Source organism: Vibrio sp. LB10LO1 (assembly GCF_010092875.1).
GTDB classification, from domain to species: domain Bacteria; phylum Pseudomonadota; class Gammaproteobacteria; order Enterobacterales; family Vibrionaceae; genus Vibrio; species Vibrio campbellii.
On the sequence record NZ_JAADJW010000016.1, the window covers coordinates 57,672 to 112,335 of the forward strand.

At 45.8% G+C, this 54,664-nt stretch carries 44 protein-coding genes; 25 read left to right on the forward strand and 19 right to left on the reverse strand.

What is annotated here, in order from left to right:
- Window positions 1–38: 38 nt before the first annotated feature.
- The gene (locus GXP65_RS13505; protein WP_012128800.1) at window positions 39–2,387 is read right to left on the reverse strand and encodes a PilZ domain-containing protein; all 2,349 of its coding nucleotides are present in this window, start codon (window positions 2,385–2,387) and stop codon (window positions 39–41) included.
- Window positions 2,388–2,538: 151 nt separating this feature from the next.
- On the opposite strand from GXP65_RS13505, the gene radA reads away from it, so the two are divergent.
- Together radA and fusA are read left to right on the forward strand one after the other, a co-directional pair.
- Window positions 2,539–3,918 (forward strand): DNA repair protein RadA, encoded by a 1,380-nt coding sequence (radA, locus tag GXP65_RS13510; protein ID WP_045369724.1) that lies wholly within the window; start codon window positions 2,539–2,541, stop codon window positions 3,916–3,918.
- 216 nt (window positions 3,919–4,134) lie between these two features.
- Window positions 4,135–6,222 (forward strand): elongation factor G, encoded by a 2,088-nt coding sequence (fusA, locus tag GXP65_RS13515; protein ID WP_045381403.1) that lies wholly within the window; start codon window positions 4,135–4,137, stop codon window positions 6,220–6,222.
- A gap of 146 nt (window positions 6,223–6,368) precedes the next feature.
- On the opposite strand, the gene GXP65_RS13520 is transcribed toward fusA, so the two are convergent.
- The 7 genes from GXP65_RS13520 to GXP65_RS13550 all read right to left on the reverse strand — a co-directional run bounded on the left by GXP65_RS13520 (window position 6,369) and on the right by GXP65_RS13550 (window position 14,685).
- Entirely contained in the window at window positions 6,369–7,220 is an 852-nt protein-coding gene (locus GXP65_RS13520) for a hypothetical protein (RefSeq protein ID WP_162093034.1), read from the reverse strand.
- 3 nt (window positions 7,221–7,223) lie between these two features.
- Window positions 7,224–9,614, reverse strand: a complete 2,391-nt coding sequence (locus GXP65_RS13525) for a fimbria/pilus outer membrane usher protein (RefSeq protein ID WP_162093035.1) — start codon at window positions 9,612–9,614, stop codon at window positions 7,224–7,226.
- Window positions 9,615–9,624: 10 nt separating this feature from the next.
- Window positions 9,625–10,308 (reverse strand): fimbria/pilus periplasmic chaperone, encoded by a 684-nt coding sequence (locus tag GXP65_RS13530; protein ID WP_050912883.1) that lies wholly within the window; start codon window positions 10,306–10,308, stop codon window positions 9,625–9,627.
- 89 nt (window positions 10,309–10,397) lie between these two features.
- Window positions 10,398–10,985 carry a hypothetical protein gene (locus GXP65_RS13535; RefSeq protein WP_005427453.1) on the reverse strand — a complete coding sequence of 196 codons (588 nt, stop codon included), beginning with the start codon at window positions 10,983–10,985 and terminating at the stop codon, window positions 10,398–10,400.
- A 198-nt stretch (window positions 10,986–11,183) separates the two neighbouring features.
- Complete coding sequence (locus GXP65_RS13540; protein ID WP_162093037.1) at window positions 11,184–11,825, reverse strand: response regulator transcription factor; 642 nt, start codon at window positions 11,823–11,825, stop codon at window positions 11,184–11,186.
- A 290-nt stretch (window positions 11,826–12,115) separates the two neighbouring features.
- Entirely contained in the window at window positions 12,116–13,807 is a 1,692-nt protein-coding gene (locus GXP65_RS13545; RefSeq protein WP_162093039.1) for an AMP-binding protein, read from the reverse strand.
- A gap of 152 nt (window positions 13,808–13,959) precedes the next feature.
- Window positions 13,960–14,685, reverse strand: coding sequence for an AraC family transcriptional regulator (locus tag GXP65_RS13550; RefSeq protein ID WP_005427388.1), 726 nt, complete (start codon window positions 14,683–14,685; stop codon window positions 13,960–13,962).
- A gap of 331 nt (window positions 14,686–15,016) precedes the next feature.
- On the opposite strand from GXP65_RS13550, the gene GXP65_RS25065 reads away from it, so the two are divergent.
- The 14 genes from GXP65_RS25065 (at window position 15,017) to GXP65_RS13615 (ending at window position 27,443) form a co-directional block, all read left to right on the forward strand.
- On the forward strand, window positions 15,017–15,190 hold the full coding sequence (locus GXP65_RS25065) for a hypothetical protein (RefSeq protein ID WP_045421820.1): 174 nt from the start codon (window positions 15,017–15,019) through the stop codon (window positions 15,188–15,190).
- Window positions 15,190–15,678 (forward strand): A24 family peptidase, encoded by a 489-nt coding sequence (locus tag GXP65_RS13555; protein WP_045369710.1) that lies wholly within the window; start codon window positions 15,190–15,192, stop codon window positions 15,676–15,678. Before GXP65_RS25065 ends, GXP65_RS13555 begins: the two co-directional genes overlap by 1 nt.
- Window positions 15,679–15,741: 63 nt before the next feature.
- The gene (locus GXP65_RS13560; RefSeq protein WP_045451328.1) at window positions 15,742–17,055 is read left to right on the forward strand and encodes an ATPase AAA; all 1,314 of its coding nucleotides are present in this window, start codon (window positions 15,742–15,744) and stop codon (window positions 17,053–17,055) included.
- Window positions 17,056–17,068: 13 nt separating this feature from the next.
- A complete protein-coding gene (gene cpaB / locus GXP65_RS13565; protein ID WP_038892235.1) occupies window positions 17,069–17,824 on the forward strand; it encodes a Flp pilus assembly protein CpaB in 756 nt (251 codons plus the stop codon).
- Window positions 17,825–17,831: 7 nt separating this feature from the next.
- Window positions 17,832–19,292, forward strand: coding sequence for a type II and III secretion system protein family protein (locus GXP65_RS13570; protein WP_005427437.1), 1,461 nt, complete (start codon window positions 17,832–17,834; stop codon window positions 19,290–19,292).
- A 12-nt stretch (window positions 19,293–19,304) separates the two neighbouring features.
- Window positions 19,305–19,529: a hypothetical protein gene (locus GXP65_RS13575; RefSeq protein ID WP_038892234.1), complete on the forward strand. Its 225-nt coding sequence runs from the start codon at window positions 19,305–19,307 to the stop codon at window positions 19,527–19,529.
- Window positions 19,530–19,554: 25 nt separating this feature from the next.
- Window positions 19,555–20,826, forward strand: coding sequence for a pilus assembly protein TadG-related protein (locus GXP65_RS13580; RefSeq protein ID WP_162093041.1), 1,272 nt, complete (start codon window positions 19,555–19,557; stop codon window positions 20,824–20,826).
- 1 nt (window position 20,827) lies between these two features.
- Window positions 20,828–21,277 (forward strand): TadE family protein, encoded by a 450-nt coding sequence (locus GXP65_RS13585; protein ID WP_038892232.1) that lies wholly within the window; start codon window positions 20,828–20,830, stop codon window positions 21,275–21,277.
- Entirely contained in the window at window positions 21,274–21,792 is a 519-nt protein-coding gene (locus tag GXP65_RS13590; protein WP_005427421.1) for a TadE family protein, read from the forward strand. The genes GXP65_RS13585 and GXP65_RS13590 overlap by 4 nt, the downstream gene beginning before the upstream one ends.
- Before the next feature lie 12 nt (window positions 21,793–21,804).
- Window positions 21,805–23,013, forward strand: a complete 1,209-nt coding sequence (locus GXP65_RS13595; protein WP_005427468.1) for an AAA family ATPase — start codon at window positions 21,805–21,807, stop codon at window positions 23,011–23,013.
- A gap of 12 nt (window positions 23,014–23,025) precedes the next feature.
- Window positions 23,026–24,480 (forward strand): CpaF family protein, encoded by a 1,455-nt coding sequence (locus GXP65_RS13600; protein ID WP_077200241.1) that lies wholly within the window; start codon window positions 23,026–23,028, stop codon window positions 24,478–24,480.
- 11 nt (window positions 24,481–24,491) lie between these two features.
- Window positions 24,492–25,460: a type II secretion system F family protein gene (locus GXP65_RS13605; RefSeq protein ID WP_005427474.1), complete on the forward strand. Its 969-nt coding sequence runs from the start codon at window positions 24,492–24,494 to the stop codon at window positions 25,458–25,460.
- A gap of 2 nt (window positions 25,461–25,462) precedes the next feature.
- Window positions 25,463–26,410: a type II secretion system F family protein gene (locus GXP65_RS13610; protein ID WP_038892229.1), complete on the forward strand. Its 948-nt coding sequence runs from the start codon at window positions 25,463–25,465 to the stop codon at window positions 26,408–26,410.
- A gap of 19 nt (window positions 26,411–26,429) precedes the next feature.
- On the forward strand, window positions 26,430–27,443 hold the full coding sequence (locus tag GXP65_RS13615; protein ID WP_045451343.1) for a hypothetical protein: 1,014 nt from the start codon (window positions 26,430–26,432) through the stop codon (window positions 27,441–27,443).
- Between the two features lie 73 nt (window positions 27,444–27,516).
- Here the strand turns inward: GXP65_RS13615 and GXP65_RS13620 are convergent, their stop codons facing one another.
- Together GXP65_RS13620 and chrA are read right to left on the reverse strand one after the other, a co-directional pair.
- Window positions 27,517–28,623, reverse strand: a complete 1,107-nt coding sequence (locus tag GXP65_RS13620; protein ID WP_162093043.1) for a phosphatase PAP2 family protein — start codon at window positions 28,621–28,623, stop codon at window positions 27,517–27,519.
- Window positions 28,624–28,757: 134 nt separating this feature from the next.
- Entirely contained in the window at window positions 28,758–29,897 is a 1,140-nt protein-coding gene (gene chrA / locus GXP65_RS13625; RefSeq protein ID WP_162093044.1) for a chromate efflux transporter, read from the reverse strand.
- Window positions 29,898–29,987: 90 nt separating this feature from the next.
- Between chrA and GXP65_RS13630 the strand changes: the two genes are divergently transcribed.
- A complete protein-coding gene (locus GXP65_RS13630) occupies window positions 29,988–30,929 on the forward strand; it encodes a LysR family transcriptional regulator (protein ID WP_205455537.1) in 942 nt (313 codons plus the stop codon).
- 52 nt (window positions 30,930–30,981) lie between these two features.
- Here the strand turns inward: GXP65_RS13630 and GXP65_RS13635 are convergent, their stop codons facing one another.
- The 5 genes from GXP65_RS13635 to mrdA all read right to left on the reverse strand — a co-directional run bounded on the left by GXP65_RS13635 (window position 30,982) and on the right by mrdA (window position 39,647).
- Window positions 30,982–32,424, reverse strand: coding sequence for an amino acid permease (locus GXP65_RS13635; protein WP_162093048.1), 1,443 nt, complete (start codon window positions 32,422–32,424; stop codon window positions 30,982–30,984).
- A gap of 203 nt (window positions 32,425–32,627) precedes the next feature.
- Window positions 32,628–33,077, reverse strand: a complete 450-nt coding sequence (locus GXP65_RS13640; protein WP_162093050.1) for a beta-galactosidase subunit beta — start codon at window positions 33,075–33,077, stop codon at window positions 32,628–32,630.
- Between the two features lie 3 nt (window positions 33,078–33,080).
- Window positions 33,081–36,179: a beta-galactosidase subunit alpha gene (gene ebgA, locus GXP65_RS13645; protein ID WP_162093051.1), complete on the reverse strand. Its 3,099-nt coding sequence runs from the start codon at window positions 36,177–36,179 to the stop codon at window positions 33,081–33,083.
- A gap of 341 nt (window positions 36,180–36,520) precedes the next feature.
- Window positions 36,521–37,507 (reverse strand): transcriptional regulator EbgR, encoded by a 987-nt coding sequence (gene ebgR / locus GXP65_RS13650; RefSeq protein ID WP_005436560.1) that lies wholly within the window; start codon window positions 37,505–37,507, stop codon window positions 36,521–36,523.
- Window positions 37,508–37,748: 241 nt separating this feature from the next.
- Entirely contained in the window at window positions 37,749–39,647 is a 1,899-nt protein-coding gene (gene mrdA, locus GXP65_RS13655; RefSeq protein ID WP_020193936.1) for a penicillin-binding protein 2, read from the reverse strand.
- 453 nt (window positions 39,648–40,100) lie between these two features.
- Here mrdA and galE point away from each other — a divergent pair, with 453 nt between their 5' ends.
- The 4 genes from galE (at window position 40,101) to galM (ending at window position 44,804) form a co-directional block, all read left to right on the forward strand.
- Window positions 40,101–41,111 carry a UDP-glucose 4-epimerase GalE gene (gene galE / locus GXP65_RS13660; RefSeq protein WP_162093053.1) on the forward strand — a complete coding sequence of 337 codons (1,011 nt, stop codon included), beginning with the start codon at window positions 40,101–40,103 and terminating at the stop codon, window positions 41,109–41,111.
- A gap of 167 nt (window positions 41,112–41,278) precedes the next feature.
- On the forward strand, window positions 41,279–42,331 hold the full coding sequence (locus GXP65_RS13665; RefSeq protein WP_009707482.1) for a UDP-glucose--hexose-1-phosphate uridylyltransferase: 1,053 nt from the start codon (window positions 41,279–41,281) through the stop codon (window positions 42,329–42,331).
- Between the two features lie 201 nt (window positions 42,332–42,532).
- Window positions 42,533–43,693, forward strand: a complete 1,161-nt coding sequence (gene galK, locus GXP65_RS13670) for a galactokinase (protein WP_162093054.1) — start codon at window positions 42,533–42,535, stop codon at window positions 43,691–43,693.
- 52 nt (window positions 43,694–43,745) lie between these two features.
- On the forward strand, window positions 43,746–44,804 hold the full coding sequence (gene galM / locus GXP65_RS13675; protein WP_162093056.1) for a galactose-1-epimerase: 1,059 nt from the start codon (window positions 43,746–43,748) through the stop codon (window positions 44,802–44,804).
- 182 nt (window positions 44,805–44,986) lie between these two features.
- On the opposite strand, the gene GXP65_RS13680 is transcribed toward galM, so the two are convergent.
- Together GXP65_RS13680 and ptsG are read right to left on the reverse strand one after the other, a co-directional pair.
- Window positions 44,987–45,985 carry a substrate-binding domain-containing protein gene (locus GXP65_RS13680; RefSeq protein ID WP_005427398.1) on the reverse strand — a complete coding sequence of 333 codons (999 nt, stop codon included), beginning with the start codon at window positions 45,983–45,985 and terminating at the stop codon, window positions 44,987–44,989.
- Window positions 45,986–46,245: 260 nt separating this feature from the next.
- A complete protein-coding gene (gene ptsG, locus GXP65_RS13685; protein ID WP_162093057.1) occupies window positions 46,246–47,655 on the reverse strand; it encodes a PTS glucose transporter subunit IIBC in 1,410 nt (469 codons plus the stop codon).
- A gap of 384 nt (window positions 47,656–48,039) precedes the next feature.
- Here ptsG and GXP65_RS13690 point away from each other — a divergent pair, with 384 nt between their 5' ends.
- The 3 genes from GXP65_RS13690 (at window position 48,040) to GXP65_RS13700 (ending at window position 51,005) form a co-directional block, all read left to right on the forward strand.
- A complete protein-coding gene (locus tag GXP65_RS13690; RefSeq protein WP_162093059.1) occupies window positions 48,040–49,809 on the forward strand; it encodes an SgrR family transcriptional regulator in 1,770 nt (589 codons plus the stop codon).
- Window positions 49,810–49,930: 121 nt separating this feature from the next.
- Complete coding sequence (locus tag GXP65_RS13695; protein ID WP_005436572.1) at window positions 49,931–50,263, forward strand: tRNA-binding protein; 333 nt, start codon at window positions 49,931–49,933, stop codon at window positions 50,261–50,263.
- A gap of 145 nt (window positions 50,264–50,408) precedes the next feature.
- A complete protein-coding gene (locus tag GXP65_RS13700; RefSeq protein WP_005436574.1) occupies window positions 50,409–51,005 on the forward strand; it encodes an outer membrane beta-barrel protein in 597 nt (198 codons plus the stop codon).
- A 38-nt stretch (window positions 51,006–51,043) separates the two neighbouring features.
- Here GXP65_RS13700 and GXP65_RS13705 read toward each other — a convergent pair whose 3' ends face one another.
- Window positions 51,044–51,595, reverse strand: coding sequence for a gamma-glutamylcyclotransferase family protein (locus GXP65_RS13705; RefSeq protein WP_162093060.1), 552 nt, complete (start codon window positions 51,593–51,595; stop codon window positions 51,044–51,046).
- Between the two features lie 200 nt (window positions 51,596–51,795).
- Here GXP65_RS13705 and GXP65_RS13710 point away from each other — a divergent pair, with 200 nt between their 5' ends.
- Window positions 51,796–52,980: an NnrS family protein gene (locus tag GXP65_RS13710; RefSeq protein WP_050904987.1), complete on the forward strand. Its 1,185-nt coding sequence runs from the start codon at window positions 51,796–51,798 to the stop codon at window positions 52,978–52,980.
- A 321-nt stretch (window positions 52,981–53,301) separates the two neighbouring features.
- On the opposite strand, the gene mltC is transcribed toward GXP65_RS13710, so the two are convergent.
- Window positions 53,302–54,414 carry a membrane-bound lytic murein transglycosylase MltC gene (gene mltC, locus GXP65_RS13715; RefSeq protein ID WP_005436579.1) on the reverse strand — a complete coding sequence of 371 codons (1,113 nt, stop codon included), beginning with the start codon at window positions 54,412–54,414 and terminating at the stop codon, window positions 53,302–53,304.
- Window positions 54,415–54,664 lie beyond the last annotated feature (250 nt).

Below are 54,664 nucleotides of genomic sequence, written 5' to 3' on the forward strand. Positions count from 1 at the left end.
TTAACATAGAAAAACACCGCCATCTCGGCGGTGTTTTGTTATTCCGTTAGCTCTAAGCGAACAATCACTTCTTCGGTAATATCTTCAAATTCACTGTAGCCAACTAAGGCGGTTAACTCTTTTTCTAACTTACTGGCTTGATGAACCCCAAATTGGGTTAAATCGCTCAGATCTTGACGCAGTAATGATGTCATTGGATCGAAGATCGGCGCCGTCGAGATACGTGTAGCATAGAACTCACCCATCATGCGCGCTTTCTTGATGAATTGAATCCGCTCTTTCACGCTGGTGAAGTCTTGCTGCATTTTCGACTCAATCGCAGTGATCTTATGACCGACTTTATTCACGCTAATATAAATATCTTGGTGACGAGCCTGCGCGCCATCAATACGTTTGATCGGATCGGCAATCAAAGTATTTGAGCGGCCTTTAAACAGTGGTTCGAGCGAATACTGTTGGTTGTGACCGAGACGCGCGTACAACTCGATGTGTTTTGCCAACGGTAAGTTCACTCCGATCACCGGTGTCTTGACCGAAGAAGCGGCGCTTTTGCTGATAAAGATCGGGGTACTTAATGTCCTTGAGAGCAACACGCTGTGCAGCCTTTCCAAGAGAGCATTACTTGGTAGCATCTCTTTTTGTGGGATCAGCTTGTCTTGGTTGTGCTCAATAATGCTATTAAAAAAAGCAATCACACGCATGGTTTTGCTTTGTTCATCGATAACCAATTGAACACTTCGACCGTCAGGGCTAATACGGATCACTCGGTATGGCACATCCGAGAGTGGCAGCTTTTTATCGTAAAGCTGCAATTCACGAAAGTTAATCTGTACTTCTTGCCCTGAACGCAGCGCTGTGGGTTCGTCCAATTTCAGCCCTAGGCCTCGCTTGGAAATGTCCATAGTGAAGCCAGTTGCTTTGGTGTTGCCAATGTCTAGCTCCAAAGGCGTTTTGAAGCGATAACGAGGCTCTTTACGGCGCGATTGCGCATCGAAGTAAATTCCTTTTGGACTACCAAGGATTTTTCTCGGATGGCGGAATTCATTCAGGGTATTTGCTGGTACTCTTGGTTTTTCAGTCAGCAAATAATCTTGGCCAGATTTTTCATCGGCAATTTCTTGCAAGATACCAACGTGTGTCAGCTTCTGTGAGCTTTCTGCTAACTCAGAGGAAAACGCAGCAAGGTCTTCTTTTTCTTGTTGAGACAGCTCAAAAATCGAAATGCGGAAAGCGCGCCAACTTTTTCGTTTGGCGCCTAAATGCCAGAAGAGTTGACGCTGTTCTCTTGTCGCCTCTGGACGTAGCATCGAATAGAAGTAGGTTTTGCCTTCATGCTCATGGGTAAAAGAGTACAGCACATTGGTTGCCCCTTTAACGCCGGGAGCAATTAACGAAGCCATTCTCTTTGGGTTGAATAGCGAGCCGAAGACTTGTTGGTTGCGCTCATCATGCCAGTATTGCCACATCTTTTGATTATTGGGTGTGAGCATGGCGAGTTTGAGCTCGCTGCCTTCAAAAAACAGCGGCAGATTACTGGTGTGCTTAAGCGCAATGTGCTCATAGCCGCGCGTGCGAGCACGAATGATTTTGTCCTGATTGTCATGTCGAGCGCGTTTCGCTGCACTGTTGAGTGCCTCATCAATCACGCGAGCAATGACATTGGTTTCCGTTAACCGAATGGTTCTTAGGTAACGAACGGAATCATTCTCGTAGCAGTCGTCTACCGCCAGCACACGATACGTGATCGGTTTTTCGACGCCCGCCACTTGAGACTTACTGGCAAACTCGGTAAAGGTAACTTGAATGACTTCACCCAAGCTGTACTTGAAGGCGCTAGGTACTTTGAATTTCGCTCCCGAACAAGAAAGGTCAATACTCAGACCGTGGATCACTTGTTCTTTTGAACGAACGATTTCCACTTGAGACTGTACTTTTAAGCGTTTCTCTTGACGTTTTAAGTCATACCCGAGGTGCACAGGCTCTGCGAGAAAAGGGCTTTTCGGATCGGTAAGCGATCGTTCTTCATTCTTACCATTGTTTTTGCTCATTACACGGAAATTATTGCGCGTATTGACCAAGGCTTCCCACATGCCCTCGGTGTAACCACCATACTTTTTTAGGTTCTTGTGGTAAGCGTTAAAGGCGACGTCATCCAACCAATGTGGAATGCCATCTAATAAGTATTCACGACATTCGCCTTTCACTCGACCTCGTAAATCAATGCTCTTTTTACAAGGGGCCATGACACGGTTGAGTTCCATCTTCACTAGAATTTTGGCCGATGGTGGTTCTCCTTCGGTCAATTGACCCAGGACGAAATCAAAGTCATCAGCGCCGTAAACAGGGATGAGGCGTTCTGCGAGCGAGAGAATTTCAGATTGCTGCATTATTTCTGTTAAAGTATGTCGTTATTCGAATTATATCGGCTAAGCAAAGCAAAGCTTGAGTATATCAAGAGTTCATCTTCGATACGGTCATGACATGGCGGTGCTTGGTCACATTTGTTGAAAAAACCGAGTGTTTAAGAATTGAGGCATCATGGCGAAAGCAAAACGAGCGTATGTTTGTAATGATTGTGGCGCGGATTTCCCACGTTGGCAGGGGCAGTGTAATGCGTGTGGTGCATGGAACACGATTACTGAAGTTCGCATTGCTGCATCGCCAACGGTAGCACGCAACGAACGCTTATCTGGTTACGCAGGCTCAGCAACGGAATCAAAAGTTCAAACCCTGTCAGAGATTGATCTGCAAGAAGTGCCCCGTTTTACGAGTGGCTTTAAAGAGCTAGACCGAGTACTTGGTGGTGGTGTGGTTCCGGGCGCTGCGATTCTTATCGGTGGTAACCCCGGCGCAGGTAAGTCGACTTTGCTTCTGCAAACCATGTGTCTGTTGTCTTCGCAAATGCCTACTCTCTATGTGACGGGTGAGGAATCGCTCCAGCAAGTGGCAATGCGTGCCTCACGACTTGGGTTGCCAAAAGAGCACCTGAAGATGTTGTCGGAAACAAACGTCGACAAGATTTGCCAAATTGCAGAGAAAGAACAGCCGCGCATTATGGTGATTGACTCGATTCAGGTAATGCATGTGTCTGACGTTCAGTCCTCGCCAGGTAGTGTCGCTCAGGTACGTGAATCGGCAACCGCGCTGACGCGTTATGCAAAGCAAAATAATGTGGCCGTCTTTATTGTTGGTCACGTAACAAAAGATGGTACCCTTGCCGGCCCTAAAGTACTTGAACACATTATTGACTGTTCAGTTCTACTCGATGGTGGCACTGATAGTCGCTTCCGAACCTTACGTAGCCACAAAAACCGTTTTGGTGCGGTGAATGAACTTGGCGTCTTTGCCATGACGGGGCAGGGACTGAAAGAGGTCAATAACCCTTCGGCGATTTTCCTATCCCGCGGTGAAGAAGAGACGTCAGGTTCGTCCGTTATGGTGGTGTGGGAAGGTACGCGCCCTCTATTAGTAGAGATTCAAGCGCTGGTGGACTACTCACAATTGGCAAACCCACGTCGCGTCGCGGTGGGCCTAGAACAAAACCGTCTGTCTTTATTATTGGCGGTGCTGCATAAGCACGGTGGCCTACAAATGGCCGATCAAGATGTGTTTGTGAATGTCGTTGGTGGTGTAAAAGTCACAGAGACCAGTGCTGACCTTGCGCTAGTTATGGCGCTTTTGTCGAGTTTTCGCGATCGTCCACTACCAAAAGATGTGGTGGTGTTTGGTGAGGTTGGCCTAGCGGGAGAGATTCGCCCAGTGCCGAGTGGCCAAGAGCGTTTGAATGAAGCATTCAAGCACGGCTTTAAGAAAGCGATCGTACCAGCAGCGAATATGCCAAAGGGCGGTATTCCTGGTATGCAAATCCATGGCGTTAAAAAACTGTCGGAGGCTATCGAAGCATTTGATGAGTTGTAAACGCCATCTTGTGCCCCAATTTAAGGGGTAACAATAATGTTGAATCTATCCTCATTATTATCGAATTAGCAGACAAATTGCGAAGTTTGACTATTATTTGAGGGTGGAAAATCGACGTTAAAATTTTTTTTGTTCCAATAGCACGCAAAGGTATCCGTCTTGACAGATTGTGATATACTCTGCGCGCACTTTATACCTTATTAACAGAGTAAGACAATGACTGATTTATCAAAATACAGAAACATTGGTATTTTCGCGCACGTTGATGCGGGTAAAACTACCACAACTGAGCGTATCCTGAAGCTTACTGGTAAAATCCATAAGACTGGTGAAGTACACGACGGCGAGTCTACAACTGACTTCATGGAGCAAGAAGCTGAGCGTGGTATTACAATCCAGTCTGCAGCAGTAACTTGTGAGTGGAACGGTCACCGCCTGAACGTAATCGACACTCCTGGACACGTAGACTTTACAGTTGAAGTATACCGTTCACTTAAAGTTCTTGACGGTGGTATCGGTGTATTCTGTGGTTCTGGTGGTGTTGAGCCTCAGTCAGAAACAAACTGGCGTTACGCGAACGACTCAGAAGTTGCTCGTCTGATCTTCGTAAACAAACTAGACCGTATGGGTGCAGACTTCTTCCGCGTTGTTGACCAAGTTAAGAACGTACTAGGTGCAAACCCACTAGTTATGACTCTACCAATCGGTCGTGAAGACGACTTCGTTGGTGTTGTAGACGTACTAAACCGTAAAGCTTACGTTTGGGACGAAACTGGTCTGCCAGAAAACTACGAAATCCAAGACATCCCAGCTGACATGGTTGACGATGTAGAACAGTACCGTGAAGAGCTAGTTGAATCTGCTGTAGAGCAAGACGACGACCTAATGGAAGCTTACATGGAAGGCGAAGAGCCAACTATCGAGCAACTAAAAGCTTGTATCCGTAAAGGTACTCGTGACCTAGCGTTCTTCCCAACGTTCTGTGGTTCTGCATTCAAAAACAAAGGTATGCAACTTATCCTTGACGCTGTTGTAGATTACCTACCAGCTCCAGCTGAAGTTGATCCTCAGCCTCTAACAGATCCAGAAACTGGTGAGCCAACAGGTGAAGTTGCTACAGTTGACGCTGACGCGCCACTAAAAGCACTTGCGTTCAAGATCATGGACGACCGTTTCGGTGCTCTAACATTTATCCGTATCTACTCTGGTCGCATGAAGAAGGGCGATACTGTTCTTAACTCTGCAACTGGTAAGACTGAGCGTATCGGTCGTATGTGTGAGATGCAAGCTGACGAACGTAACGAACTTACTGAAGCTCAAGCTGGTGACATCATCGCTGTAGTAGGTATGAAGAACGTTCAAACTGGTCACACTCTATGTGATCCTAAGCACGAATGTACTCTAGAAGCTATGATCTTCCCAGAACCAGTAATCTCTATTGCTGTTTCTCCAAAAGACAAAGGTTCTACTGAGAAAATGGGTATCGCGATCGGTAAAATGGTTGCAGAAGATCCATCATTCCAAGTTGAGACTGATGAAGATTCAGGTGAAACTATCCTGAAAGGTATGGGTGAACTTCACCTAGACATCAAGGTAGACATCCTTAAGCGTACTTACGGCGTTGAGCTAGAAGTAGGTGCTCCACAGGTAGCTTACCGTGAAACTATCACTCAAGCAGTTGAAGATAGCTACACGCACAAGAAGCAGTCTGGTGGTTCTGGTCAGTTCGGTAAGATCGACTACCGTATCAAACCGGGTGAGCCAAACTCAGGCTTCACGTTCAAATCAACAGTTGTTGGTGGTAACGTACCTAAAGAATTCTGGCCTGCAGTTGAGAAAGGCTTTGCGTCAATGATGGATACTGGTGTTCTAGCTGGCTTCCCAACTCTAGACGTTGAAGTTGAACTATTCGACGGTGGTTTCCACGCAGTTGACTCATCAGCAATCGCTTACGAAATCGCAGCTAAAGGTGCATTCCGTCAGTCTATGCCTAAAGCAGGCGCGCAACTTCTTGAGCCAATCATGAACGTTGACGTGTTCACTCCAGAAGACAACGTTGGTGACGTAATCGGTGACCTTAACCGTCGTCGTGGTATGATCAAAGACCAACAAGCTGGTACTACAGGCGTTCGTATTAAAGCAGACGTTCCTCTATCAGAAATGTTTGGTTACATCGGTCACCTACGTACTATCACTTCTGGTCGTGGTCAGTTCTCTATGGAATTCGCTCGTTACGCAGCATGTCCATCGAACGTTGCTGAGCAAGTAATCGCAGAAGTTAAAGAGCGCGAAGCTAAGAAGTAATTCTTAAGCTAACGCTTTAAAATATCAAAGCCCCGCCTAGTGCGGGGCTTTTTAATATCTCTCGATAGGCAAGCGGTCCTATATTGCTTGTTTACCTTACTCTTCTTTTAATTGAATCGCTGGCTTTTTCTTCAATGGTGTCACCTTTAAGGCATCGCTTTTACTTCGACAGTTATCGTGTCTTGGTATTTACCAGCTCGGGCAAAATCGATATTTCCTAGCGTCACTTCGAGTGGTACTCCCCACCGCCTAGTGCTTTCATTGTTAGAGAAGGTATAAACCGCTTTCTGGTTAACCAAAGCGTTATTGAATCGCAATGTATACGGTATAGTAATATTGGGTTCTGATTTCTGTTTCAACTCTCCATACTTTTGTTTCACAACCAGCCTAACGTTAGAATTTGAGAGAAGATCGAATTCAGAGCGGTAGGTTCGGTTCGATTCCAGATCGCCAAGCTGAAAGCGATAACCTGAGTTACCAGAGCGTTGAAGGTTTGGGGCATTAGGAACGGAGTTAAAGGCAACGAAAGCAGGAACTTTGAGCTTCACTTTTGCGTTTTTTGACTTTTGCTTTTTGCCTAAGGAAATTGTGGCTTCGAGCAGTCCGTTGTAATTACCAGATGCGGCAACTTTCGCTTCTGGAACCTTTATCCAGAACTTTGTCCTTTGGCTATTATCCAAAGGTAGCTGAAAACCTTTATTTGGGAAGTGACTCAATTGCCGAAAGTTTTTGTCCAGAATAGTCACAGATAAACTGGCTCCCATTGAACTTAAGTAACTGGACTGTTTATTGTTGACCGAGACCATTGCCATCGGAAATCGACAGGTCTGAATATCGCGAGATAGTTCCAAATAAACTGGAATATAAGCCCCTAAATCACGTTTAAATTCAACGTTACTTCGGTCAACGTTTAGTGTCCATTTGCCACTGCATTCTGCCCATGCGGGTTGAGATAATATGGCTAGACTGAACACTGATATTTGGAATAAGTGTTTCATTGTTTATCCCTCTTTAATAAGTAAAGTGGGTAGATAAATCAGATTTTCATTGGTTTCTGGTACGTTTAGTTTTGTTGGGCTGAATCCTTCAACCATGATGGTGTAGGTGCCCGGAGCAATACCTTCTACAACAAATCGACCTGATCGATTGGTGAAAAAGTCATAGGTTTTCTGTTGTCCAACTAACTGACCCTGGTAGAGCTTTAGTGGTTTTTTAGAACTGATTTCAAGTGTGCCAATTATGGTCTTTGACGCGATTGAGCCGATGTTTATTAGATGGCCAGTTTGTGACCCTGGTGTGATGTTGTATTCGTGATCACCAAAGTCATAGCCGACAGGAGCATCGGGGACATTTATGTAGACACTAGACAACTGATGTCCACCAGATAGTTGAACGGCATTATTTATCGCTGAAGTTGAAATTGCTTCAGCAGGGTCGTCGGCAACGGCGTTGATTTCAACATCAGCATCCAAAGAGTCATGAACCGCGACGATGGCGACAGGTCCATTGATAGGACGTGACCAAGCTAAGTTGCCATCAGCGAGCGTCAGCGCCGTGCTTGCTCGTAATGAAGCGGTTTGGTAACTGTCGGAATTGTCAAAGTCGAGGTGAGAGACTTTAGCATCAGTGATGAAGCGGTTTGCCACATAATTGCCCTCTACAGAATAAGTTTGAGAGTCGGCATCACCTTCTGCTGTCAGCGCATAGCCATAGCTGCCTGTGTAATCATCGGAAGGACGTTGAAATTGAGCTCTGTAAGTATCGGGCTCGTTGGAGTAAGAGACGTTTGCATTGTATTCCCCAGACACAGAGTTCCAGTCCCAGTCAGCAGAGAAAGTGAAGCGCGTCTCGTTAATATTATCGTTTGGGTTCTCCTCTTTCTCTACACCAGCAGAGAGTGACAAACTGTAAAATTGCCAAGCGATTTCAGAAGACGCGAGCCACTCAACCTCTTCTTCTTCGAAGTCACGATAGTCACCACTTAATATTAGGTTAAGGTCATCTGTGATGGTGAATACGTAGTTAGAGAAAACGCGTAAGCCTGTACTTGGTTCGGCGATTTGCCAAGGTAATGCGAAGTACTTATCTTGGTATTCGACACCGAGACGAAAGTTTGGAGAGCCATAGCTATCAGTCCCCCACAATTGATGGGAATAATCTAGGCTGTAGATACTGCCAGTGTCGTCATTGGGGTTGTTGTTTTGTGCAGATGCTCGAACACCTAAATTCCCCCAATCCGAGCCGATAGTGGCAATAACGCCAAGTTGTTGGCCTTCTGGGTGGTAAAGTCCGTTTACACCTAGCGTTAATGTGTCGCTGATACCGTAGTCGTAGTATCCCGACGTGACCCACTGTTCATCGTCGTATTTAAAGTTGTTATCCTCGATCGTCGAGATTAACCCGGAGTAAACACCGAAGTCAGAAATGCCTTCACGCAGTAACCGAGAGTTAAAAAATTGACTGTAAACTATGGTGTCTGTTCGGCCTGATTGATAGCTAATGTCTAACCGCACATCATTGGTACCTGACACGAGAGGCAGATCATCCAGTGTATATCGGCCCGGTGGCAATCTAATCTCGGTGAGGAAGATATCGTTAATGTAGATCTCGACATCAGCGCTTTCATTTAATACTAGAGGTTGCGTCCCGCCGTTCTGAATGTTTCTGGTGGGCTGTAAATCTTGGTACAAACGTTCAAAAGCGACTCCGCCCAGAGGCGTGCTCGGCAGATGGCCAGCACTAGTCTGAGTCACATCCCCAAAGGTTAAGCGCCAAGGTGTGCTGGGTTCATCGAAAAAAAGACGTGCTTCACCACGATAGACATCGGAATCGACATTATTACCGCCAGTGACGAAGCCGGAGACATCAAGGTTAGCCCCTCGAACGCCACCAATATTGGCTCGAACTAACCATTCCCCTAGCCAAGTTTGCGTGTCTTTGGAGCTAGAATCGCTAAATAAGGTGTAATCACTACTGGCGTTCAGTGTATTTTGCATTTTCCAGAATGCACTTTCCGAATACTGGGCGGGCTCATATTTACTGCCAAAAGACAGCAAAAACTCTGCCGCCGCAAATTCATCAATGACCAGATTAATGCTTTGTTCGGAAGAGTCGAAAGTGGCATTAATGCCCATACGATCCAACTGCTCAACCGTAATGTACTCTCCGGAGAAGTCTCGTAATGCGGTAAGTGTCTCACCATTTATCAGCTTTTCTACTGATTGAGCGAGTTGCTCTACGTTGATTGAGCCTACGGTCATGCCGTCAGAATAGGCGTCTACTTCGCCGATAGTATTCTCACCCCAAGTAACGGGAAGTGGGAACAACCAACTCTGTGCAATCGCTGTTTGCATGGCCGTGACTAAGGTGAGGCATAGAATGAGATTTTTCATAAAAACCTCATTAGTCTATTGTTTTAACAGAAACTTTTTTTGGTTTCCCTAAATCACTTGGCAAAGTGTATTTCACTGTTGTGCCTGGCATTAGGTAAGCGCTTGTCTTTTTGCTTAGCACTTCCCAATCGACGGTTTTGTTTGCTTTGCCACCAGAGAAGTTAAACTCCATACCGTTCATGTTTAGAACACGTTTACCATCGTTTCTGATCGAAACCTGATTGTTTTGGATGGTAGCGGTTGGAATCGACTTGCTAGATGCCGGAGAAACAAAGGCTAGGGTGGCAAACTCTAACAGCATAGAAATTGAACTTTCATCGTCATTTTCTTCGACTTGGTTTTCTAACTCTATTTGGGTAAAGACGATGCGGTAGGTGACAGTTTGTTTAATCGGACCTTTTGGCATGTGGCGTACACGGAAAGTTTGAGACTTTTGCCCTGCAATTTTGGCTTGAGGAGGAAGAATAAGAAATTCGTCTTCTGATGGCGTCAAAATTTCTTCGCCTGTAGAAAAGTCAGCTTGATAGACATTTACTTCTAGAAGGATCGGTTCTTCTTCTACATTGGTCACTTTGTACAAACCTTGTGAGTTCCGACCAACATCATCGAGTTCGAGATAGATCGGGCTCACTTCATATGCGAAAAGTAGAGAACTGAACAGTAAAGAAAATAGAAGAGTGGTGATCCTAGCCATAGATATTTCTCCCTAATACAGGCTTGGCCCAATCATCGAGCCAAGCTTGTATCTGCCTTTTAAGACGATATCTATAAAGTGTCGTTCGGTTACGGCATTACAGGGCCTGATGCAGAAAGGCTCACTTTGATACGACCTTTATATTTACCAGCTCGTGCAAAGCCTGAATCTTCAGGTTTGACGTAAATTGGATGTTTGTTGATCTTGTTCACTAAGTGCTCGCCCACTGATGGAATTGGCGACGCCATTTTTTCCATGCCATGATCGTTCTTAGTATTCGCAACGGTTTCAGAACCGATTTTCACTTTGTAGTTAATTTTTTCACCCATGTTGTGCTTGGTCACACCACGCAATTTGTATGCAGTTACGGAGAAATCTAAATCTGTTCCGTAATTACACCAAGCTCTCAAATTACCCACTAACACTTTCTTGTTGTTGAAGCCGTTGTCCCACGAATCGGTATGCACTTTGTTTGCCTTGCGTAGAACATTGTTTTTCACATCTTTCTTACCAATTCGAAGCAGGCAGCGTTTTGGTACTCGGCCTTCAATTCGGATTGTTTTTTGGTCAGTTTTACTCAGTGTTGTGAAATCCACTGGATTGTTAAATTGAACCGCAGAAGCGCCAAAAGAAAGTGATGCGGCTGCTACTGCTGTAGCAAGAAGTAATTTTTTCATAACTCAATCCCTAGTTAGTCACAATGCGTTGTTTGAATCGCATTATCAGCTTATGAGGGGCTCAGCTTTTCCACATCACCAACAAAGGTGAGACCATATTAATAGTTGGGGTGAAAAAGGGATGAATCTGTTTCAACTCGATTTAACTCCAACTTTCTATTATTGAGTTGGTTAATAATATCCTTTTATTTCTTATGGTTAGGTTAGAATGTTTTTTTTTGCCATCGCCAATAGCTCATAGCGAGAATGTACATTTAATTTATGCAAAACGTTTGATGCATGTGTTTTTATGGTGTTGATACTGACATTTGATTGCCTTGCTATCTGTGTATTTGAGAGGCCTTGGAGCATCAGCTTACAAATCTCACTTTCTCTTTTCGTAAGCAGAAATTTGGTGCTTAAGTAGTCTGCTGCGAGAGTAGGATCCTCACCGCCTTCTTGATAGTGGTAGATAGCTTTATTCAAAATAGGGCGAGGGAACCACACGTCTCCTTGAGAAACGGCAGAAAGCGCCTTTGGAAGAAGTTCTAAACGGGAGCACACTTGCCCTGAATACCCCTTTTCTAACCATTCAAGTGAAGAGACAGATGAAACATTCATTGCCACCCACTTTTCTTTTCTCTCCGTGGGGCAAATTCCGTATCGTTTCGGGCATGGCATGGATCTTACGTCAAAAAGAATGATGCGTTGTGCCGCTTCTTCATCCAAAGGGGTGAATGTATCACTGGTGGTGAAGCTCACTAAGGGGAAGGAGATTTTGATCAAGTCGCGAATCACTCTTACGTATGACATGTCTTTACTTAATAAGTGTACAGCTAAAGGTTGGGTGCTTAGTTCCATTGCAACAAATCCTATTGGTCTAATTCTGCTTTAATTTTTGATATATATTGCTTTTTCTATTTTTAGTATTGGCAGTTTAGCCTGTTACGTAACTTCATCTTTTATGGGGTATACGCAATTTGTGTGTTAAAAGATTAGTACCAAATGATGAGATTACAATGGGTAGGGTGGATGGGTCTTAGGTTGAATCAAAAATGAGAATTATGAGTGAGGAGAGGTTAAGCGGGCTCACCCTCGCTTAAAGAAACAGCAAAGCAAGGGTGAATTTGGAATGAGGCGGTACTAGAGGTTTATAATTCTTCTTCCCAAACAACCAGTTCGCCTTTTGGCCAGTTGTGGCCAATTTCATGGTACTTCTGTTCTAGGACATGGCGTTTAATCTTCAAGGTAGGAGTCAGAATACCATTTTCGATACTCCACGGGTCTTGAATCATCAGCACACCTTTTATTTGCTCGTGCGATTCCAGCTCTTGGTTCACCCGAGCGATCACTTTGCGAGTCGTTCGTGCGTAACGTTCTTTGTCGAAGTTAGGGAAATCGTGCGGCACAACCAACAAAATAGGCCCTGGTAAGCCTAGGCCGATCAAACACATCATTTCGACGCGGCTGTATTCGAACAGTTTCTTCTCAATAGGAACAGGTGCAACAAATTTACCTTTTGAAGTTTTAAAGGTGTCCTTCTTGCGGCCTTGGATAGTGAGATAACCATCCGCATCGATTGAGCCGATGTCACCCGTGTGCAGCCACCCTTCGGAGTCAAACGACTCTTGTGTGGCGATATCGTTTTTGTAGTAACCTGAGAACAAGCCTTTACCACGGACCATGATTTCTTCATCATCAGCGATCTTCAGTTCAATGCCTGGGCCGGCATTACCTACTGAGCCAATTTTATCAGCACGGAATGGGTAGTTAAGTGTGCTGTAGGCAAATGACTCCGTCATGCCCCAGGCTTCCGTGATGTTTAAGCCTACGCTGCGATACCACTCGAGCAATGCTGGTGATACAGGCGCAGAGCCACAACCAAGAACACGCGCTTGATCTAAACCAAGGCCATCCGCCAGTTTCTTCTTGATCAGTGAGTTAATGAACGGGATCTTCAGCAGAATGTTGAGCTTTTTCTGCGGAAGTTTGTCTTGAATACGTTGCTGGAACAAGGTCCACAAACGAGGTACAGAAATAAACAGTGTCGGACGATGCATTTTTACATCTTCGATAAAGGTATCGAGAGACTCTGGGAAAGCCGTAGTTACACCACCCATAATGGATGAGCCGAAGATGTATACACGCTCAGTAATGTGAGCAAGTGGCAAATAAGAGAACAAACGGTCGTTTTCTTGAATACCAATATGATTAATCAACTGCTGAACTGACCAACTGAACGCACCGTATGTCAGCATTGCCCCTTTCGGCAGCCCTGACGTTCCTGAGGTGTACACGAGAGACATGAGCTTGTCATCATGGTGTTGCGGACGCTCTGCGCTTGGTTCTACATCGGCAATAATCTCAGTAAACTGATATTGGCATTTCGGCGCAGTATCGTAAGGAAGTGCAATGCTAATTAAATCTGGCATTGAATCGATCACTTGTTGCGTCGCCGCTGGATCATCTAACTTACCTCCGATCAGAGCTTTACTCTCACTGTGTGTCACACAGTACTCGATAGTATCCGCTCCAGCTGTCGGGAAAATAGGCACGCTAACGTAATCACCCAGCATCATTGCCAAATCACAGATGAACCATTCGGCACAGTTTTTTGAGACTAATGCTACTTTGTCACCCGGTTGAACCCCCAAGTTTCTAAGCGCAGTTACCAGCTTAAGTGCTTTATCTGCAACCTCTGCGTAGGTGAACTCCACAAACTGTCGATTAATGATTTGTTTTAAATAAACATCATTTGGGCGTTCCTCTGCCCATTTTAGGATCATTTCATTTGGCGGCGGGAGAGCGCAACCAGCGGTCTGTTCTAGGTTAGGCTGATTCATTGTAGATGACTCCATGTCTTCTCTCGTTTGTACTTATAGTTGTTAAAACATTGTTAACTTTAGCATGTTAAATCATTATACGGGAATGCATTTTGGTGAAATCTGTGGGAAAGGTAGCGTTAGAGAAAGAAAGCTTCCTCAGTCATCACTATTTAAAACTGCTGACGATAGCTGGCGGGTGAAAGTCCGGTTTTCTTTTTGAAGATACGTGAAAAATACGACACGTCTCGATAGCCACACTGGTAAGCAATATAAGCAATCTTCATTGAGTCCTCTTCCAATAACATCTTTTTAGCAAGGGAAATGCGTTTATCTGTAACGTAATCACGAAAACACATTCCAACTTTTCGATGGAAGAGTTTAGAAAAATAGGTAGGAGAGTAGTGGCAAAGTGCCGCAGCTTCTTCTTCTCTTAAGTCTTTATGGACATTATTTGCGATGTAGTGAACCACATCGACGAAATTTGTTTTCGCTCCTTTGGTTAGCATGTCTTCTGATGTAAGGCGTCGCTTGTCAAATTCATCTAAAGCGAAGTATTTGAGCTTGATTTGTGAGACCCATTCATCTGCAGTACAAGTATCGATTTGACAGTACTCTGCAACAATATGCTTTGGTGGTAACCCAACGGACTCATCCCCGCGATAAATCACAATGAGCTTTTTATCGAGATTTTCGCATAAGGTGAGCAAACTTTTCTGCAAGCATTGATGTTCTGGTGCTGGGTAATAAAAGAAATGGCTGAACTCCTTATCACTTAAGACAGAAACATCTACTCCGCTTTCCACAAGAACAAAAGACTTTTCCAATTCTGAACGAAAGTCGTTGGTGAGAGATTGTGGGGTGTCTCCAATCCAATAGGCCTTGATAAGTTCTGTCATATTATGTCCATTTATTGTGAACTTTGCCGAAAAAGGGCTCGTAAAAGGTTCCGAGCGATCTACATCCATGAGAGCAACAACTAAACCTTTCGTTTATTAAGCTTAGGCTTATATAGACAGACTTCAAGTGTGAAGCTTGTCACATAATCGCTTTGCTGTTGTCTCAAAGTTGCTACATATGACCTTTGTCGACTTATCTAGCAAGAAAGTGCTAGTGCTTGGCAAAAAAGTCCTAACCCCCCAATTTTTCGATGACTAAGGTTTAGTCATGATTCAGGCACAACTACAGCCGAGTCATTGACAAGCGAGATAGTTAAAGAGGGGATATCTTATGGAAAACTTTCGCAACTTAATCAAGGACTTCATGGAAGACGAAGAGGGGCTAACGCTTCTAGAATACATTCTGGGCGCGGCACTTATCGTTACTGCATTTCTAACTTCAGGGTTCTGGACCACACTTTCCGCTAAATTCAGTTCTGTTGCTGGTCGTATTAGCAGCTCGTAATGACAAGCGAACTGGTTATCTGGTCGTTACTCATTGCTATTGGCGTATCTGACGCACAAAAACACAGAATACCAAACAAAGCGGTTTTATTACTTCTTACTGCCGTTGCTGCAAACCTTGCGTTTAATGCTAATTCTGACGGACTAGACCATTTGTATGGTGGTCTAGTCACGTTTGCAGCTTGTTTTGTTTTGTATCTGTTCAAGGTGATGGCCGGAGGCGATGTGAAGTTACTCGCCGTCATTGGGGCATGGCTTGGTTTGAGTAACATTGGAGAAGCAACTGTCGGTATTATTCTGGCGGGTGGTGTCGTTGGCCTATTTTATTTAGCGCTATACGTATGTTCTTCAACCACCAGTCTTACTGAGCAGTTTAAAGGTTACTGCTTGGAGAAAGTCACTCCAGGGATAAAAACAGCGAAGCCAATGGTGATTCCTTTTGCACCGGTGATTGTTATTGGATTGGCTTATTTCTCTTACACACATTGATAATTACAAACGCGACTGGCTTAAGGCATAAGTTGACTAGGCAACGTACAGAGGGGAATTGTCATGGGGTCCGTGTATCGGGAAAATCTAGTGCCACAAATAACGCCACCCAAAGTTCCATCAAGCATCGAAGGCTTGGGAATCCCTGCCTCCGTTGTTGAAAACTTGGTGCTCAAACATCTTTCTGCTTACCCAAAAATCGATCTGGTTGAACTAACTCAGAGGTTGGGTATCGTGTCGACTATTGCCGAGCTTGCACTTGCTCAACTTAGGAAGCGTAGCTGGGTGGAGGTATATCAACCTACCGCGGACAAACTAAGCAGTTCGTATTCAAATGTTCGCTACAGCCTGACAGAGTTGGGTTTGGCAGAGGCGGATATCGCCTTTCGAAAAGATCCTTACATAGGCCCAGTCCCAGTATCGATGGAGGAATATTGGAGTGTGGTGCAAGGTCAGGATCTGCGTAAACATCCCATCACGCGCGTCGATGTTGAACGCGCGCTTTCAGACGTTTTTGGTTCTGAGCACCTGATTCCCATTCTCGGTCCTGCCATCAATTCAGGGCGAGCCATGTTGTTGTACGGGCATGCTGGTACGGGTAAGAGTTATGTCGCGGCTCGAGTTTTAAATGCCATGAGTACTTCGGTGTTTATTCCTTACTCGGTCTACGCCGATGGCAACATCATTAAAGTCTTTTCTGAATACCACCATCGTCGCATCGACAACTCTCATTCGCAGGTTTTTGTCAAACTCGAAACCCATTATGACAAACGCTGGGTCTTGTGTGAGCGCCCAAACATTCAAGTCGGTGGTGAGCTCACCATGGACATGCTTGAGGTGAATCACAGCGAGCACAACCGTGTATGGAACGCACCGCTGCAAATGATGGCAAACAATGGCATTTTGGTCATCGATGACTTGGGGCGTCAGGCCATGCCCGTTGATGCTTTACTAAACCGTTGGATTGTTCCTATGGAGTACCTGTATGACCATTTGGCTCTACCAAACGGTCAGCAAGTAACCGTGCCATTCATGTTGACTCTGGCATTCTCATCAAACTTTGCACCAAGCAAGATCGCAGACCCTGCTTTCCTACGTCGACTTGGTTACAAAATCGAATTTACACCCCTTGAGAAAGAAGATTACAAAGCGTTATGGCTATCACTGTCTAGTGAGTATGAGATGGCTCTTGCTCCAGACTTTTTTGACACGTTACACCAATTACATCGAGACAATGATGTTAAGTTTTTCCCATGTTTACCTAAAGATTTACTCGGGATAAGCCGCGACATTTTAGTGTTTGAAGGTAAAAGAAAGCTGGTTTCGTCAGACATATTGACTCGTGCGTGGGCACTGTATTTCACAGTGGATGAATAGGGAGATTTAAATCATGAGTAAGACTCAAATTGTCATGCTGCTGCTGCTCTCTATTGTTTTTGGCCTTGCCGCCGTTTTGATTGCCAAACAATGGATTGATGGGCAGAACCAACCAACAGTAGAGCTTGAAGAAGTAGAAAGACACCCGGTATTAGTTGCTGCCATGGAACTGGAGCCAGGAACGATTTTGGAAGAAAAACACCTGACGACCAAATTGATGGAAGTGGAGTGGATTGAAGAAGGTACGTTGAAAGTTTCGGAGCAAGCATTGGGTCGCATTGTTGCCAACACGATTTACTCCGGTGAAATGGTAAACCCAAATCGACTTGCGCTACCAGGAGAAGGGGCGACTTTAGCCGCTCTTATTCCGGAGAACAAACGCGCGATTACCATTCGGGTTAATGACGTTATCGGTGTGGCTGGTTTTCTACTTCCCGGAAACAAGGTGGATATCTTGAATACCATCAGTTCCGGCAAAGGGAAAAGTGCGTCGACCAAAACTGTGCTTAAGAACATTAAAGTTCTGGCTGTGGACCAAACCGCTAAAACTAACGATAACAAGCCAGTTATCGTGAGAGCGGTGACATTAGAAGTCACTCCAAAAGAAGCAGAGAAGCTTCTTTCTGAAAATAGCAAAGGTAAGATTCAACTTGCATTGCGCAACCCACACGAAGTGGATAAGCCTGTTGTTGCTCGAAGATATACCCCAAGACCTAGTGTGACCATTATTAAGGGATCTCAGGCATCCAATGTCCGAGTCAGTAATTAGGTGACTTATGAAAAGAATAATATTACTTATTAGTCAATTGCTTTTTGTCAGCTTGTCTGTAAACGCAGCACCTGCGCAGTCAGGGAAAGTCGTGAGTGTTGCACATCATCAATCCACTCAATTGATGATTTCGGGTAAAGCGAAAAAGGTGACGTTAGGGGATCCGGAAGTTCTGGATATTATTGTGCTTCGTTCCAATGAGCTGTTCTTGGTGGGTAAGAAACTTGGAACAACCAACGTGTCTGTGTGGGATAGTCGGGGGCGCTTGATTGAACAGTTTAATGTTGAAGTAACGCATGACTTAAACACTCTCAAATCCAAGCTGTATCAGTTCTTGCCGGATGAAAGCATTGAAGTGCACAGTGCTCAAGAAAAGGTCGTACTGAGAGGGTTAGTGAGTACTCAACAGAACATGGATACCGCCGTTAAAATTGCAGAAACCTTTGCTGCTGGTGAGGCCGCGGATGAAGGGGAAGATGACTCTAAAGATGACAGCATGGTCATTAACCTTTTGAGCATTGGTGGTGCACAGCAAGTCACCTTAGAAGTCACGGTAGCGGAAGTACAGCGCACGTTAGTTCGTCGCTTTGATTCGAACTTCCATTTCTTCCAAAAAAGCGGTGACTTTACCTGGGGTGCAACTACTGCTGGTGGTGGTATCGATAATATTGGGCCGATTCTGAACATCCCTTCGGTCGATGATTTTGGTTTTCTTGGGTCATTCATTGACAGTAATACCCTGTTTACTTTCGCGTTAGATGTCGCAAGACAAAATGGTGTGGCAAAAGTCCTAGCGGAGCCAAGTTTGACTGCGTTAAGTGGTACCCAAGCTGAGTTTGTTGCTGGTGGTGAATTCCCAATTCCTGTGCCAAATGAAGATGGTATTACCATTGACTACAAAGAATACGGTGTGCAACTCGACTTCGTTCCGTACATTTTGAGTGATAAGCGCATCAATCTAAAGATGAACGTCAACGTCAGTGAAATCGCCAACTCAGGTGTATTGACCTTTAACCCTAACGAAGTCAACGCCACTTTCTTTATCCCGCCAATTACCAAGCGAAGTGCTGGCACAACAATTGAACTCGCCGATGGGCAAACCATTGGTATTGCGGGCTTATTGAGTGAAAACGCACGTAATGTAGCCGATGGTATTCCGGGGGCAAGTGACCTACCTGTACTTGGGCGATTGTTCAAGAGTGAAGAATTTACCTCTGGTGAAACCGAACTCGTGATTTTGGTTACACCAAGGCTTGCGACGCCTATTGACCGACGTCGAATTACGTTACCGACCGATGGTTTTGTCAGCCCTAATGATGTGGAGTTTTATTTATTAGGTAAGGGCGCTGAGTTGGATTTTGATAGATACCAGCTCAATGAAATTAGAGAAGAAGAAACAACGGATAGTTTCGACCAATACGGATCGTCAGATGGTGGCTCTGAGGGCAAATTTGGGCACAGCCTATAAGTGGAGGATAAGATGAAAAACATAATGATAATGACCATTTGTTTTGCTTCATTCGGCTTGTTTGGTTGTGCGAATGACCCTGAACTTGGAATCTCAGTGAGCCAGTTACGTGCAGAGCAAACGCTGAACCCTGAAGCATGGTATGAGAATTTGGGCTATTTACCAGAGGGAAGCGGCCAACGCACACAAACTAGTTTAGAGGTATATGACAACAACGGGGTAGCCAAAGATGATTAAGTGATTCTATCGCTTAGGAGGGGCTATGCGAAGGAGCATGCAAATCGCACCAAGACGTTCCCAAAAAGGGATCACCTTGGTGCTGATCAGCATGGTATTGCTGATCTTATTGGGCGTGGCGGCATTCGGTATTGACCTAAACCACCAAGTCCTAAACAAGACTCGCTTACAAAATGCGGTTGATGCAGCAGCACTTGCGGGCGCGGTTGTTGCTGATGAGACAAGTGACGTAGCAGCGGCAGAGGCGGCGGCTGTGACGACACTTGCTAATATCTCTGCTTCGGCGGGGAATTCAGAGTTGACCTTTACTGATAGTAATACTGCCGTAACGTTTTCTTCTGATAGGGCAACATTTGTTGATGCAGCCAGTTTCTCAACGCCAGCAGGTGAATACGATATTTACGTGCGCGTTGCGGTATCCGATATCGGATTAACTCAGTTTTTGAGTAGTATTTTTGGCATAAACAAAAATATTTCTGCTAGCGCGGTAGCGGGAAGAAGCGCTGCGATCAATTACAGCTGTAATTTAACACCGATAGCGATGTGTGGGGATCCACTAGGAGACGCGAGTAACGCATGGGGCTACAAACCACCAGGTTATGATCCGAACGTAGACACGGATCCATCACTGGTGCATGAGTTGAAAGTGGGCGATCAAGACAACACGGATATGGGGCCGGGTAACTTCCAGTTGCTCGACTTTGGTCAAGCTGGCGGCAACAGTGGTGCAGCGCTTGTGCGTGATGCGTTGTCTGGTGCTTACAATGGCTGCGCTGCTATTGGCGATACTGTGATAACGAAGCCAGGTAACAGCGCAGGTCCTGTGGCTCAGGGCTTGAATACTCGTCTCAATGATTTCTCAGGACCAATAAAGGATGATGGGACCGTTCAGCCTGATAAATACGTTCGCGAACCAGATGTACTTGCTGAGACAGATACGGTATATGCGGGTGATTTGTATTATGCCAATTACCTTCAAGAGTTGAGTGCATGTGAGGGGGGCGGCTCACCATGTGATGCATCGAGCTATACCGGAGATTCTGGCTTAAATGGTCGACGCATTCTGCGTATTCCGATTGTAGATTGCACCGCATCAACGGGTAAAACAGAATTTGACGTACTTGGGTTTGGCTGTTTCTTTTTGCTGCAGCGCATAGAAAACTCTGGGCAAGCTTCGGTATTTGGTCAGTTCTTATATGATTGCTTAATTAATAACGGTTCTACAGGGACAGATCCGACAGACAAAGGTTTCTATCGTATCCAGCTCTACAAAGACCCATTTAGTGGGGCATCGTGATATGTGGAAACTTAACCCAAAAGCTAAAGCGCAAGGTGGTCTTGCCATCATTGAGTTCATCCTTGCTTTACCAGTTTTGCTGATGCTAAGTGTGTTAGTCATCGATGTGTGTCGAGCGTTTATTCAATACACAGAGGTGAATAAGGCACTGCAAAATGGTGCGCGTTATGCGGTTGTTGATACCTATGGAACGCTGAGTTTTGACTCGATTGCGGATGAAGCCAGCATTAAAAATGTGGTTGTTTACGGGTCTCCAACCGCGAGTACCACTCCCATTATCGATTACATTGAAGTGGGAGACATTACGATCACGCAGCCTACAGAGACAAACAAAGAGGTGACGTTATCGGCAACGTACAATTACGTCCCCATTTTTTCTACATTGCCTTTTTCTAATCAGTCCTTGCAGTTCAGCATTGGTGCTACAACAACAATGAGGACGGGGCCATGAGACGACTTTTAACTAAGCAAAAAGGCGTGACTCAATTAGAGTTTTCATTAATTGCGCTCGCCGTCATTTTAGTTTTGTTTTTAATCATGGAATTTGCGGTTTACTTCTTTTCTGTACAGATGGTCAATGAGGTAACACGAAGAGCCGCACGTTTGGCAACCGTGTGTTACATCGCTGATCGAGATGATATTCCTAACTTATCATCAGTATCAGATTTGTACCCATCAGGCTTTACTGCAACTAACTTGGAAATTACGTATTTAGATGCGACTGGCGCTGATGTGGATGTTTCAGGGTTTCTATCGACACCTCCTGCAGACTCGGCAACATTAAATACTCAGTTTGCACAAATTCGATACGTAAGAGCGAGAGCAGTTGATTATACATTTCAGTTTTTTGTTTTGGCTGCTTTAATTAATGCTGTAGGGACTACTCCTGCTTTCGAAACTATATTGCCAGCAGAGAGTTTAGGAATATTAAGACCGGAAGGATCTGATGTGATAGAAGATTGCTAATGGAGTAGTGAAATGTTGAAGCCAGTGAAAATAAATGATGACAATTACAAGAGTTTAAAAACAAACTTGATTGTTTGGGTAGTGTATTCTACTACCAACTTTAAACTTCATTTGACAGATGAATTATCACGATGTGTGAACGTAAATATTGAATGGATTGAGCTCGAGTTATTTAACTTAGATTTGGTAAAGAGCAAGCAAATTCCAGACTTGATCTATATCGAAACGGGAGATAGTTGGGCTCAAAAAGTTGCACATGTCTACTCCAGTGACAGCAATTTACAGCATAACCATACTGCTTTAATCGTATTTGGTGATGAGGCGGATACCGCGTCTTTAAAAATGGCGTTGCGCCTGGGTGCAACGGATTATTTCTCTCGCTCTGCGGATCTAGAGGAGATTTACCCGCTACTAAAATCAATCGCAGAAGAAAAAATCTACAACAAGAAGATGGGGGATCTAACCTTATTCATCAACACGAAAGGAGGTTCTGGCTCTACGACACTTGCGCTCAATACCGCGATAGAGCTATCAAGTTACGCTAAAAGTAATGTGTTGTTAGTCGATCTTGATATGCAATTTAGTGATGCTGCGGATTATCTCAATTGCAAACCAAAATATAATATTAACGATGTCGTTGAATCGGTTAATGATTTAGATGAACTGTCTCTTGAAGGATTAGTACATAAACATCCTTCTGGTCTCAATTACCTTTGTTTCGAACAAGGTAATTTAAAGAATAATTATAAGTACGCGAATGAAGTAAGTAAGTTGCTTCCAATACTTAGACAGTTTTACTCTCATATTATTGTTGATATGTCACATGGTATTGAACATACATTCCAGCAAATTGTTTCGCCAGCCACTCATGTATTTTTGGTTATGCAACAAAACGTTACTTCAGTGAAGCATGCAGTTAATTATATTAGAGCATTAGAACTCGACTATGGTTTAAATAATCATCAGGTTGAACTTATTGTGAATCGATTTGAGAAAAAGTCGACCATATCATTGAAAGATATTGAAAACGCCGTTGGTGGCCACTCTATACATTTAGTTCCTAATAACTTCGCTATTGCGATTGAGAGTGCAAATTTAGGTAACCCAATTGTTCAATCTACAAAAAATAGTGCGATAAAAGCTTCTTTGGCTGAAATCTCACATTTATTAGAAAGCCCAACCAAGAAAGATCAAAGTTGGATTAAGAAGTTTTTTTCTTAATAAGGGGGAGTCATGTTTTTCAAACGAAAAAGCGTTGGGAGTGCGTTTAATACTGCCGACGATACGCAAGATCAGAGAGCTCAAAGTGAGGACCTTGTTGGTGTAGATGGTGATGCTGCTAATACTAATACTGACACGACAGCCTTGTCTCCTGTTGAAGCAAAGATCAAAGCCATTGAAGAGCAAAAGAAGCAGCTTGAACAAGACCTTGCTATCAAACACTATTATCACAAGAAGCTATTGGACACCTTAGATCTCGGTTTGCTTTCTCATCTTCAGGAAGACCGAGCCAAAGAAGAATTACGTGAAGCTGTCGTACAGCTGATAGCTGAAGATCAAACCCACCCCCTGAGTTCTGAGGCTCGCAATCGTGTCATTCATCAAATCGAAGATGAAGTGTTTGGCCTTGGCCCACTAGAGCCACTTCTGGATGATCCGACAATTTCAGATATCTTGGTAAATGGCCCCAAAAACATCTACGTAGAACGTTTTGGTAAGCTTGAAAGAACACCACATACCTTTTTAGATGAGCGCCATCTTCGCAACATTATTGACCGAATCGTTAGCCAAGTAGGGCGACGCATTGATGAAGCCTCACCGATGGTGGATGCGCGTTTGAAAGATGGCTCTCGTTTTAACGCCATTATCCCACCTCTGGCCATTGATGGACCGTCGGTATCAATACGTCGTTTTGCTGTCGAACGACTCAATATGGATAACCTACTAGAGCTCAACTCTTTGTCTCCAGAAATGGGTAAGTTCCTTAATGCTGCGGTTGTCGGGGAAATGAACATTCTTATCTCAGGTGGTACGGGTTCGGGTAAAACCACCACACTGAATATCCTCTCCGGTTTTATTCCAAGTGACCAGCGTATTGTCACTATTGAGGACTCTGCAGAGCTTCAACTACAACAGCCACACATTATTCGCTTGGAAACGCGTCCGTCGAACATTGAAGGCAAAGGGGAGATCTCTCAAAGGGATTTGGTGAAAAACTCACTGCGTATGCGTCCTGACCGAATTGTTATTGGTGAGGTTCGTGGTGCGGAGGCGGTGGATATGCTTTCTGCAATGAACACCGGTCATGATGGATCTCTGGCCACCATCCACGCCAACACGCCACGAGATGCCTTAAGCCGAATTGAGAATATGTTCTCAATGGCCGGGTGGAATGTCTCAACAAAAAACTTAAGAGCGCAGATTGCCTCCGCGATAAATATCGTAGTCCAAATGGAGCGCCAGGAAGATGGTAAACGTCGTATGGTCAGTTTGCAGGAAATTAACGGTATGGAAGGGGAAGTGATCACCATGTCGGAGATCTTTACTTTCCGCCGACAAGGTGTAGACAAAGATGGCAATGTTCTTGGTGAATATGAAGCGACCGGAATTGTGCCTAGCTGTCATGACCACCTGATTAAACGAGGCTTAGACGTACCATTCGAGATCTTTAACGAAAAAAGCCGTTAGGAGAGGGCGCTATGGAAAGCCAATTCCCACTATTTCTAGTACTGCTGTTTTTATCCGTCTTCTTTATTAGCCAAGCGTTAATACTGCCTTCTGCGGGTAAGAAGGTGAAACACAAGCAGTTAATTAAGCGAATTCATGACAGTCATAAGCACATTGATGAAGAGAGTATTTCACTACTTAGAGAGAACTCGCTTAAGAACTTATCACCTCTGGAGAGATGGTTAGTCAACTTTAGCCTTTTTGATGGATTGAAGAAGAAGTTGGAATTGGCTGGCATTTCAATGGGTTTTACCCGATTTCTATTTTTGTCTTTTCTTGCCGGTACCGCAGTAGGTCTGATTATTTTTGTCTTTGGCCAAGTCTGGTATATGTGTCTTGGAGTGACCATTGCTTGCTGGGTAGCGATATACTTCTACCTACAAAAGATGATCGCCGATCGTTTGATGAAATTTGAGGAGCAGTTACCGGAAGCGCTCGATATTATCAAACGTGTTCTCCAAGCCGGCCAACCTATTACCCAAGCTTTTGGCGAAGTAGGTCGGGAAGTGAGTGCTCCATTAGGGCCAGAATTTCTCAATACCTTCAATCTGCTTAACTACGGTTACGACTTAAGACTGGCCATTATGCAAATGTCTGAGCGTACACCTACGGTCTCCATGCTGGCTTTTTCAAGTGCGGTGTTATTGCAGAAAGAAACGGGCGGTAACTTAGTTGAGAATATTGAAAAACTATCTCGAATCTTACGAGCTCGTTTTAAGCTGGCGCGCAAAATCAAAACCATTTCTGCTGAGTCTCGTATGTCTGCTTGGGTGTTAGTTTTGGCACCCTTTGGCCTCTACATCATCATTTCTCTCGTGCGACCAGATTACATCGAGCTTCTGCATACCAGCCCAATGGGCATCAAAATGGTTATAGGTGGAATGATCTCTCTGTTTATTGGCACTTTGTGGATTCGTAAAATCGTTAACATTGAGGTGTAGATATGAACTTAGAAAGCCTTCAAGGTTGGTTAGGTGGTTTGGCGGTTAACCAAGAAACACTGCTATTTGCCCTCATTTTGATCACCACTGTGCTGGTGGTTATGACGGTCGGTTCTGTTGTGATGGGCGTAAACTCTCCAATCAAAAGAAAGCTAGCAGAGCTTTCAGGGGACAAGAAAGAAGCGCTACCAACGAATAACAAAATGACGGATACGCTTGAGTCCCTCGCACCGTTGACTTCCCCAACCAGTGAAAAAGAACGTCAGACGACACGTAATAAATTAATGCATGCGGGTTTCCATCAAAGTAACTCGTTATCGATGTTCTATGCCATTAAATCGATCACGACCATTATTGGTGTGATGGTGGCGACTTTAATTTATTTGACCATACCTGAGTCAAAATACCTCTACACTTATATGGCACTGGCTGCATTAATTGGTCTGATTACACCGGACATGATCTTACGTCGTATGGTGAACAAACGACAAAAAGCCATTAGAGCGGGCATCCCAGATATGTTGGATTTATTGGTGGTGTGTACCGAATCAGGTTTGGGTTTCAATGCCGCATTACGACGTGTTGCTGACGAATTAGTGATTTCACATCCGGAACTGGCTGATGAGATTGATACCGTATGTAACAAGATCCAAGCAGGTAAGCCTATGCCAGAGGCGCTTAGAGAATTGGTCGTGAGAACGGGTTTAGAGGAGATTATGGGGCTTGTCAGCATGCTAAGCCATGCTTCAAGGATTGGTGGGAGTCTAGTCAACTCTCTGCGTGAGTACACGGAAGATTACCGGGATAAGCGTCAGCAGGCGGCAGAGGAAGTCGCGGCAAAAATCCCAGTAAAAATGATGTTTCCTATGGTGCTCTTTATCTGGCCATGTTTTTTCATTGTGGCGGTTGGTCCTGCATTGATCACGTTGGCAGAGGCCTTTTCTAAATAAAACACAAATAGGGATCGTTATGTGGATTAAGAAATTTGCCATTATATCGTTGTTGTTGGTTACTGCGTGTTCAACAACAGACTCGTCGTCCGATTTTGATTCGGAACTCTACGCTGGTAAGCCAGTCGAATCGCTCACTAATGACGAACCACCAAAAACAGAGGAAGAGGCAATTTCTCGCGGTGATATTGCGCTGAGCAACAAGAATGCCGACTTGGCTTTGTATGAGTACATTCGTTCTTTGTCATTTCCAAACGCTCAACACAAAGATAAAACCTTGTATACCGTCGGTCGCATTCACTTGGCTCGTAATAACTTAGAACTGGCAGATAAATCGTTTCGCGCTTCGTTAGCAGAGAATCCAGAACATATTGGTTCTTTACAAGAGCTAGGCGCAATGTACACCAAACGCGGTGACCGTGAAGCGGGTAAAACCTATTACATTAGAGCGCTTAATGCAGATCAAATCCGCTTGAAGGGCGACCCGAATATTACCAAAGATAATATCTCTAAGGAGACCGTCGCCACTTACCGTTACGATGATAAATCGCCTGTTGGTGCTTATTCAGGACTTGGGGTGCTGTACGATATTCGTGGCGATCATGACTTAGCACAGATCTTGTTTAGAAAAGCGTTGGACATTAACGCGAGGGATGTGGATGCACTTGTGAGCTTAGGCTATTCGTACTACATGGAAGAGGAGTATTCAAAAGCGACGCACTTTACTAAAGCGGCGTTGGGCCTCCAACCGAGTAATGAAAAAGCCATCAATAACTTAGGGCTCATTGCGATTGCCAAGGAGCAACCGCGTCAAGCATTGAATATTTTTAGTCGCCACATGACAGAACCTGAAGCTTTGAACAACGTAGGCTATTTCTTGATTTTGAATGGTAAACCCGATGAGGCGATACCTTACCTTCAGCAGGCGATAGACAAAAATCCAGCTTATTACGATTTAGCGAATAAGAACTTAGAGCGCGCGTTATCGATGGTGAGAGAGCAAAAAGACACTTCTACAGCGTTTCTCCAATAAGCGTTTTTAATGAGAATCACTCAATGACCAAAGTCACTCTTGATACTAAGAGTGGCTTTTTTATGACTTGAGCTTACTGGAATAGAGTCGGAAAGCGTTTTATGAATCTACCCACTAACTTCCACAGCAAGACCGTCAATATAATCGACATGTAACCATCAACTGCGTAGTGCCACGCTAGGTGTACTGAGCCTATCTGGGTAAGCACTGCAAATGCATAGGCAAAGTAACCTAATATTCTGTTTACACGGTAAAGGCTCAAGGCTAATAGGACTGCGATAGAGACATGCATACTGGGCATGGCTGAGATACCCGCGCCGATATTATTGCTAGGTTCAATATACCCTTCCCATAAATAGTCTTGAGTTGGGAGAGCCCAAAGAGGGCCCGCTTCTACACTCTGCAAATATTCGCTTTGTTGATTTAACTTGTTCATGAGTGGTGCAAATTGATTGTCGCCATTTAAGAGCTCAAGAAAGCATGGGCCAGCGGAAGAAAGCAAAGTGGCAAAAAAGGCGCCAATGAATAACCAAGAGAAGACAAACGTTAGCAAGAACTGTTGCCTCAATAATGGTTGCTTTTTGTAGATTAAAAAGAATATCAGCACGCCCCACATAAAGAAAAACCATGCGTTGTAAGCGATGTTGATAACCCAAGAGGCCCATGCACTAGGGAGTAACGAGTGCGTAAGTTCCCATGGTGCAATGCCAAAGTGAAGCAGCTTATCAATATTGGCCAGAGCGTTATCTAAACTAAATGGATGGATGCTTGGGATCAGTGATTTTAGGAAGGTATGATTCGAAAAAACGAGGTTCATACACAGCATCAGAATGAAGACAGAAACGGTTCGACTTAACGGCAAAAAGATTTGTTTGAGCTTGGTGAAAAACTGGCGTGAAGGGCGTTTTTCCTTCTTTATGATCAGATAAAAGTAGTAATAAAGACAGCAGCTCAGAAAGGTGACATAAAACGCGAGGGCGAGTGTTTCTAAGTAAGTTGTGAAGGAATAGTCGATTGGGGAATTTAAATACAGAGAACTAAGATAAAGAATGCTGGTTGCTGCTATGCAATAGTAATAAAGCACTCGATCTTGGTATAAATGTACCTTTAAATCACCAAACCAAAGCGACACTTTTTGCTGCCAGTTAAGTGGCAATTCGTAATTATTATCTTGCGCCATAGATGATCCATCACCCTGATTTTCCCCACCTTATATAAGCTTAGTTGAGAAAACGGGCACTCGTGTTGGCGTGCCCGTTGTTTATGGTTGGATGATTTGTTTGCTTTTGGATAACAAGGCGTAAGCGAAATAACTTACATCATGCCAGTCACAATGCCTGCCGCGACAAAGAACACAATCATCCAAAGCACCGACAAGTTAAGTTTCTTATGTAAGTAGAAGCCAGCTATCACAAGAGCGATATCAATTGGGGCAACCACAGCGCTGCTGAATACTGGTTGGTAAAGTGCTGCTAATAGCAAACCAACGACCGATGCGTTTACGCCGTTGATTGCGCCTGACACGGCAGGTTTACCTGCCAGCGCTTGCCAGTTCTTTAGCACGCCAAGTAGCAATAAGAAGCCCGGTAAGAATACACCCAATGTTGCGACCAACGCGCCTAGGATAGGTGCATCAGACAGCTCGTAACCAATGTAAGTCGCGAAGGTAAACATTGGCCCCGGTACTGCTTGCGCTGCGGCGTAGCCTGTTAGGAACGCGTCTTGGCTGAGTTGATCGCCAACGATGTTTTGCAGTAGCGGAAGTACCACGTGACCGCCACCGAACACTAAGCTACCCGCTTGGAAGAAATCGCTAAACAATCCAAGCATTGGCAGGGTGTGAGCCACAAACGGCAAACCAATCAGAAGTACCGCGAACAGTGCCAATGGTGCAATGGTTGGTTTAAAAGGTTTGGCAGGGGCTGCGGATTCTTTCTTTAGATATTGAGTACCAATCAAACCCGCCACCACAAGTACCAGCATTTGAGTTACGATGCTCGGTGCAACCAATAAGGCAATCGCGGTTGCCACACACAAGCCAGCTGTTAGTTTGCTTTGACAGAAGTTTTTGTACATTCCCCAAGTCGCATCCGCCACCACAACGACCGCAAGCAACTTCAAGCCATGAACGATGTTTTGGAACAATGCCGTATCAGTGATCTGGCTGCTTACCATCGCAAGCGCCAACATGATGATCACGGAAGGCAACGTGAAGCCAAGAAACGCCATGCATGCGCCGCCTAAGCCTCCACGTTGGTAACCCAGAGCAAAGCCAACTTGGCTAGAGCCAGGGCCCGGTAAGAATTGGCTCAAAGCCACGATCTGTGCGTATTCGCTGTCATCAATCCATTTGAGCTTTTCAACGAACGTTTGGCGGAAGTAACCGATGTGCGCCGCAGGGCCACCAAAACTGATCCAACCAAGCCAAAAAAAGGTTTTAAAAATGGTAAACATGTTGAGCCTGTTAAATCTCCAATAAAACTGCATCTACTGTAAGAAATGTACTAAGATGACTCAAATTAATAGTTTTAATTTCATCTATGAATGAAATGGGATGAGGTTTGTTCTGTGAAAGATGACATCCAGTGGCGCAATATCGACTTAAATCTGTTGGTGACCTTTTCTTACCTATATCGCTATCGAAGTGTGAGTTTGGCGGCGGAGAAAAGCTTTGTCAGTCAGTCTGCCATGAGTCATAGCTTGTCGCGTTTGCGAGTGCTGTTTGATGACCCATTGTTTGAGCGTAAAGGCCATAAGATGGACCCAACCGAGCACGCGCATCATATTGCGCCGACGGTGCATCATTTATTGGACTCGATCGCCAAAGACTTACTGACGAAGTCCGCTTTCCAACCAGAAAACTACGCCGGCGTGTGTCGCATTGGTTTAACCGACTACGCCGAGTTCATCTTCGCCCCACTGCTTTATGATGAAATCCGTAAGCGTGTGCCAGAAGCCCAAATCAGTTTTATTAACGTCAACCGCAGCAATTACGTGGCGATAACGGAGCACGATAAGTTAGATGTCATCATCGGCAGTATGCCTGTGCTCGACGATAACTTTGAGAGCCAGTATCTCTACACAGAAAAGCACGTATGTCTGTGTGATAAGCGAGTACTGAAAGGCGAAACACAATTGTCGATTCACGCTTTTGCCAATATTGAACAAGCCCTAGTGAGCCCTGATGGCAGCTTGAGTACACAAGTAGACAAAAAGCTTGCTGAACATGGCTTGAGCCGAAAAGTCACCGTTGCCTCACGTAACTTCCTGACGATTCGAAACTTGCTTAAACAGCGAGAGTTGGTTGCGATTGTGCCGGAGAAAATGGCGCAAGCGGAAGGGTTCTCGGACGACTTAGTGAGTGTGCAGCCGCCGATTGCGGTGGCGGATTTTGATATCGCTATGTTGTGGCATACCAGCCGTAACAACGAGGATAAAGGGATTTGGCTGCGTCAGCTGGTGGCAGAATTGATTACAGGTAATTGATCTTATAAGGGCACCACGAGGGTGCCCTTTAAGTAACCGAGCTATAGGTCGTTTATACTTGCGTTACTGGCTCTTGTGCCTTTTCTTGCGTTGCTTGTTGTTTGATAGCTTGCTTCTTTTCAAAGCGAGAGATCCACCACCAAGCCAGAGCAGAGAAGACGGCCGTCATAAACACGTTGATGAAGAACGCACGTACCAAATCAACACCTGTCGGGAATGCCGATGCGGTCATGCTCACCACGAAGATGACAATCAGTACAGACACCACACTCATGCCCACTTTGCGTGAACCCATACGGAAGTCGCGCGGTGTATCGTCGTGTTTTAGACGGAACACAAAGTACGCAATCATGATGAAGATTGGCGGTAGCATCGCCGTACCTGCCGTTAGGTTGATCGCTTGGTTCATCATGTCTTGTACGGATTCTGAACCAAAGCCGTTGACGATCAGCATCACCACAACGAACGCGAATTGCCACCATGCTGCACGCACTGGTACACCGTGTTCGTTTAGCTCTGTGGTTTTCTCGCCGTATACACCTTTTGGAATTTCAGAGAAGTGAATTTTTACTGGTGCCGCAGTCCACATCATCATTGAGCCAAACATCGCGATGAACAAGATGATGCCAACGAAGCGGCCAACCAATACTGTTGAAATGTCGAAGTATTGCGCCATACCAGTAAAGATTTCTACCATGCCGCCAGCGTATGTTAAGTCTTCACGCGGAACGAACACGTTCACCAAAAGTGAGCCAATAGCGTACATCGCACCAATCAAGATGCCTGCCATGATGATCACTTTGATGAAGGCTTTTTGGCCGCCTTTGACGTCTTTCAGGTAAGCCGCTGCAGTTTCTGCACCACCTGCTGCTTGGAAGATCCAACACATAATGCCTAGCGTTGCCCAGTTAATGGTTGGGCTCATTGCTTCTAGCGTGATTGGTTCTGCTGGCGTGTAGGTGTCGCCGCCTAATGCCATTAGCGCGCCGAGAACGTAAATGCCGAATAGGGCAAACACACCGTAAGCAACCAGCTCAGAAATTTTGCCCAACCAAGATGCACCTTTGGTTGAAATGTGGGTCGCCGCTGCGAACAGAACAATCGAGATCACCGACGTCACCATTGGTGAGAAGGTGTATTCGTAACCAAGCATCGCGTAAGACGCGTAAGCAATCACGTTTGGTAGCAGAGACACAAACCAGAATAGGTTCACGAACCAGTAGAGGAACGAACCTAGGTAAGCGGCTTTAGAACCAAGCGGTTGTTTAAGCCAGTCGTACATGCCTGACTCAGAGTTTTTGTTCGCCGAAACGAACTCTGCAATGATGAATACAAATGGAATGAAGTAAACGATCGTCGCGAAAAGGAAGATAGGGGCAGAGCTAAGGCCAAGCTCAATGTTGTTGTTCACGATGTTACGGACGTTAAATACCGCCGCAAATGTCATCGACAGCAAGGCGAATTTGCCAATGGTGCCGCGCATAGATTCAGACATAGAGTCCTCCGATGAATCACGTCAATTCCCTTCGTAACTCAGTGATAGTGCTATTGACCGTTTTATCATCCTTGGGCGAATACTATTCGTAATCGCGTGGGATTTCTGAGGTCTACAACTGATCTGTGATCTGAATTACTTTGGGTTTATTTAATTATTTTGTTGTTAGGCCAGACGCGTTGTCTGGCCTTGCCTGTAAGCCGTTATTTATTTAGGAAATAGCCATCTTCGATGGTCACTTTGAGCACCACTTTTCTTACTCGGTTGTCACCGTGGAAGCGGTACGCTTTATCGTTATCAAAAATTGCCACTTGGCCTTCGCAAAGCTCGCGAGTCTCACCTTGACCAGAGAGAAATTCGCGGTCAGTTTCATCACGGTATGCTTGCTCTAGGCGTAAATCGGATTTGTCGGCGAGCTCCACAGTTTCGCGACCTTCTAGGTAGTAATGCACGTCGAAGTAGCGGCGGTTCCCTTCAAACAGGTCGGTTTGTTTTGTGCCGTCTTCAATCATGTAAACCAAAGAGTCACCAATCGAATACATCACGCCGTCTTTGATGTTGGCGATGTTCTCAATCGCTTCCACGCAGCGGTTCCATTTACGACCGTCGCGGTACACGACTTTGAATTGTTCTAAGTTGTCTAACACGATCATGGATTACGCCTCGTTTGCTGTTTGAGTATTAGGTTGAGTGAAGAACGCATTGTCGAAATCATGGTTTGCCATGGCTTGTGCACTGCAATCGCCTGCTTGAAGTGGCATCAGTGTTAGGCCATAGCGGAACTCGTCCATGTACACACGGTATGAATCAAGCACTTCGCTGCCCCATGAGTTTGAGCCCAGTCCCATCACTTGATGGTCAAGGTTGAGCGTGATGTAGCCGCTCTTCTCTAGCTCAATGGTGTGTTGCGCTTCGTGCAGGTTTTGGTTGGTGTAGAACCAAGCACTGAAGTTGATTTCTTGCTGTGGTTTTACCAATAACCCCGTGCCGTGGCGATTCGTCAGTGACGCCCAACGAACGTGTTGGCGGTTGCCGTTGTTTTGTGGGAACGGGTAGTTCTCAAACATGTCGGCTACCGTGCTGTGGTAAACATCAATCAAGTTCGCTTGGCGGCTGTCTTGGTAGTTTTCTTCAGGGCCACGACCGTAGTAACTCACTTGGTCAAAGTTGCCGTTGATGCCCAAATCCAAGCCAATTACAGGGATAACGTGCGGGTAATCGCCATAGCGTTCACCGCTCAGTTCCACATTCAAGTGACCTTGTGCGTTGATTTGGTAGCGGTAGGTACAGCGCATGCCAAAGTCGAATACCGGTGGTGCAACGATGCTGGTGGTCGTAATCGAAACCGAATCATCCGTTGCGTCGACTTGTAGCGTGCGGAAGTGCTCCTGCATGATTTGTAAGTGCGCTGGGTGCCACAAACCTTCGTACTCTTGTTTGTGGTTATCAATCATTGGCTTGAAGAAGTTCAGTCTAGGCTCAGATTGAATCAGCTCTTCACCATTGACGCGCCAAGAGGTCAGCTTGCCGTTGACTTTAGAGAAGGTCAGAGTGAAGTTGTGGCCTTCAATTACATGTTGCAAGCGGCTTTCTGTCGTTACTAACGCTTGCGCATTGTGGTTCACAAACTCGGCTTCACTTGCTGTGTTTTCTTTTAGCTGGAACTGGTAGCTCGCGATGTCGTGGTTTGCTTCGCTGTACAGAGTTCGACTGTCTTTACGCACGGTGAAGTTAATAAAGGCTTCACGCTCGTCCAGTTCAGGCAAATTAATCGTGATTTCACGTGCGCTGTTCGCTGCAAGCTCTTCGACCTTAAACTGCACGCAGCGCAGCGTTTCACCTTCCGCTCGGATATCTGCAGTGATGGTGTAATCATTCAGGTTGGTGAACCACAATTTGTTTTCTACGGTGAAGGTGTTTGTCGTGCCTTCTACTGCTTGAATTTTCACTGGAGCGATGACTTGTTTGTACTCTTTCAAGCCCGGTCCAGGTGTTTGATCTGGGTAAATCAAACCATCCATACAGAAGTTGTAGTTATTCGGGTAATCGCCGTAATCACCGCCGTATTTGTAAAATTCTTGGCCGTTTTCATCACGTGCTAATACGCCGTGATCACACCATTCCCATACGTAGTGACCTTGAATGTGGTCGTGCGCATAGAACACGTTTTGGTATTCCGTTAGACCGCCAGGGCCATTACCCATCGCGTGTGCGTATTCACAAATGATGCGTGGTTTCTCGTGTGGGTGCTCACCAAAGTGATTCATGAGCTGCGCACGTGAGTACATGGTAGAAATTACGTCGACGACTTCTGCATCGCGGTCTTCTTCGTAATGCACCAAGCGAGTGTTATCAATCGCTTTGGTTGCATCGTACATCGCGCGGATGTTGCAGCCGTAACCGGACTCGTTACCCAGTGACCACATGATGATGGAAGGGTGGTTCTTTTGGGCGTGAACGTGGCGTTCTGCGCGGTCTACGAACACACTTTCCCAAGCTGCATCGTTGGTGATGCGGCTGAGATCGCCAACGTTCGCGAAGCCGTGGGTTTCTACGTCGGTTTCTGCCATTACGAACAAGCCGTAAATGTCACACAGTTCGTAGAAGCGTGGGTCGTTAGGGTAGTGCGCGGTGCGAACTGAGTTGATGTTGTGTTGCTTCATCAAAATCAGATCTTTCTCGATGCGCTCCATGCCAACTGCACGACCTTTTAGGTGGTCGTTATCGTGGCGGTTCACACCGTGCAGCATCACGTATTGGTTGTTGATGTAGAAAAGACCATCACGCACTTTGATGTCGCGGAAGCCAACGCGCTGTGGGATCACCTCAATCACATTGCCTTGTGCATCTTTTAACGTGATGAACAGTTGGTATAGGTACGGATTTTCCGCGGTCCAATGGCTTGGGTTCACTACATCAATGGCAAAGCTTGTTTGGCTGTTGTCTTGGATAGTCAGTGCATCACATTGACCACTGGCAATCACTTTACCTTTGTCTTGTAGTGCGTATTCCAGCGTGTAACCAGATACAGCCGTAGTAGACAGGTTTTCTAGCTCAACTTGGCAGCTTAAAGTGGCACTTTGGTAATCGTCGGCGAAATCAGTACGAACAGTCAGGTCTTGGACGTGAACGTGCTCTTTTCCGACAAGGTAAACATCACGGAAGATACCCGCCGTCCACCACATATCTTGGTCTTCAATGTAAGTCGAATCTGCCCATTGCATGACGCGTACAGACAATAAGTTCTCACCTTGTTGAACGTAAGATGAAATGTCGAACTCAGCAGTTAAGCGGCTGCCTTTGCTAAAGCCAACGTAATGACCGTTTACGTAAACTTCGAAGTAAGTTTCAACGCCATCAAATTTGATGATGGTTTGTTTGTTGTCCCATTGCTGGCCAAGCGTGAAAGTGCGTTGGTATGCGCCAGTTGGGTTGTCGGTTGGGACAAACGGTACGTCGATAGGGAATGGGAAACCTTCGTCAGTGTATTGAAGGTCACCGTGGCCTTCCATCTGCCACATGTTCGGAACGGTAATGCGTCCCCAGTCTTCCATTTTTTGAGAGTAAAACGCTTCAGGTACCAAAAGCGGGTTAGTGAAGTAGTTGAATGTCCATTGACCACTCAGCAGTTTAAAGCGGCTGCTCAGTTCGCGTTGGAACGTTTGTGCGTTTTTAACCGAATCGTATGAGAAGAAGTAAGCACGTGGTGCCATACGGTTCTCATGTAGGTGAAGGAAGTTTTCCCAGTTGTTCACGTTTGTTCTCCCCTCGGCTTAGCTTGGTCATTTCGGCGCGGCATCGTCAGCGTCGAATCTGCCCAAGAGAAATGCAGCCGATGTATTGTGAAAAGGCTTATTAGTTATCTGGGAAAGATATTAGTAAAAGTTTTACTAAAATAAATTAGTGAAAACGTTTAACTTTAACTCGATCACGTTTTAATACGTGATTGGTGAGCAAGATGTGATCAGCGTAAAGGAATAGCATCCCAAGCTTATTTGCTGGGTAAAACGAGTAAAAAATAACGGGGATTTAGAGAAAGGAAATAAAAAAGCACTGAGGATTCAGTGCTTTATAAAATAAGAATGAAGAGGGAGAACTACTTAGTCGTGCCGCGCAGTTTGAGTTTGCTTGGTACGTGAACTTGCAATGGCAGCGCACGACCATCGCGGTATTTTTCTACCAATAAGTTTACCCCTTGTATGCCCATCATCTCTGAGTGAATGCGCACAGTAGAGAGCGGTGGGAAGGTAAAGCGAGCGGTTGGAATATCATTCACACTGATCAGTGCAATGTCTTGTGGAATGTTTAAACCGAACTCATGGATGGCACGTAAAACCCCAATCGCAATCGAGTCTGATGCGATAAAGAGTGCTGTTGGAAAGTCGCCTTTTGCCAACATCGCTTTGGCTAAGTCGTAACCCGATAGGCTAGAAAAATCGCCGCGGTAAATGTCGTTCTCTGATACGACACCTTTTAGGTTTCCGTATTCCACAAACGCGTTTTCACGAATGTCCGCCGTGTTGGGTTCGTCTTGTCCGCCAATGAAACCAATGCGCTGATAACCTTGTTCGACGAAGAAGTCGACAACTTGCTTACTGATGCGAGCAAGATCGATATCAACACTGTCGTACACGCTGTCGCTGTCTGAGAAGTCGATATAACAAATGCTGTCTGCGAGGCGCTTAGGTAGTTTATTGATGATCGCTTTATCGGTTTTACCAACCAAAAGGATACCGGTGATCTTTTGCGTTTCGACATCGATGACGCTGTCGTAGCAGTTGGTTAATGTAATGCCCAACCTGTCGCACTGGGTTTCAATACCGTGACGAATCGACAGGTAGTAGGGGTCATTCACCTCAGCTTCTTGCTTGTAGTTATACAAAGCTAAAAAGTGGTGTTTTTGTTTCGCCTCTTTGGTGGCTTTTTTCGAACTGCTGGTGCGGTATTCCAGCTTTTCAGCAATCTCTAAGATGCGGTGTTTGGTTTCTTCTTTTACGCTCAGAGTCGGATCGTCATTCAACACGCGTGAGACGGTTGCAAGTGAGACGCCCGCTTCTGTAGCGATATCTTTTAGTGTTGCCATGTTCACTTCCCGTTGGCAAAGCTCACTGTCCCAGTGAGATAAGCAATAATCCCACCATTGTAAACAGCTACTTATGGATGCACAAATTTTTAGTAAAACTGTGCGAGGAGTGAAATGAAGCGAGCACCGCGATAAGAGGGTTTTTTAGGCAAACAAAAGCCCGAACGGCTAGGACAATCCGTTCGGGCTCTGTTATTTATCATTACCACTTAACACGAGTGGTAGGGCGGTAAGGTTAAACCTAAGACTTTTTACCTTTGGTTTTATCTGGGTCGACAAGTAAGTGGTCGAATACATGGCGAATGAATGGTGCCCCGACTTTTGAACCACCGTTACCGTGCTCAATCACAACTGTCGCTACGTATTTTGGGTGGTCGTACGGCGCAAAGGCAGTGAACAATGCATGGTCAAGCAGGTGGTTAGCAAGCTTTTTCGAGTTGTAGACTTCGTCTTTACGCAAGCCAAATACCTGCGCCGTCCCCGATTTACCACCGCTGCTGTACTCTGCGCCTTTAAATGCGCGGCGGCCAGAACCATGTGCGCCATTGTTTACCAAGCGCATCGCGTTGATTGGAATGTCCCAGTATTTATCTGGCACACCTTCAATTGGCGGTAGATCTTTCGGTGCAACGTCGACTTGGTTTTCAAACTCTTCACCATGTTCAATCACGGCTTTAAGTAGGTGAGGTGCTTTCATTTCACCATGGTTGATAAGGAACGAAGTCGCTTTGGCGATCTGCATTGGCGTCGCTGTCCAATAGCCTTGACCTATACCGATAGGCACAGTGTCGCCCTGATACCACGGTGTGCGATGGCGTGCGACTTTCCACTCACGAGTCGGCATGTTCGCACTGCTCTCTTCATAAATATCGATACCGGTTGGCAAGCCAAAGCCGAACTTGTTCATCCATTTCGAGATGCGGTCGATGCCAAGGTCAAAGGCAGTTTGGTAGAAGAAAGAGTCCACGGATTCTTCAATCGCTTTAGTGACATCAACATTACCATGCCCCCAACGTTTCCAATCTCGCCATGCTTTTGAATTCGGTTTCGAGCCAGGAATACGCCAAGAACCGTGATCGTTACGCACCGTCGTTGGCGTAATCACATGTTCCTCAAGCCCCGCCACTGCCATAAATGGTTTTACGGTTGAAGCCGGAGGGTAAACACCAAGCGTGGTGCGGTTTACCAAGGGGTGAGCAGGATCGTTCAATAGTGATCGGTACGCTTTGCTGGAAATGCCGTTCACAAATGGGTTGGGGTCATAACTTGGGCTAGATGCCATCGCGAGTACGCTGTTGTCTCGTGGGTCGAGCACCACAGCACTACCTTGACGATGGTCGAGCTCTTTGTAGACGTATTCTTGTAACTCGATATCAAGGTTTAGCACGATGTCTTTACCCGGAATCGGCGGTACGTATTTGATGGTACGAATGACACGGCCGCGGCTGTTTACTTCGACTTCTTCATAGCCCTTAGTGCCATGGAGAAGGTCTTCGTAGTAGCGCTCAACACCCAACTTGCCGATGTTTTGTGTTGCTTGATAGTTCTGCGCTTTGCCTTCTTCATCAAGGCGACGCAAATCTCGGTCGTTGATGTGCGAAACGTAACCTAGGACGTGCGTCAGCTTTTCACCGTAAGGATAAAAACGCTTGAGGTCGGCAGTCACAAACACGCCATTGAACTCATGCTGATGAACAGAAAAGCGCGCGACTTGTTCGTCATTCAGCTCATTCATGATGGTGACAGAACGAAAGCGGCGAGTGTGCTTGTAGCGTTTTTTAAAAGCGTCGACTTGTTCTGGGGTGATGTCGACGTAATGACGCAACTTTTCAATTAGCGCATCCGGATCGCCTGCTTGCTCTGGGATCATGTCAAGGTTGTAAACCGGGCGGTTCTCCGCCAGCAGTACGCCATTGCGGTCGTAGATCAAGCCGCGTGTTGGCGCGATAGGCAGGATTTTGATTCGGTTGTCGTTAGAGCGAGTCTGATAATCTTTAAAGTGGTTAACCTGCAAGTTGTACAGGTTCGCGACCAATCCACCCAGCAAAATAACCATGCCGAGGAAGGCAACGATGGCACGGTTCTTAAACAACCGCACTTCTTGGTTGTGGTCTCGAAATTCATTTCGCTTGCGTAGCATGAGGGCCCTTCAGATTTGTTTTTGTTCTTTGCATGCCCCGATAAAAGGAAAAGACGCGATTCGAGTCTTGTTACAAAAGGTTACATTTGGGGCGGGGCTACTGTAGCGGGCTTTATCTCTCGTTTTGTAAGAGCAATGTCAGGTATCGATTGCGGAAAATCATCTTTCTGGTTTGCGTGAATCACCATGTTTTTCTTATATTGTGTAAACGTTTATACATGTAAGTGTCATAAATCTTTCCCATTTTTCTACTCTAACCCAATTTTCTTTATTTTACTGATTCTGAATCGTGATGTAATTTTGTGGAAACGTTTACACTATTTTGAGTTTGATCACGGATCTGGATCGGTTTTGATTGGTAGACTTTTAGCCAGTTAAGAGATGAGCGAATTTGCTTGGTGATCAGGCTCAACCAATTTCCAAGCATCGAGCAGCAAAAGTGGAGAAGCAAAAGTGAAAGTTCTTGTCACAGGCGGTATGGGGTACATCGGCAGTCACACATGTGTCCAGATGATTGAAGCTGGTATGGAGCCAATCATTGTCGACAACTTGTGTAATGCCAAAGTGGAAGTGTTAAGCCGCATTGAAGCGCTAACCGGTAAGCAGCCGGCTTTCTACCAAGGTGACATTCGCGATGAAGCCTTTTTGGACTCAGTATTTGCCAAGCATGACATTCAAGCTGTGATTCACTTTGCTGGTCTGAAAGCGGTGGGCGAATCTGTCGCGAAACCATTGGAATACTACGATAACAATGTGAATGGCTCATTAGTGTTGGCGCGCAGCATGCGTAAAGCGGGCGTGAAAAGCATTGTATTTAGCTCATCGGCAACGGTTTACGGCGATCCTGACATTGTGCCGATTACGGAAGACTCTCCAACGGGGACTACCACTAACCCATACGGTCGCAGCAAGTACATGGTGGAAGAGTGCTTGAGCGATTTGTTCAACGCAGAAAACGACTGGAGCGTGACTTTGCTGCGCTACTTCAACCCAGTTGGTGCGCATCCATCGGGCACTATGGGTGAAGACCCTCAGGGCATCCCAAACAACTTGATGCCGTTTATCGCGCAAGTGGCAGTAGGCCGCCGCGAAAAACTGTCGGTATTTGGCAACGACTACCCGACGCCGGATGGCACAGGCGTGCGTGATTACATCCACGTGATGGACTTGGCAGACGGCCACATCGCAGCGCTGAAATCGGTAGGTGAAAAGGCTGGTTTGCACATTTACAACCTAGGCACGGGCAAAGGCTCTAGCGTTCTTGAGATGGTAGAAGCGTTCGCAGCGGCTTGCGGTAACCCAGTGCCTTACGAGCTTTGTCCTCGTCGCCCGGGTGACATTGCAGAATGCTGGGCAAGTACAGATAAAGCGGAGCGAGACCTTGGCTGGAAAGCGACGCGCAGTGTTGCGGAAATGACGGCTGATACGTGGAAGTGGCAGTCAAATAACCCACAAGGTTATTAAATAATTAGAGATTCCAGACATCTCGTGCCTCGATTCTGGAATGACAACGTTGAGCTATGAACTTTGTCATTCCCTAGAGCGAGGGACGAGCGTAGTAGGGAATCTCTAGCAAGCAGATTGATGAATTTTGGTTCTGATACCAAAAGCGAAAAAGTTGAGTAAGTAAGATGTCGAATGTTGAATTTAACCCAGTGGATCACCCACACCGTCGTTACAACCCACTAACGGGTCAGTGGATTTTGGTGTCACCGCATCGTGCAAAACGTCCTTGGAGTGGTGCCGATGAGAAGCCTGCAATTGATGAGCTACCAAGCTACGACGAGAAGTGTTTCCTTTGCCCGACCAACGAGCGTATTTCTGGTGATGTAAACCCAGATTACCAAGGCACGTACGTGTTCCAAAATGACTTCGCAGCACTGATGGTGGACTCTCCAGATGCACCTGAGTCAGACAACCCTCTGTTCAAAACGCAAGGTGTGCGCGGTTTGAGCCGAGTGATTTGTTTCTCGCCTGATCACAGCAAAACTTTGCCTGAGCTACCGGTCGACAAAATCCGTGGTGTGATTGACACGTGGAATGATCAAATCGAAGAGCTGGGTAAAGACTACGTTTGGGTTCAAGCATTCGAGAACAAGGGCGAGACCATGGGTTGTTCTCAACCTCACCCGCACGGTCAAATCTGGGCAAACAGCTTCTTGCCAAACGAAATCGAGCGTAAAGAACACAACTTAAAAGCGTACTACCAAGAGCATGGCAGCAACTTGCTGGTGGATTACGTGCAAGCTGAACTTAAAGATGGTTCACGCACCGTGGTTGAGACTGAACATTGGGTTGCAGTTGTTCCTTACTGGGCGGCGTGGCCATTCGAAACCATGCTACTGCCTAAAACGCACATTCGTCGAATGAGTGAGCTAACCGATGAGCAACGTGATGACCTTGCGGTTGCAATCAAAAAGCTAACCAGCCGTTACGACAACCTATTCCAATGCTCTTTCCCTTACTCAATGGGCTGGCATTACGCGCCGTTCTTTGAAGAAGGTACCGATATTGACCATTGGCAACTGCACGCGTTGTTCTACCCGCCACTGCTACGTAGTGCAACGGTTCGTAAGTTCATGGTTGGTTATGAAATGCTGGCAGAAAGCCAACGTGACTTAACCGCAGAACAAGCGGCGCAGCGTCTGCGTGACCTAAGCGATGTGCATTACAAAGAGCAATAAACCAATTAATGAATAGCCGGAGTTATCGCTGGTTTTACCTAAAACTCGGTCAAATTCTCTTTTATTTGTGAGTGGAGGGCTAACCCCCTCTAACTCCCCCTTATTAAGGGGGAGGACTAGACCGAGCGAATACGAAACTGGAAATCAGCACTTAACATCGGTTACAGCAATACCAAATTTATAATTTAAGAGAACGTCCCTATGTCTGATCTAATCCAAAATGTGAAAACTTCTTTTGAACAAGTGCTGGGTTACGCGCCAAGCCACATTATTCAAGCTCCTGGTCGCGTAAACCTGATTGGTGAGCACACTGATTACAACGACGGTTTTGTACTGCCATGTGCGATCAACTACCAAACCGTTGTGGCGGCAGCGAAGCGTGAAGACAACCTAGTGCGCGTGGTTTCTGTGGATTACGGCAACGCAGTTGATGAGTTCGACATCACGCAAGAAATCACATTCCAGCAAGACAAAATGTGGGCGAACTACATTCGCGGTGTGGTGAAGTGTCTGCTTGCTCGTGGTTACCAATTCTCTGGTGCGGATATTTCTGTTAGCGGTAACGTGCCTCAAGGTGCGGGTTTAAGCTCGTCGGCAGCGTTGGAAGTGGTGATTGGTCAAACCTTCAAAGTGCTGTTCAACTTAGAAATCAGCCAAGCGGAAATCGCGCTAAACGGCCAGCAAGCAGAGAACGAATTCGTTGGTTGTAACTGCGGCATTATGGACCAAATGATTTCGGCAGAAGGTCGTGAAAACCACGCTATGCTGTTGGACTGTCGTAGCCTAGAAACTGAAGCGGTATCAATGCCTGAAGACATGGCGGTGGTGATCATCAACTCAAACAAAAAACGTGGCTTGGTAGACAGCGAATACAATACACGTCGTGAGCAGTGTGAAGAAGCGGCGCGCATTTTCGGTGTGAAAGCACTGCGTGATGTGACCATTGAACAGTTCAATGAGAAAGTCTCTGAGCTAGACGAAATGGTTGCAAAACGTGCTCGTCACGTCATCACAGAAAACGACCGCACGGTAGAAGCGGCGCAAGCACTTCGCGCACACGACATGAAGCGTATGGGTGAACTGATGGCTGAGTCTCATGCTTCCATGCGTGATGATTTCGAAATCACAGTCAAAGAAATCGATACGTTAGTTGAGATGGTGAAAGAAGTGATTGGCGAGCAAGGCGGCGTGCGCATGACAGGCGGTGGCTTTGGTGGTTGTATCGTTGTAATTGTACCGCCAGCATTGGTTGACGAAGTGAAAGCAACGGTAGAAGCGAAGTACCAAGCAGCAACGGGCCTAAAAGAATCCATCTACGTGTGCCAAGCGAAAAACGGCGCTGGTTTAGTCGAAGTACTTTAAGTGCAAAATTGCTTTAAGTTCAAAGTGCTTTAAGACGCAGTAGGAGCGAGAAATGACTGAGCCATTAACTATCACGATGACACAGCAGGCCGCCCTTGATGTCGCGCCTGCCAACGTGGTCGAACTGAAAAATAACACAGGCATGAGCGTTACCTTTATGGATATTGGCGCGACATGGCTGAGTTGTCGTTTACCTTTGGCGAATGGGGAGTTGCGTGAAGTGCTTCTCGGAGTGGGGACGATGGGGAGTTTCATGCAGCAACAGTGTTACATGGGTGTCACTGTTGGTCGCTACGCAAACCGCATCGCCAATGGTCTTTTTGAAGTGAATGGCGAAGTATTTCAAGTGTCTACTAACCAAGCGGGCAACTGTCTGCATGGTGGTGAAGAAGGTTTTGATAAACGTCGGTGGAAGATTGAGTCTCACTCGAATCAGCAAGTGACGTTCTCTTTGTTGTCTGAAGATGGCGACCAAGGTTTTCCGGGCAATCTAGAAGTGCAAGTGACGTATACGCTGACTGATGATAACCAAGTGAGCATTGCGTACTTTGCTAAGACAGATAAAGCGACACCGATCAACTTGACCAACCATGCCTACTTTAATTTGTTGGGGGCAGAAGCGGACTTAGATTGTCGTTCGCATCGCTTAACCATCGTTGCAAGCCAATACTTACCAACCTCTGAGGTCGGTATTCCGCTTGGTGAATTGCAAGATGTGAAAGGAACTGGATTTGACTTTAGAAGTGAAAAACCAGTTTCAGAGCACTTCTTACAAGATGATCAGCAGATTGCCGCCAAAGGGTATGACCATAGCTACCTATTCGATGACCACCGTGATGTCTCAAAACCAGTTGCGTTGGTGGTTTCTCCAGATGAAAAAGTGCACCTGTCAGTGGTTACCAATAAGCCTGCGATGCAATTGTACACGGGCAACTGGCTAGCTGGCGCACCAAATCGCCGTGGTGGTGAATATAACGATTACGCGGGTCTGGCGTTAGAAACGCAGTTTTTACCAGATTCGCCAAACCATGCTGAGTGGGCGCAGCCAAGCTGTATTCTTGAGCCTGAACAAGAGTACCGCTTCTGCACCACTTATCAGTTTGCTTTCTAGTTAAACTGAGCATTTTCGAGCTTTTGGGTTACTGTAGGCTTTTTGCTCACAGTAGGTCAAAAGCTCATCGAAAGTTGGAAAAATAACGCTCTCTACAAACACCCCAAAAAGAAAAAGCTCTGTCACTTCGGTGGCAGAGCTTTTACTTTGTAACCTTTCTTGGCACTGAATAGCGCGATATCTTAAAGACGATCCACCGAGTTACGGCGCACTAAAGTCGGGCTAAAGATGATGGTGTCATCTTCCACTTGCTCATCACGCGATAACGCTAACGCCAAACGCGCAGCACGCTCTGCCATCATTTCGATTGGGTAACGAATCGTGGTCAAACTTGGATTGACGAAGCGAGCAATTAAGCCATCGTCGAAGCCAACCATGGACACTTTTTCTGGTACGTCGATGCCGTTTTGGTCTAACGCTGCCAGCGCACCTGCTGCCATGTAGTCGTTGTACGCCACCACGCCAGTGATTGCGAGTGATTTGGTTAGCAGATTGGTCATGGCTGTTTCGCCGCCGTCACTGTTTGGCTCGCCATATTCGACATAACTTTTTGATAGCTCGATATCGTGATCTTTTAGTGCCGCTTGGTAACCTTGTAAACGCTCATCGGTATCTTCGATGTCATGGGATGAGGCGATACAAGCGATCTTTGTGTGACCATGACGAATCAAATATTCCGTCGCTAAGTACGCGCCCTTGCGGTTATCAAGAGAGATACAACGCTCTGCCAATTCTGGGATATGGCGGTTGATCAACACCATGCCTTTGACTTCTTTGGCGTAGCCGATCAGTTCTTCATCTGATAGACCTTTAGAGTGAATCACAATGGCTTCACAACGGCTGTTGATCAGAAGTTCTAGCGCTTGGCGTTCGTCTTCTGGGTTGTGGTAGCCATTACCAATCAGAATGTGTTTGCCGTTTTCACGCGCCACGTTATCCACCGATTTCACCAGTGTGCCGAAGAACGGGTCTGAGACATCACCCACAAGCACGCCCATGGTATTGGTACTTTGGCTGACGAGTGCACGCGCTGCTGCGTTTGGACGGTAGCCCAGTTTGCTCATTGCTTGCGTCACTGCGTCGATAGAAGATTGGCTCGCTTTCGGTGATTTATTGATCACGCGAGAGACGGTCGCGACTGATACACCGGCTTCTTTCGCGACATCCTTGATTGTTGCCATGAGGGACCTTTCGTGGGCTAAAAAACGTTAATTGGGGTATTAAACACCCATTGTGTAATAAGTGCAATCAACACCATTTTTATATTGCGATGAATTTGGTCTTACTCTATGAATTTATTGAATATATGTGATGTGTAAACGTTATCTTAGGTAGGGCGCTGTTTAGTCGCATGAAAACAAAAAATCGCGGTCATTGATGTGACCGCGATTTGTCGTTTCTATTTTCTCGTTACAGGCCACAGAGAATGGCGCTCAGAAAGCTAGTTGTTGTTCATCCAATCAACCATTTGGGTTTTGTACACGTCGCTGTTGCCGCCAAAGATAGCCTGTACGCCTGTACCGACTCGTACTACACCCGCTGCACCAAGTGCTTTCAATTTCGCTTCGTCGACTTTGTCTTGCTCTGCGACTTGGATTCGCAAGCGAGTGATACAAGCATCGGTGCTTAAGATGTTTTGTTTGCCGCCAAACGCGCTAACCAACTCACTGGCAAACTCTGAACTGGTGTCATTGACGGCTTTGCTGCTATCTTGATCTTCACGCCCTGGTGTTTTCAGATCGAACGTCTTAATGAACCAAGTGAACACAACGTAGTACAGCGCTGCGTATGCCAAACCCAATGGGATGATCATCCAGCCTTTGGTCGAAATACCAAAGAAGGTCACGTAGTCGATAAGACCTGCACTAAAGCTGTAGCCATGTTTTACGCCCAGCATGATACACAGTGGATAAGCCAGACCCGCAATGATAGCGTGAATCACGTAAAGCACAGGCGAGATGAACAAGAACGCAAACTCGATAGGCTCAGTGATACCAGTTAGGAGTGACGTCAGCGCGGCTGAGATCATGATGCCCATAACTTTGGTGCGGTTCTCTGGTTTTGCTGCACGGCCAATCGCAATTGCCGCCGCAGGAAGACCAAACATCTTGAATAGGTAACCACCCGCTAGGTTGCCTGCATTTGGGTCGCCAGCGAAGAAGCGAGGGATCTCACCGTGGAATACTTGGCCAGCAGCGTTCACAAACTCACCAGCTTGAAGCTGAATAATTACGTTAATCACATGGTGCAGACCAAATGGGATCAGAGCACGCTCTGCGGTGCCGTAAGCCCAAAATGCGACCAATGGGTTTTGCTCGGTTGCCCATGTGCCGAACCAATCAATGCCAGAGCCAATTGGTTGCCAAATAAAGGCAATCGCAATGCCCAAAAACAGCATAGAAAATGACGTCACGATCGGGACAAATCGTTTACCCGCGAAGAAAGCCAAATAAGCTGGCATCTTAATGGTGTAGAAGCGGTTAAACATGTACGCACCAACCGCTCCGGAAATGATGCCGCCGAGCACACCTGTGTCGATATGGTCCACACCCAGCACGCCAGCCATGACTTTTAACGTCGCGACTAATACGTAATAACCAATACCTGCCGCAACTGCACCAACACCATCATTGTTGGTAAATGAGATAGCAACGCCAAGCGCAAAGATAAGCGGCAGGTTACCGAAGACCGCGCCACCCGCTTCTGCCATCAATTCAGAAACTACGGGTGGAATGAACCCAAATTGCGCCGAGCCAATACCCAAAAGGATACCCGCCGCGGGCATTGAGGCTATAGGCAACATGAGCGCCTTACCGACCTTAGAAAGGTTGGCAAAAAAGTTAGCAAACATAAAAATACTCCAACTTGTTAGATAAAAATCTTGAGTGGCGCAGTCATGAATAAACTGTGGGAAGCGGGGAGATTAGCGATAGCATCGTGATTATGGTTTGCGGGGGTTGGAGCATAAACATAAAAACTGGTTGCTATCGCTAAAGCTTTATAAGTGGTCTGCTGAGCTAAAAATAGAGGGCCTTAACCAATTGAATGAAGGGCACTGTTTCGATCGCTCAACCATAGGACTGCGTCAGAATCTAAGAGTATTTTGGGTAAAAATAAGGCATGAAAAAACAGAGTGAATTTTGTTTTTCTTGTTCCTGATAACTAAGTTTTTAGACCTTTTTACTTGAATGAAGGCATTAAACGCTAATATAAGGAACAGAATCTTAGTTTTGGAGTGCCTGTTTTGGAGAGTATTAATCTTTTTCGCTACTACGAACGTGTAGAGAGTTTTGAGCTGCGAGAGGAATACGCGGTGACGCTTGCCGAGATTGCAGACAAGATGTTCACCAGCCCAAGGCATGCCCGAGCTATTCTCAAGCAGATGAATGCGCTCAACTGGATCGCTTGGATACCCAGAGTGGGGCGTAACCAACGTTCGACCTTAATTCGTAACATCGATCGTACAGAGGTGAAGCGCTCTATTGCTCTGGAGTGGATCAAAGAGAGCAAATACGACCGGGCACTTGAGTTTCTTGACTTCGACCAAGTGGTGTTTGAACAATTACTTAAGCAGACTTCCGGCGCCCAAGTGACAGAAGGCAAAGTCAGTGTACAACTCACCTATAACCGCTCTTTTGCTACGCTCAATCCAATCACACCGCAACGAAACAGCGAACGTTTCTTAATTCGTCAAATTCACGCTTGCTTGGTTTCCATGACACCTGAAGGCGAGTTAGTCGGAAACATTGCGCATCATTGGCAAGCCGATGAAGAGTGGCGAACATGGACGTTTTATCTTCGTCCGTCTGTTTGCTTTCATCATGGCGGTAAAGTGGATGCAGAACTAATGGCGAAGCTACTAAACCATTGGCAGCAGCTTCCATATTATCAAAATGAACTCGATCACCTTGAAACGGTTTCCGTCGAGTCGCCTTATCGATTTTCCGTTCAACTTACTCGTCCAGACAAAGGATTCGCTGCATTATTGAGTGATCTGAAGTACTCCTTACAACCTGTCGAGCAACTCAATAGCCTATCTTCCGATAGCGTCGGCTGTGGCATTTTCTCTCTAGAATCTCACACGAACAATAAGCTTACCTTGGTGGCGAACGAGCGCTTCCACGGATTTCGCTCCCTCACTGATAAAGTCATCATCTGGTCGTTAAACAGTGAAAAGAAGGAAGGTGCAAAGGCTTCCAATTACCCCCACGATTTACCTAAGACAGAGCAGTACTCGAAAAAGGTCATCACCAACTCTCCAGATGAAGAAGTGGATGAGCGCATCATCGATGCCAAACACACAGCATTGAAAGATCGCGTGGAAGAAGGGTGCTTGTTTATGATTTTCAATCACAATCATCCTAACTTATCGCACGCTCAGCGACGTTGGCTGAGTGATGCCTTGAGTGGTGCGAACATTTGGCAGCAGTTGGAGCGCAACGAAACCACCTTCGGAGCTGAGATCGCACATAACTTTTTCCCCTTCTGGCACAACGTCAAATACCTGAGAAGCGATGAAGTAGCGCTACCGAGTTCAATCCGAATCGCCTGTTATTCCCATCTTGGTATTCAACGCAGTGCGAGAGCCGCTGAGCAAATCTTGATGGAGCATGGCATCAAGGTTGAAGTAAACGTTTATTCGTTTGAGGCATTTATTGAAAAAGCGTCTGGAGAGGGCTTTAGTGAAGAGATTGTTCTAAGCAGCTTTAACTTGGATGACAACCGACAAGTCTCGGCTTTACTGTTTTTCCTCAGCGATCCTGTTTTGCACGCCACGATCGGATCTGACGTCAGCGACTGGCTGGTGGCTGAGATCAACCAAATTCGACAGTTTAGCGCTCCGAAAGATTACCTCACTAAGTTAGAGCAACTTGGCTCCGTGCTGATCTATGAAGGTGTGGTTAGTCCGATGCTTCACCACCGACAAACACTTAGCTTTCAAGACATATTCAAAGGTGTAGAGATCACGGCGTGGGGTTGGCCGAAGTTGAGTGAGATTTGGTAAAGGACGATTGTAAACAGCACGATCTTTGCTCATAAAAATGCGATCTTCACCTCTTGTATTTAAAGTACTAACTGATAATGTAGAGTTTGTTTTAGTAAAATTTTACTTGAGGTTTTAATCAATGGAAACGATCGCTTACTCAGACTTCGCAAAACTAGAAATTCGCACCGGAAAAATCATCGAAGTGGCTCGTCACGAAAACGCAGATAAGCTTTACATCGTGCAGATCGACATCGGTGAGAAAACACTGCAAACCGTCACCAGCTTGGTGCCTTACTACACAGAAGAAGAGTTGATGGGGAAACAAGTGGTGGTGCTGTGTAATCTCGCGAAAGCTAAGATGCGTGGTGAAACCTCTGAGTGCATGTTGCTTTGTGCCGAAACCGATGATGAATCAGAAAGTGTTCTGCTGACGCCTGAACGCGCGATGCCAGCTGGTGTGAGAATCGTTTAGTATCTAGTCATATATTGTTTATATAACAGTTATTTATGTTTTAGATCTCATTTTATAAATGAATCAATAGAATCATATTCACCTTTATTTATAATCTCCGCGCTTTTAAAAGCTGTCTAACAGCATGAAAAATTAGGAAATTATAATGAAAAAAGTATTGCCATTATTGGCTTTGGGTGCAGTGGTTGCTTCGGCGTCGGTTCAGGCGGAAGGTAATTGGTACATTGGTGCGGATATTTTAAATTCAGACCTTAAAGTTGAAGGCGACTCGTCAAGCTCTTCAGCAACGGGTCTTGGCATTGCGGTAGGTAAAGAGCTGCAATACTCAGAAAACTTCAAACTGGCACTAGAGGGCGAATACGTCTACTACGGTAGCTTTGAAGAAAAAGCATCAGGTTCAGGTAACTGGGCAAAAGTGACTGTTGATGGTTACGGCTTCAACCTAAATGCAAAACCGAAATACCAATTCTCTGGTACTGGTTTTTATGTTGGTGCAGTTGCAGGTCTTGGTGTGATGGGTGTAGATTTTGAGTCTAAATCAAACCTTGCAAACCTTAATGTGAAAACTGACGGTAGTGATGTTGGTTTCAACTACGGTGCAGAAGTGGGTTACGAGTTCGCTTCAGGTCTAATTATCTCTGGTGGTTACCGTGTTTCTACAGTAACGATCGATGTTGAAGGCGGTGGTGATATCGACTTTGATTTCGACAGCCTATACGCTGGTGTTGATTACAAGTTCTAATCTCGCGCAAGCAAAGCATGAATAGCAAAAGGGAGCCACTAGGCTCCCTTTTTAATTAGGTTATCAATCAACTCATAATGATGATCTTGTACGCCCGCTAAGTTGCCGTATTTTGGCTGGTGGCGGTCGTTTTCTTTGGCATGATGCCAACCAACGGTATGGCGAACGAAGTGCTCAGCAAAGGCATGGGAGACTTCCAAGCATCCAGCGAGGACCGTATCAACATAGCTTTGCATGATGGGACTGAGCGAGCAGGGTGGTAACGGATCGTTTTTCACATAAACCCAAATGCTGTGCTCAGAGTTAAAAGTGGCCTCTGTTTCAATCTGATCAGGACGGATTTGAATGCGATGGTAGCCACGTTCGCGTCGGTCAAACTCCTCTAGCGCTTGATCGTCGACTTCAAGCAGTACGCCATTGACTTGCCCTTCGCCTTCATTCACAACCAAGGGTGACAAGATATAGCTGTCGTCAACTTTGCCCCAATAGCGCACCAGTCCATGAGCGATGACTGGGATGGCTTCTCCCGTTTGCCCGGTTAACTTGCGCGAGGCGGCATTGATTAAACTGCCGTAGCCAAATATATACATCTCGATTGCTTCCCTTACTTCGACGAAATCACTGTTATCCGTTATACCTAAACACTACCAACCAAGCAATGCGTGAAGCACAGGTTTTACCTCGAAAGGATAGTTTGATTTTATAACATGTATTTTTTATGCATGTTTGTGTTAATATCGAACGCGTAGAATTTTTGAACGGTATCAAATGGGTACTTAAGGGCATCACAATGCTGAATATCACCGATAAAAAAGTGGAAGAAAAAATCCCTGCATGGCTTCGATTAGGGTTTAGACCGTTTTTCCTGTTTGGCTCTATTTATGCTGTTGTCGCTATTGCGGTATGGGTATGGATGTTTCAAACCGGACAGCCAAGTGCGTTGAGTGTTCCGGCGTTGTGGTGGCACGTTCATGAAATGTTATTTGGTTTTTCAATGGCAATAGTGGTGGGCTTTGTGCTGACTGCAGTGCAAAACTGGACGGGCATAAACGGCACGAAACATTACACCTTGTTAGCGATATTTACATTGTGGCTTGCACCGAGAATACTGCTTTGGACACCAGCACCACTTTGGTTAACCAGCAGCATTGAAGCGCTGTTTTTGCTGTTTGTGGCGTACGAAGTGGGCATTCGTGTTTACCGCGCGAAAGGCTGGCGTAATCTATTCTTTGTGCCGTTATTCTTACTCGCCATCTTTGCTAACTTTGCCAGTTACGCTACGGTGAAAGGCATGCCGCCATTTACCTCGTCTGCGGTATGGCAAGCGATGCTTTGGTGGTTCACTTTGCTGCTTTCTGTGATGGGCGGACGAGTGATTCCATTTTTCACCGCTCGTCGCTTTAACTTCGAAAAAGCTCAGCCGCTACTGTGGTTGGATTGGCTAGCAAACCTACCTTTGGTCATGCTGTTCGTGTTGAGCTTCTTCCCTGTGACGTTTGCGGAACTTGGTCAGCCACTTATGTTGTTTGCCGGAGTGGCGCAGTTGGTTCGATTCCTGCGCTGGAAGCCTTGGCTGACACTTAGCGAGCCGTTGGTGTGGTCGTTACATGCGGCTTATTTGTGTCTGCCTTTGAGCCTGATTCTACGTGGCAGTTGGGATAATGCGTTTGCGAGCCACAACTTAATTCATCTGTTTGCTATTGGTGCATTGGGTGGATTGATCTTAGCGATGATTGCTCGAGTGACCATGGGGCATACAGGTCGCATGATTTACAAAGGCCCAAACATGAGCATCGCTTTTGCTGCCGTGATTGGAGCGGCATTAGCAAGAAGCCTAGGTGTGATTTTTGACCCTTCACACATGCTACTTTGGATTGATGTCAGTGCCGCCTTGTGGATTCTGGCTTTCGGTATGTTCGTATGGCGATTCGGAATGATGCTGATGAAACCAAGAGTGGATGGCCATCCCGGATAATCACAGTTCAGAATTGATAAAAGAAGGGCTCAGCCATCGGTGTGAGCCCTTTTTATTTGAGCTTGCTTCCGCAAATGACCCACAATTAGTAAGGTAATTGTTAAGAATGTGAAAAACGTTGAATTCTAGAGTGGGATTTGAGCGTGCTAGAAGGTGCGGACTCCGCTACTCTGTAGGTGTTATTGCTCGTATGCACATGAGTGATTAACTAGCCAATTGACGTTTTAGACCCATAGGTGTCTTTTCGTGTAATTACATGGCCGCTTAGTTCTATACCTCCGTGGAACTAAGCGGCGTTTTTCGTTTTGTGGCTGGATAAAATTAGATATTCCCTTCGCTGAAGTCTTTTTGGAAATACAGCACTTTCTGTAGGTAGCGTCTTGCTTCCCCTTTTGGGTGTTGAGTGGTTAACGCATCATAAACCTGAGTCGGGTTAAGGCTGTTAAGCTCATTCATCGCGCGTTTTCGGTCGCTATCGAAAGTAGAAAGCACACCACCTGTACCGCCGTTATAGGCTGAAATCATACTAAAGTGTTTCGAAGTAGGATGTTTTACATCTCTTAGATAGCGGTTCTTCAAGATGTAGAAATACGCCGCGCCTGTATCAATGTTATTGGCAGGATCGAATAAGTATTCTTTGGTAGGAATACCTGGTTTGTTTTTCACCAAATTAAACACATCAGCACCGGCGGTTTTTGGGATCACCTGCATTAAGCCGTAAGCCCCTGCATGAGAGACCGCATAAGGGTTAAAGCTGCTTTCGGTTTTGATCACGGCGAAGATTAGATCTTCAGACAAGCCATATCGTTTAGCTGCATCACGTACTAAGCCCGCGTATTGGTATTCTCGCTGCTCTAGGTGATCTTTCACCATGTTGATTTCGACATAATAAGCACTGCCGCGTTTGATGGCTTTCTTCTGCAGTTTATTGTCGAGCAGGTAGTCCGCGTAGCGATTGGCGCGCCACTCCCATTCAATCGGCTTTCCATCGTGATCGAGAACTTGCCCCAATAAGAAAGGCTTACCGCGCAATACCGCTTCCTTATCGCTAAACAACTCTGCATGAGCTGGATCTGCAGGCATGAGTAGCGTCTGTACGATGGCTTTTTGTAGCTTCTCTGTTGGCTGGTATTGGGAAATCGTCGAAACATAGATCTTACCCGTTTCGAAGTCGATGTGTGCTCGGGTGTTGTAACCATCAAGGTACTTCACGTAACGGTGTTTGCCTGCTTCAACGAACTCATCTTCCCCCCAACGATCTTTGGCTTTTTGAGCAATGTAAGCCAGTAACTGTTTGATGTTATCTTCGTTCGACGCGCTTGGCGGTTTTACGTAGGGAGGAACGTAGTCATCACATGCGCATGGTGGTGTTTCTTCGGGAGCTACAGAACAGCCACCGAGAAGGAGTAAGCTCAGGATTAGCGATTTCTTCATCGGATACCGATTTAATTAGAGGTGAGGGCAATTGCCGACTGAAGAAAATAATAAGTAAGAGTGCTAATCGCCTGAAATTAAAACTTTTTGTGCTTTCGATAGAAGCGTTTGATGCTGAGTGTTCACCGGAAAAAGAAAAAGCCTGCGGGGTGCCTGTCTCTTATACACAAATCCCCAAGCTTGTAGCTTGGGGATTTTTTTTGAACTCTTTCAAGTGTGTGTGATCTGATCACTTAGCAATCCTTACTGA

What these genes read in the sequence shown, in the direction of transcription:
- GXP65_RS13595 (WP_005427468.1), top strand. Translation starts at nt 21,805, where the DNA reads ATGTTGAAGCCAGTGAAAATAAATGATGACAATTACAAGAGTTTAAAA.
- GXP65_RS13570 (WP_005427437.1), top strand. Translation starts at nt 17,832, where the DNA reads ATGAAAAGAATAATATTACTTATTAGTCAATTGCTTTTTGTCAGCTTG.
- GXP65_RS13700 (WP_005436574.1), top strand. Translation starts at nt 50,409, where the DNA reads ATGAAAAAAGTATTGCCATTATTGGCTTTGGGTGCAGTGGTTGCTTCG.
- GXP65_RS13550 (WP_005427388.1), bottom strand. Translation starts at nt 14,685, where the DNA reads ATGACAGAACTTATCAAGGCCTATTGGATTGGAGACACCCCACAATCT.
- mltC (WP_005436579.1), bottom strand. Translation starts at nt 54,414, where the DNA reads ATGAAGAAATCGCTAATCCTGAGCTTACTCCTTCTCGGTGGCTGTTCT.
- GXP65_RS13630 (WP_205455537.1), top strand. Translation starts at nt 29,988, where the DNA reads ATGAAATGGGATGAGGTTTGTTCTGTGAAAGATGACATCCAGTGGCGC.
- GXP65_RS13575 (WP_038892234.1), top strand. Translation starts at nt 19,305, where the DNA reads ATGAAAAACATAATGATAATGACCATTTGTTTTGCTTCATTCGGCTTG.
- GXP65_RS13545 (WP_162093039.1), bottom strand. Translation starts at nt 13,807, where the DNA reads ATGAATCAGCCTAACCTAGAACAGACCGCTGGTTGCGCTCTCCCGCCG.
- galK (WP_162093054.1), top strand. Translation starts at nt 42,533, where the DNA reads ATGTCTGATCTAATCCAAAATGTGAAAACTTCTTTTGAACAAGTGCTG.
- GXP65_RS25065 (WP_045421820.1), top strand. Translation starts at nt 15,017, where the DNA reads ATGGAAAACTTTCGCAACTTAATCAAGGACTTCATGGAAGACGAAGAG.
- fusA (WP_045381403.1), top strand. Translation starts at nt 4,135, where the DNA reads ATGACTGATTTATCAAAATACAGAAACATTGGTATTTTCGCGCACGTT.
- GXP65_RS13530 (WP_050912883.1), bottom strand. Translation starts at nt 10,308, where the DNA reads ATGGCTAGGATCACCACTCTTCTATTTTCTTTACTGTTCAGTTCTCTA.
- GXP65_RS13640 (WP_162093050.1), bottom strand. Translation starts at nt 33,077, where the DNA reads ATGATCGTGTTAGACAACTTAGAACAATTCAAAGTCGTGTACCGCGAC.
- galM (WP_162093056.1), top strand. Translation starts at nt 43,746, where the DNA reads ATGACTGAGCCATTAACTATCACGATGACACAGCAGGCCGCCCTTGAT.
- GXP65_RS13710 (WP_050904987.1), top strand. Translation starts at nt 51,796, where the DNA reads ATGCTGAATATCACCGATAAAAAAGTGGAAGAAAAAATCCCTGCATGG.
- GXP65_RS13610 (WP_038892229.1), top strand. Translation starts at nt 25,463, where the DNA reads ATGAACTTAGAAAGCCTTCAAGGTTGGTTAGGTGGTTTGGCGGTTAAC.
- GXP65_RS13615 (WP_045451343.1), top strand. Translation starts at nt 26,430, where the DNA reads ATGTGGATTAAGAAATTTGCCATTATATCGTTGTTGTTGGTTACTGCG.
- GXP65_RS13665 (WP_009707482.1), top strand. Translation starts at nt 41,279, where the DNA reads ATGTCGAATGTTGAATTTAACCCAGTGGATCACCCACACCGTCGTTAC.
- cpaB (WP_038892235.1), top strand. Translation starts at nt 17,069, where the DNA reads ATGAGTAAGACTCAAATTGTCATGCTGCTGCTGCTCTCTATTGTTTTT.
- GXP65_RS13555 (WP_045369710.1), top strand. Translation starts at nt 15,190, where the DNA reads ATGACAAGCGAACTGGTTATCTGGTCGTTACTCATTGCTATTGGCGTA.
- GXP65_RS13620 (WP_162093043.1), bottom strand. Translation starts at nt 28,623, where the DNA reads ATGGCGCAAGATAATAATTACGAATTGCCACTTAACTGGCAGCAAAAA.
- ebgR (WP_005436560.1), bottom strand. Translation starts at nt 37,507, where the DNA reads ATGGCAACACTAAAAGATATCGCTACAGAAGCGGGCGTCTCACTTGCA.
- GXP65_RS13695 (WP_005436572.1), top strand. Translation starts at nt 49,931, where the DNA reads ATGGAAACGATCGCTTACTCAGACTTCGCAAAACTAGAAATTCGCACC.
- GXP65_RS13585 (WP_038892232.1), top strand. Translation starts at nt 20,828, where the DNA reads ATGTGGAAACTTAACCCAAAAGCTAAAGCGCAAGGTGGTCTTGCCATC.
- mrdA (WP_020193936.1), bottom strand. Translation starts at nt 39,647, where the DNA reads ATGCTACGCAAGCGAAATGAATTTCGAGACCACAACCAAGAAGTGCGG.
- GXP65_RS13605 (WP_005427474.1), top strand. Translation starts at nt 24,492, where the DNA reads ATGGAAAGCCAATTCCCACTATTTCTAGTACTGCTGTTTTTATCCGTC.
- chrA (WP_162093044.1), bottom strand. Translation starts at nt 29,897, where the DNA reads ATGTTTACCATTTTTAAAACCTTTTTTTGGCTTGGTTGGATCAGTTTT.
- GXP65_RS13560 (WP_045451328.1), top strand. Translation starts at nt 15,742, where the DNA reads ATGGGGTCCGTGTATCGGGAAAATCTAGTGCCACAAATAACGCCACCC.
- GXP65_RS13520 (WP_162093034.1), bottom strand. Translation starts at nt 7,220, where the DNA reads ATGAAACACTTATTCCAAATATCAGTGTTCAGTCTAGCCATATTATCT.
- GXP65_RS13635 (WP_162093048.1), bottom strand. Translation starts at nt 32,424, where the DNA reads ATGTCTGAATCTATGCGCGGCACCATTGGCAAATTCGCCTTGCTGTCG.
- ptsG (WP_162093057.1), bottom strand. Translation starts at nt 47,655, where the DNA reads ATGTTTGCTAACTTTTTTGCCAACCTTTCTAAGGTCGGTAAGGCGCTC.
- GXP65_RS13505 (WP_012128800.1), bottom strand. Translation starts at nt 2,387, where the DNA reads ATGCAGCAATCTGAAATTCTCTCGCTCGCAGAACGCCTCATCCCTGTT.
- GXP65_RS13680 (WP_005427398.1), bottom strand. Translation starts at nt 45,985, where the DNA reads ATGGCAACAATCAAGGATGTCGCGAAAGAAGCCGGTGTATCAGTCGCG.
- radA (WP_045369724.1), top strand. Translation starts at nt 2,539, where the DNA reads ATGGCGAAAGCAAAACGAGCGTATGTTTGTAATGATTGTGGCGCGGAT.
- GXP65_RS13590 (WP_005427421.1), top strand. Translation starts at nt 21,274, where the DNA reads ATGAGACGACTTTTAACTAAGCAAAAAGGCGTGACTCAATTAGAGTTT.
- GXP65_RS13600 (WP_077200241.1), top strand. Translation starts at nt 23,026, where the DNA reads ATGTTTTTCAAACGAAAAAGCGTTGGGAGTGCGTTTAATACTGCCGAC.
- GXP65_RS13535 (WP_005427453.1), bottom strand. Translation starts at nt 10,985, where the DNA reads ATGAAAAAATTACTTCTTGCTACAGCAGTAGCAGCCGCATCACTTTCT.
- GXP65_RS13705 (WP_162093060.1), bottom strand. Translation starts at nt 51,595, where the DNA reads ATGTATATATTTGGCTACGGCAGTTTAATCAATGCCGCCTCGCGCAAG.
- GXP65_RS13525 (WP_162093035.1), bottom strand. Translation starts at nt 9,614, where the DNA reads ATGAAAAATCTCATTCTATGCCTCACCTTAGTCACGGCCATGCAAACA.
- GXP65_RS13540 (WP_162093037.1), bottom strand. Translation starts at nt 11,825, where the DNA reads ATGGAACTAAGCACCCAACCTTTAGCTGTACACTTATTAAGTAAAGAC.
- GXP65_RS13580 (WP_162093041.1), top strand. Translation starts at nt 19,555, where the DNA reads ATGCGAAGGAGCATGCAAATCGCACCAAGACGTTCCCAAAAAGGGATC.